Annotated in this window: 38 protein-coding genes and 1 riboswitch; of the genes, 28 read left to right on the forward strand and 10 right to left on the reverse strand. The window is 58.4% G+C overall.

Translation table 11 applies throughout. The features are described 5' to 3' along the window. Window positions 1–327: 327 nt before the first annotated feature. The 20 genes from rpsL to ACTNB2_RS07925 all read left to right on the forward strand — a co-directional run bounded on the left by rpsL (window position 328) and on the right by ACTNB2_RS07925 (window position 14,225). A complete protein-coding gene (gene rpsL / locus ACTNB2_RS07830; protein WP_154514699.1) occupies window positions 328–705 on the forward strand; it encodes a 30S ribosomal protein S12 in 378 nt (125 codons plus the stop codon). Between the two features lie 73 nt (window positions 706–778). Then, the gene (rpsG, locus tag ACTNB2_RS07835) at window positions 779–1,252 is read left to right on the forward strand and encodes a 30S ribosomal protein S7 (RefSeq protein ID WP_006235013.1); all 474 of its coding nucleotides are present in this window, start codon (window positions 779–781) and stop codon (window positions 1,250–1,252) included. Between the two features lie 19 nt (window positions 1,253–1,271). Then, a complete protein-coding gene (gene fusA / locus ACTNB2_RS07840) occupies window positions 1,272–3,371 on the forward strand; it encodes an elongation factor G (protein ID WP_154514697.1) in 2,100 nt (699 codons plus the stop codon). Between the two features lie 60 nt (window positions 3,372–3,431). Further along, on the forward strand, window positions 3,432–3,740 hold the full coding sequence (gene rpsJ, locus ACTNB2_RS07845; protein WP_427717612.1) for a 30S ribosomal protein S10: 309 nt from the start codon (window positions 3,432–3,434) through the stop codon (window positions 3,738–3,740). Between the two features lie 140 nt (window positions 3,741–3,880). Further along, complete coding sequence (locus ACTNB2_RS07850) at window positions 3,881–5,035, forward strand: cation diffusion facilitator family transporter (RefSeq protein ID WP_441042034.1); 1,155 nt, start codon at window positions 3,881–3,883, stop codon at window positions 5,033–5,035. A 39-nt stretch (window positions 5,036–5,074) separates the two neighbouring features. Next, complete coding sequence (locus tag ACTNB2_RS07855; protein ID WP_441042036.1) at window positions 5,075–5,695, forward strand: histidine phosphatase family protein; 621 nt, start codon at window positions 5,075–5,077, stop codon at window positions 5,693–5,695. A gap of 459 nt (window positions 5,696–6,154) precedes the next feature. Further along, complete coding sequence (gene rplC, locus ACTNB2_RS07860; RefSeq protein ID WP_035137484.1) at window positions 6,155–6,775, forward strand: 50S ribosomal protein L3; 621 nt, start codon at window positions 6,155–6,157, stop codon at window positions 6,773–6,775. Between the two features lie 46 nt (window positions 6,776–6,821). Beyond that, window positions 6,822–7,448, forward strand: a complete 627-nt coding sequence (gene rplD, locus ACTNB2_RS07865; protein WP_006235032.1) for a 50S ribosomal protein L4 — start codon at window positions 6,822–6,824, stop codon at window positions 7,446–7,448. After that, window positions 7,449–7,736, forward strand: a complete 288-nt coding sequence (gene rplW / locus ACTNB2_RS07870) for a 50S ribosomal protein L23 (RefSeq protein ID WP_006235033.1) — start codon at window positions 7,449–7,451, stop codon at window positions 7,734–7,736. It abuts the gene before it with no gap. Window positions 7,737–7,915: 179 nt separating this feature from the next. Further along, window positions 7,916–8,746, forward strand: coding sequence for a 50S ribosomal protein L2 (rplB, locus tag ACTNB2_RS07875; RefSeq protein WP_441042037.1), 831 nt, complete (start codon window positions 7,916–7,918; stop codon window positions 8,744–8,746). Between the two features lie 32 nt (window positions 8,747–8,778). After that, window positions 8,779–9,039: a 30S ribosomal protein S19 gene (rpsS, locus tag ACTNB2_RS07880; protein WP_006235035.1), complete on the forward strand. Its 261-nt coding sequence runs from the start codon at window positions 8,779–8,781 to the stop codon at window positions 9,037–9,039. 14 nt (window positions 9,040–9,053) lie between these two features. Further along, complete coding sequence (rplV, locus tag ACTNB2_RS07885) at window positions 9,054–9,425, forward strand: 50S ribosomal protein L22 (protein WP_006235036.1); 372 nt, start codon at window positions 9,054–9,056, stop codon at window positions 9,423–9,425. Window positions 9,426–9,431: 6 nt separating this feature from the next. Beyond that, window positions 9,432–10,142, forward strand: coding sequence for a 30S ribosomal protein S3 (gene rpsC, locus ACTNB2_RS07890; RefSeq protein WP_154514689.1), 711 nt, complete (start codon window positions 9,432–9,434; stop codon window positions 10,140–10,142). Further along, window positions 10,142–10,579, forward strand: a complete 438-nt coding sequence (gene rplP, locus ACTNB2_RS07895; RefSeq protein WP_427727118.1) for a 50S ribosomal protein L16 — start codon at window positions 10,142–10,144, stop codon at window positions 10,577–10,579. Before rpsC ends, rplP begins: the two co-directional genes overlap by 1 nt. Next, window positions 10,579–10,794, forward strand: a complete 216-nt coding sequence (rpmC, locus tag ACTNB2_RS07900; protein ID WP_006235039.1) for a 50S ribosomal protein L29 — start codon at window positions 10,579–10,581, stop codon at window positions 10,792–10,794. Before rplP ends, rpmC begins: the two co-directional genes overlap by 1 nt. 16 nt (window positions 10,795–10,810) lie before the next feature. Further along, window positions 10,811–11,071, forward strand: coding sequence for a 30S ribosomal protein S17 (rpsQ, locus tag ACTNB2_RS07905; protein ID WP_006235040.1), 261 nt, complete (start codon window positions 10,811–10,813; stop codon window positions 11,069–11,071). A 118-nt stretch (window positions 11,072–11,189) separates the two neighbouring features. Continuing rightward, window positions 11,190–11,558 (forward strand): 50S ribosomal protein L14, encoded by a 369-nt coding sequence (gene rplN / locus ACTNB2_RS07910; protein WP_117734331.1) that lies wholly within the window; start codon window positions 11,190–11,192, stop codon window positions 11,556–11,558. A gap of 13 nt (window positions 11,559–11,571) precedes the next feature. Next, window positions 11,572–11,877: a 50S ribosomal protein L24 gene (gene rplX, locus ACTNB2_RS07915; RefSeq protein WP_006235043.1), complete on the forward strand. Its 306-nt coding sequence runs from the start codon at window positions 11,572–11,574 to the stop codon at window positions 11,875–11,877. A gap of 518 nt (window positions 11,878–12,395) precedes the next feature. Then, window positions 12,396–13,475 (forward strand): Gfo/Idh/MocA family protein, encoded by a 1,080-nt coding sequence (locus tag ACTNB2_RS07920; protein ID WP_441044586.1) that lies wholly within the window; start codon window positions 12,396–12,398, stop codon window positions 13,473–13,475. Between the two features lie 3 nt (window positions 13,476–13,478). Then, window positions 13,479–14,225 (forward strand): DeoR/GlpR family DNA-binding transcription regulator, encoded by a 747-nt coding sequence (locus ACTNB2_RS07925; RefSeq protein ID WP_441044588.1) that lies wholly within the window; start codon window positions 13,479–13,481, stop codon window positions 14,223–14,225. A gap of 444 nt (window positions 14,226–14,669) precedes the next feature. On the opposite strand, the gene ACTNB2_RS07930 is transcribed toward ACTNB2_RS07925, so the two are convergent. Both ACTNB2_RS07930 and ACTNB2_RS07935 read right to left on the reverse strand, forming a co-directional pair. Beyond that, window positions 14,670–15,329, reverse strand: a complete 660-nt coding sequence (locus tag ACTNB2_RS07930) for an RluA family pseudouridine synthase (RefSeq protein WP_441044590.1) — start codon at window positions 15,327–15,329, stop codon at window positions 14,670–14,672. A 15-nt stretch (window positions 15,330–15,344) separates the two neighbouring features. After that, window positions 15,345–17,840 (reverse strand): DUF3656 domain-containing U32 family peptidase, encoded by a 2,496-nt coding sequence (locus ACTNB2_RS07935; RefSeq protein WP_441044592.1) that lies wholly within the window; start codon window positions 17,838–17,840, stop codon window positions 15,345–15,347. A 299-nt stretch (window positions 17,841–18,139) separates the two neighbouring features. Here ACTNB2_RS07935 and ACTNB2_RS07940 point away from each other — a divergent pair, with 299 nt between their 5' ends. After that, window positions 18,140–18,517: a RidA family protein gene (locus ACTNB2_RS07940; protein WP_152077077.1), complete on the forward strand. Its 378-nt coding sequence runs from the start codon at window positions 18,140–18,142 to the stop codon at window positions 18,515–18,517. A gap of 244 nt (window positions 18,518–18,761) precedes the next feature. Here ACTNB2_RS07940 and ACTNB2_RS07945 read toward each other — a convergent pair whose 3' ends face one another. After that, window positions 18,762–19,418 carry a helix-turn-helix transcriptional regulator gene (locus ACTNB2_RS07945; RefSeq protein WP_427727132.1) on the reverse strand — a complete coding sequence of 219 codons (657 nt, stop codon included), beginning with the start codon at window positions 19,416–19,418 and terminating at the stop codon, window positions 18,762–18,764. A gap of 352 nt (window positions 19,419–19,770) precedes the next feature. On the opposite strand from ACTNB2_RS07945, the gene ACTNB2_RS07950 reads away from it, so the two are divergent. Further along, entirely contained in the window at window positions 19,771–21,165 is a 1,395-nt protein-coding gene (locus ACTNB2_RS07950) for a uracil-xanthine permease family protein (protein ID WP_441044594.1), read from the forward strand. Window positions 21,166–22,133: 968 nt separating this feature from the next. Further along, a complete protein-coding gene (locus tag ACTNB2_RS07955) occupies window positions 22,134–22,868 on the forward strand; it encodes an exonuclease domain-containing protein (protein ID WP_441044596.1) in 735 nt (244 codons plus the stop codon). 33 nt (window positions 22,869–22,901) lie between these two features. On the opposite strand, the gene ACTNB2_RS07960 is transcribed toward ACTNB2_RS07955, so the two are convergent. Beyond that, a complete protein-coding gene (locus ACTNB2_RS07960) occupies window positions 22,902–24,839 on the reverse strand; it encodes a hypothetical protein (protein WP_441044598.1) in 1,938 nt (645 codons plus the stop codon). Window positions 24,840–25,198: 359 nt separating this feature from the next. Between ACTNB2_RS07960 and ACTNB2_RS07965 the strand changes: the two genes are divergently transcribed. The 4 genes from ACTNB2_RS07965 (at window position 25,199) to ACTNB2_RS07980 (ending at window position 35,253) form a co-directional block, all read left to right on the forward strand. Beyond that, the gene (locus ACTNB2_RS07965) at window positions 25,199–28,765 is read left to right on the forward strand and encodes a helicase-related protein (protein WP_441044600.1); all 3,567 of its coding nucleotides are present in this window, start codon (window positions 25,199–25,201) and stop codon (window positions 28,763–28,765) included. After that, complete coding sequence (locus ACTNB2_RS07970; protein WP_441044602.1) at window positions 28,756–31,521, forward strand: DUF1156 domain-containing protein; 2,766 nt, start codon at window positions 28,756–28,758, stop codon at window positions 31,519–31,521. Before ACTNB2_RS07965 ends, ACTNB2_RS07970 begins: the two co-directional genes overlap by 10 nt. 18 nt (window positions 31,522–31,539) lie before the next feature. Next, window positions 31,540–34,953 carry a DUF499 domain-containing protein gene (locus ACTNB2_RS07975; RefSeq protein WP_441044604.1) on the forward strand — a complete coding sequence of 1,138 codons (3,414 nt, stop codon included), beginning with the start codon at window positions 31,540–31,542 and terminating at the stop codon, window positions 34,951–34,953. A gap of 129 nt (window positions 34,954–35,082) precedes the next feature. Then, window positions 35,083–35,253: a hypothetical protein gene (locus tag ACTNB2_RS07980; RefSeq protein ID WP_441045743.1), complete on the forward strand. Its 171-nt coding sequence runs from the start codon at window positions 35,083–35,085 to the stop codon at window positions 35,251–35,253. Window positions 35,254–35,355: 102 nt separating this feature from the next. Here the strand turns inward: ACTNB2_RS07980 and ACTNB2_RS07985 are convergent, their stop codons facing one another. The 6 genes from ACTNB2_RS07985 to ACTNB2_RS08010 all read right to left on the reverse strand — a co-directional run bounded on the left by ACTNB2_RS07985 (window position 35,356) and on the right by ACTNB2_RS08010 (window position 39,440). Further along, entirely contained in the window at window positions 35,356–35,574 is a 219-nt protein-coding gene (locus tag ACTNB2_RS07985; RefSeq protein WP_441044608.1) for a hypothetical protein, read from the reverse strand. Between the two features lie 59 nt (window positions 35,575–35,633). Further along, window positions 35,634–36,107: a hypothetical protein gene (locus tag ACTNB2_RS07990; RefSeq protein WP_441044610.1), complete on the reverse strand. Its 474-nt coding sequence runs from the start codon at window positions 36,105–36,107 to the stop codon at window positions 35,634–35,636. Window positions 36,108–36,164: 57 nt separating this feature from the next. Next, window positions 36,165–36,620, reverse strand: a complete 456-nt coding sequence (locus tag ACTNB2_RS07995; protein WP_441044612.1) for a helix-turn-helix transcriptional regulator — start codon at window positions 36,618–36,620, stop codon at window positions 36,165–36,167. A 571-nt stretch (window positions 36,621–37,191) separates the two neighbouring features. Continuing rightward, on the reverse strand, window positions 37,192–37,614 hold the full coding sequence (locus ACTNB2_RS08000) for a hypothetical protein (RefSeq protein WP_441044614.1): 423 nt from the start codon (window positions 37,612–37,614) through the stop codon (window positions 37,192–37,194). Window positions 37,615–37,622: 8 nt separating this feature from the next. Then, window positions 37,623–37,713, reverse strand: a riboswitch (SAM riboswitch). Window positions 37,714–37,978: 265 nt separating this feature from the next. After that, complete coding sequence (locus ACTNB2_RS08005) at window positions 37,979–38,665, reverse strand: hypothetical protein (protein ID WP_441044616.1); 687 nt, start codon at window positions 38,663–38,665, stop codon at window positions 37,979–37,981. 121 nt (window positions 38,666–38,786) lie between these two features. Then, the gene (locus tag ACTNB2_RS08010) at window positions 38,787–39,440 is read right to left on the reverse strand and encodes a helix-turn-helix transcriptional regulator (protein ID WP_441032364.1); all 654 of its coding nucleotides are present in this window, start codon (window positions 39,438–39,440) and stop codon (window positions 38,787–38,789) included. A 267-nt stretch (window positions 39,441–39,707) separates the two neighbouring features. Between ACTNB2_RS08010 and ACTNB2_RS08015 the strand changes: the two genes are divergently transcribed. Further along, a complete protein-coding gene (locus ACTNB2_RS08015) occupies window positions 39,708–40,298 on the forward strand; it encodes a nucleotidyltransferase family protein (RefSeq protein ID WP_441042531.1) in 591 nt (196 codons plus the stop codon). Window positions 40,299–40,384: the final 86 nt, after the last annotated feature.

A 40,384-nucleotide genomic window follows, 5' to 3' on the forward strand; every position in this document is an offset into this window, starting at 1 on the left:
GCATAGGGGTTAAGTTTGTCGCGAGTTCCGCACGCAAAGGAAAGCACTTAATGTGCTTTCCGTCTTGCGCAGGACTGTAGAGCAGCAAACTTAACCCCTGGGCCGCCCGTCCCGGGAATCCGCCCTCGCGCACAGGAGGGGATTCCTTTTGTGTAGGCTTTGCGGAAATGTGGCTATTTTAGGATACGCCCGGCGGCGTGGTCTGTTGACGACACAGCTAACGGCACGTATCCTATCGAACTGCGTGTTTCGTAGGGGGATGCTGACCCCTCGATTCAAGCCGTTGCACTTTACAGAAAGCTGGAATCATTCGAGAAGGAGTACGCTTTGCCTACTATTAACCAGCTGGTTCGCCAGGGCCGTCGTTCCGCGCCCAAGAAGTCCAAGAACGCTGCTCTGCAGCACAACTCCCAGAAGCGCGGCGTGTGCACCCGCGTCTTCACCACGAGCCCCAAGAAGCCGAACTCGGCTCTTCGTAAGGTTGCCCGTGTTCGCCTCGTCAACGGCATCGAAGTTACTGCTTACATTCCGGGTGAGGGCCACAACCTGCAGGAGCACTCCATCGTGCTCGTCCGCGGCGGTCGTGTTCGTGACCTCCCTGGTGTCCGTTATCACGTCATCCGTGGCGCCTACGATGCTGCTCCGGTCCAGAACCGTATGCAGGCCCGTTCCAAGTACGGTGCTAAGCGCCCCAAGGCCAAATAAGCCAGATAACGTTTTGATACTTTCGCCGTGTGCCGCCTAAGCGCCGCACGGTAGACACTTAAGGAGATTTCACATGCCGCGTCGTGCAGCAGCTAATCGTCGTGAGGTTCAGCCTGACGCCGTTTACAACAACCGCCTGGTGACTCAGCTCATCAACAAGGTCCTTCTTGACGGCAAGAAGGCCACCGCTGAGCGCATCGTTTACACCGCTTTCGAGATCGTTGCCGAGAAGTCCGAGGGTGGCGACGCTCTCGCTACCTTCAAGAAGGCTATGGACAACGTCAAGCCCACGCTCGAGGTTAAGCCCAAGCGTGTCGGTGGCGCTACCTATCAGGTCCCGATGGAGGTCAACTCCCGTCGTTCCACCGCTCTGGGCATCCGCTGGATCGTCAACTTCTCCCGCGCTCGCAAGGAGAAGACCATGGCTGAGCGTCTCGCAAACGAGATTCTGGACGCTTCCAACGGCCTGGGCGCTTCCGTCAAGAAGCGTGAGGACGTCTTCAAGATGGCCGAGGCCAACCGCGCGTTCTCTCACTATCGTTGGTAAGTTAAGGTAAGGAACTAACATGGCTAAGGCTAAGCACAAGCTTTCCGATACCCGTAACATCGGCATCATGGCCCACATCGATGCCGGTAAGACCACCACGACCGAGCGTATTCTTTACTACACCGGTAAGACCCACAAGATCGGTGAGGTCCATGAGGGCGCTGCCACCATGGACTGGATGGTTCAGGAGCAGGAGCGCGGCGTAACCATTACCTCCGCTGCTACCACGTGCTTCTGGAACAAGGACGGTAAGGACTACCGCATCCAGATCATCGACACCCCGGGCCACGTTGACTTCACCGCCGAGGTCGAGCGCTGCCTGCGCGTCCTCGATGGCGCTGTCGCCGTCTTCGACGCCGTTGCCGGCGTCCAGCCCCAGTCTGAGACCGTTTGGCGTCAGGCTTCTACCTTCAACGTTCCCCGCATCGCCTTCATCAACAAGTATGACCGCGTGGGCGCTGACTTCTTCAACGCTATCGAGACCATGAAGGATCGTCTCGACGCTAACGCCGTGGCCGCTCAGGTCCCGATGGGCGCCGAGGACAACTTCTGGGGCGTCATCGACCTGGTCACCATGACTGCATGGGACTTCAAGGCCGACGAGAAGGGCATGACCTACCCCGAGCCGATGGACGAGATCCCGGCTGAGTTCGCCGACATCGCTGCCACCAAGCGCGAGGAGCTCCTCGACGCCGCTGCCAGCTTTGACGACGAGCTCATGGAGAAGATCCTCATGGAGGAGGACTTCACCGTCGAGGAGCTCAAGGCTGCTCTGCGCAAGGGCGTTCTGGCCAACGAGCTCAACCTCGTCTTTGTGGGCTCCGCCTACAAGAACAAGGGCGTTCAGGAGCTGCTCGACGCTGTCGTCGACTACCTGCCCAGCCCCCTCGACGTTGAGGCCGTCACCGGTACCGATCCGGAAACCGGCGAGGAGATCGTGCGTCATCCCTCCTTCGACGAGCCCTTCTCCGGCCTGGTCTTCAAGATCATGACCGACCCGTTCGTCGGTAAGCTCACCTACGTCCGCGTTTATTCCGGTCGCGCCGAGTCCGGCTCCTACGTGGTCAACGCCTCCAACGGTCAGCGCGAGCGCCTCGGCCGCATCCTCGAGATGAACGCCGCCGAGCGTATCGACCGTGACGACGCTTGCGCCGGCGACATCGTCGCTTGCGTTGGCTTCAAGAACTCCACCACCGGTGACACCCTGTGCGCCGAGGGCAAGGAGATCGTCCTCGAGAAGATCGAGTTCGCTAAGCCCGTTATCGACGTTGCCATCGAGCCCAAGACCAAGGCCGAGCAGGACAAGATGTCCCTGGCTCTGACCAAGCTCGCCGAGGAGGACCCGACCTTCACGGTGTCCACCAACCACGAGACCGGCCAGACCATCATCGCCGGCATGGGCGAGCTGCACCTCGAGATCATCGTTGACCGTCTGCTCCGTGAGTTCAAGGTTGACGCTAACGTCGGTAAGCCCCAGGTTGCCTACCGCGAGACCGCTGGTCACGACGTCGAGAGGGCTGAGGGCAAGTTCGTCCGTCAGTCCGGCGGTCGCGGTCAGTACGGCCACGCCGTCATCAAGCTCGAGAAGATGGAGGAGGGCTTCGGCTACGAGTTCGTCAACGCTATCGTCGGCGGCGTCGTGCCCAAGGAGTACATCCCGTCCATCGACAAGGGCATCCAGGAGGCCCTGAACACCGGTGTTATCGCCGGCTTCCCGGTCCTCGACGTTAAGGTCACCCTGTTCGACGGTTCTTACCACGAGGTCGACTCCTCCGAGGCCGCCTTCAAGATCGCCGGTTCCATGGCTATCAAGGACGCCCTCAAGAAGTCCGATCCGCAGCTGCTCGAGCCGATCATGGCTGTCGAGGTCGAGACCCCCGAGCAGTACATGGGCGACGTTATGGGCAACCTCTCCGGTCGCCGCGGCAAGATCGAGGGCATGGAGGATCGCAAGAACACCAAGCTCATCCGTGCCAAGGTGCCGCTGGGCGAGATGTTCGGTTACGCTACCGACCTTCGCTCCCAGACCCAGGGCCGTGCATCCTACACGATGCAGTTCGACTCTTATGAGCCTGCGCCCAAGTCCATCGTGGACGAGGTCATGAGCAAGAACGCCTAAGTTCGAGCTCCCTGTTACGTAATCCGCGAGAACATCTCTCGCACTCTTTGGAGGTTTAAGTTGGCTACCCAGAAGATCCGCATTCGCCTCAAGGGCTATGATCACGAGGTCGTCGATCAGTCCGCGAAGCTCATTGTCGAGACCGCTCAGAAGACCGGCGCTCGCGTTTCCGGTCCTGTCCCCCTGCCCACCGAGCGCAACCTGTACACGGTTATCCGCTCGCCGCACAAGGACAAGGACTCCCGTGAGCAGTTCGAGATGCGCACCCACAAGCGCCTCATCGACATCCTCGACCCCACCTCGGGCACCGTTGATTCGCTCATGCGTCTCGATCTCCCCGCTGGCGTCGACATCGACATCAAGCTCTAAGCTTTTTGCTCGATAGTGCGATTTGTAAGGCCGCAGCCCTAAGGGTTGCGGCCTTTTTTGTATCGATGGGGTAAAGGGTCTACACTACTGAGCTATTCGACAAACGAGTGTATGAGTAAAACTGTTGGGGGCAGATATAGATGGTCGAGTGGATCGTTCGTCGTGCGCAGGGCGACCGTGCGCGCGTGGGCACGTTGGCGGGCGTGGTGTGTATTCTCGCCAATGTGGCGCTATGCGCTGCGAAGGGTGCAATTGGCGTGCTGTCGGGATCGGTTTCGATTGTGGCGGACGCCATGAACAACCTGTCCGACGCCAGCTCAAACATCGTGAGCGTGCTTGGCTTTAAGCTGGCGGGCAAGCCGGCAGACCCCGAGCACCCTTACGGCCATGGCCGCTACGAGTATCTCTCGGGTCTGGTCGTGGCGGCGCTCGTGCTGCTCATCGGCCTCGAACTGGTGAAGTCCTCGTTTGAGCGTATCGTCCACCCCGAACCCGTCGAGTTCTCGCTTGCCCTGGTGGCAGTCTTGGCGCTTTCGATGGTTGTTAAACTGTGGATGGCGGCCCTCAACCAAAAGCTCGGTGACCGTATTGAGTCTGAGACGCTGCATGCGACCGCGCAGGATTCCAAGAACGATGTCCTTGCCACAGGCGCCGTGTTAGCGTGCGCAATTGTTTCGCAGGTGACGCATATCAATCTTGATGCTTGGGTCGGCCTTGCCGTTGGCGCCTATATTGGCTGGAGCGGTTTTGAGCTCATCCAGGATACGGTGAGCCCGCTTTTGGGTCAGGCGCCCGATCCCAAGCTGGTCGAACATATTCGCGGCAAGATCATGAGCTACCCTGGCGTTTTGGGCGTTCATGACCTAATGGTTCACGACTACGGTCCGGGCAGGAAGTTCGCAAGCGCTCACGCCGAGATGGCGGCCGAGGCCAGCCCGCTGGAAAGTCACGACACGCTCGACAACATTGAACAGGCATTTAGGGACGAAGACGACATGATTGTCACGCTTCACTACGATCCTATCGTGACCGATGACCCCAAGGTGGCGAGCATGCGCTTGCGCATTCACGCCATGGCCCAACAGATCGATAGCCGCCTTTCGATTCATGACCTGCGCTGTGTGCCGGGTCCTACGCACACTAACGTGATCTTTGACTGCGTGCGTCCCTCGGATTTGGGCATGGGGTCCGATGAGCTCAAGCACGCGTTGGCCCAGAGGGTCGAATCGGAATATCCCAAGTCGATTGCCAAGATTACGATCGACGATGACTACGTAGGGCATACCCACGAGTAGGTCTGCGCCGGCAAAGCACGTTATACAGAAGGGGAGAATATGAAGAGGCTGTATCTGCTCCGCCACGGCCAGACGGAATTCAACGTAAAAAAGCTCGTCCAGGGTCGCTGTGATTCACCGCTTACCGATTTGGGCCGTCAACAGGCCCAAGCGGCAGCCGAATGGATCAAAGCCCACGGCGTTGTCCCCGACAAAGTGGTCTCATCGCCTTTAGGCCGAGCTATGGACACGGCAAGTCTCGTCGCATGCGAGATCCTCGGTCCGGATGCGGCTGTCGAGCCCTGCGAAGGCATTATCGAGCGCTGCTATGGAACCTTCGAGGAAGGACCGCACGACGCATTGCCTACCGACGTTTGGGATCCGGGCGAGGATTTGGTCCCCTTCGGAGGAGAAGGAAGCCGCGCGCTGCAAGAACGCATGGTAGACACCCTCACCAATCTCATGGGCGCCGAGGGCATCGAAACCCTTCTAGCAGTAAGCCACGGCAGCGCCAGCCGCCAATTCATCAAGGCTGCAGCTCCAGAGGGTTTCGAGCTCCCAGCAAAACTCCCCAACTGCGCCATTATGATCTTCGATTTCGACGATGCGCGAGAAGAGGACGATACGCCCCAATGCAAGTTCACCTTGCAGCAAATTGTGGATCCCCAACAAAGTCATTAGCCTGAGCGAGCAAGGTTTAGCAGACATCAACGTGTCGTTCCCAGTGTGCGGCGGAGGGGGCGGGCCTGAGACATATTAAGGTTGTCGCGAGTTCCGCACGAACAGGAGAGCACTTAATGTGCTCTCCGTCGTGAGCAGGACTGTAGAGCAGCAACCTTAATATGTCTCAGGCCCGCCCCCTCCGCCGCACACTGGGAACGTGCCACGCGCTTTACCTGCGTAAACAATGTGAGTGAAATATGAATCTCGATGGATACGCCCGCAGCCGTGTATACTAAACAGCTGTGTGAAACCAGGGGAGTATTCTGGCTGGACAAAATGCCTGCTTAATAGGGTTGTCAGGTAGTCCGGACGCAATACAAGGCTGGGGAGCACGTCGTGTAAGTAGTGGTCCTCTAGGGGCGTACGCTCGGTGGTGTACGCATTGTCCCAAGACCACGCGAGAGTTGGGATCATATCTTGATCAGCATGATTCTCGGCCGCAAGATTGGCATGACCCAGGTTTGGGACGAGGACGACAACGTCGTTCCCGTCACGGTCATCCAGGCTGGCCCCTGCGCTGTCTCGCAGGTTAAAACTCAGGCAACCGACGGCTATGACGCCGTCCAGATCGGTTTCGGCGACATCAAGGCCAAGAACGTGAACAAGCCCATGGCTGGTCACTTCGCCAAGGCCGGCGTCGAGCCTGTCCGCTTCCTTCGTGAGGTCCGCGTCGAGAACGGCGAGGAGCACAAGGTCGGCGAGGTCGTCACCGTCGCTGATTTCGCTGATGTCGAGAAGGTCGACGTCATCGGTACCTCCAAGGGTAAGGGCTTCCAGGGTCGCATCAAGCGCTGGGGTCAGCGCCGCGGTCCTATGACGCATGGTTCTCACTTCCAGCGTCACCCCGGTTCTATCGGTCAGTGCGCCTATCCTGCGCGCGTCCTCAAGGGCGTCAAGATGGCCGGCCACATGGGTAACGAGCGCGTTACCGTCAAGAACCTTTCCGTTGTCCGCATCGATGCCGAGCAGAACCTCATCTTGGTCAAGGGCGCTGTCCCGGGTGCCAAGAATGGTCTCGTCGCCATCCGTATGGCCTAAGGGCCCAGCCCATTTAGCCCAGCGTCATACCAAGGAGAACACTTAAATGGCAAAGTTTGAAGTAAAGAACAGCGAGGGCAAGAAGGTCGCCGAGGCCGAGCTCGCCGCTGAGGTGTACGGCATCGAGCCGAACATCCACGTTATGCACCACATCGTCAAGTGCCAGATGGCCTCTTGGCGTCAGGGCACCCAGTCCGCTAAGGGCCGCTCTGAGGTTTCCGGTGGCGGTAAGAAGCCTTGGCGTCAGAAGGGCACCGGTCGTGCCCGCCAGGGTTCCATCCGTGCTGCCCAGTGGCGTCACGGTGGCGTTGTCTTCGCCCCCAAGCCCCGTTCCTACGCTAAGCGTATGAACAACAAGGAGGTCAAGCTGGCTATGCGCTCTGCGCTGTCCGCTAAGCTGGCCGATGGCGAGCTCGTGCTCGTCGACGACTACGGCTTCGAGAAGCCTTCCACCAAGGCTGCCGTTGCCATGCTCAAGGCTCTTGGCCTTGAGGGCAAGCGTCTGACCATCATCGTTCGCGATGAGGACGTCAACGCCTACCTGTCGTTCCGCAACATTCCCAAGACGTTCATCATCACTGCCGACGAGGCCAACACCTATGATCTCGTCAACAACAATGCTGTGCTGATGCCCGCCGACATCGCCGCTCACTTCGGGGAGGTGCTTGCATAAATGACCGCCCACGAGATCATCATCCGTCCGATCGTGTCCGAGCGTTCCTTCTCCGGCATGGAGCAGAACAAGTACACGTTCGAGGTCGCCAAGGATGCTAACAAGTATCAGATCAAGGACGCTGTCGAGGAGATCTTCGGCGTCAAGGTCGTTCGCGTGAACACCCTGACGGTCAAGCCCAAGACCAAGCGCGTGCGCTATGTCGCCGGCAAGACCCGTTCTTGGAAGAAGGCCATCGTTACGCTGGCCGAGGGCGACACCATCGAGGTCTTTGGCAACCAGGCCTAAGACTCGCTGCTGTTGAGTGAGCTCATGCCTCCCAAATAGGGGAGGCGAGAGCTCAAGGTTTTGGGCGTATAAAATGGACACGCCCGGAACCGTGTATACGTCCGGTGTCATCGCACCCGAGGCAGAACCTCTAATCCCTGTCTGCGATGGCTAACGGATACCTATTGAAAGGGATTGTAATGGCTGTAAAGCACCTTAAGCCGACCTCCGCTGGTAGGCGTTGGCAGACGATCTCCGACTTCTCCGAGATCACCTGCACCAAGCCCGAGAAGTCTCTTCTCGAGCCCCTGCCCAAGAAGGCCGGTCGTAACAACAACGGCCGCATCACCACCCGCCACCAGGGCGGCGGCGTGAAGCGTCGTTACCGCGTGATCGACTTCAAGCGCAACAAGGACGGCGTGCCCGCCAAGGTTGCCACGATCGAGTACGATCCGAACCGTTCCGCTCGCATCGCTCTGCTGCACTATGCTGACGGTGAGAAGCGCTACATCCTGGCCCCCAAGGGCCTCGAGGTCGGTCAGACCGTCATGTCCGGTTTTGACGCCGACATCAAGCCGGGCAACGCTCTGCCCCTCGCCGACATCCCCGTCGGTACGCTCATCCACGCCGTCGAGTTCCAGCCGGGCAAGGGCGCCGCTATCGCCCGTTCCGCCGGTAACTCCTGCCAGCTGATGGGTAAGGAGGGCAAGTACGCCATCGTCCGTATGCCTTCCTCCGAGATGCGCCGCATCCTCGTTACCTGCCGCGCCACCGTCGGTGAGGTCGGCAACGCCGATCACGCCAACATCGTCATCGGCAAGGCCGGCCGTAAGCGTCACATGAACGTGCGCCCGACCGTCCGCGGTACCGTTATGAACCCTGTCGACCACCCGCACGGCGGTGGCGAGGGCAAGAACCACACCTCTGGTCGTCCCTCTGTTACCCCCTGGGGTAAGCCGACGAAGGGCCTTCGTACGCGCAAGAAGAAGAAGGTCTCGAACCAGCACATCATTCGTCGCCGTAAGAAGTAATTTCGGATACCGAGTTTTAGGAGAAAGCACTTATGAGCAGAAGTCTCAAAAAGGGCCCGTTCGTGGAGACTCGCCTTCTCTCGCGTATCACCGCGATGAACGAGGCTGGCAAGAAGGACGTCGTGAAGACCTGGTCCCGCGCGTCCACCATCTTCCCCGAGATGGTTGGTCACACCATCGCCGTCCACGACGGCCGCAAGCATGTGCCCGTGTATGTTACCGAGTCCATGGTTGGTCACAAGCTCGGCGAGTTTGCGCCGACTCGTACGTTCCGTGGCCACAAGGCCAAATAGGGGGTTAACCGTAAATGGCAACTAAGTCTATTGAAACTGAGGCCACCGAGGTTCGCGCCGTCGCTAAGTACGTGCGTGTTTCCCCCAGCAAGGCCCGCCTGGTGGTCGATCTGATCCGCCGCAAGCCTGTCGCTCAGGCCTTCGACATCCTCCACTTCTGCGACCGCGCCGTCGCCGTGGATGTCGAGAAGGTTCTCCGTTCCGCCGTTGCGAACGCCGAGAACAACAACGGTCTGCGTGCCGACAACCTGGTTGTCGCTGCTGCCTATGTTGACGAGGGTCCGACGCTTAAGCGCATCCGTCCCCGCGCCAAGGGTTCCGCTTCTCGCATTCTGAAGCGTACTTCCCACATCACCGTCGTCGTTGCTCCTCGAAAGGAGGCGTAAAGCTGTATGGGTCAGAAAGTCTACCCCACCGGCTTCCGTCTTGGCATCACCGAGAACTGGCGCTCCCGCTGGTTCGCAGAGAAGGATTACGCTAAGACCCTCGGTAACGATCTCGAGATCCGCAAGTACCTCGAGAAGCGTCTCTCCCGCGCAGCTGTCTCCCGCGTCGAGATCGAGCGCGCTGGCGACAAGGTGAAGGTCATCATCTTCACCGCTCGCCCCGGCGTTGTCATCGGTAAGAAGGGTGCCGAGATCGATACCCTCCGCACCGAGCTCGAGAAGGTCGCTGGCGTCTCCAAGGGCCAGCTCTCCGTCGACGTTGTCGAGATCAAGCGCCCCGAGCTCGACGCCAACCTCGTTGCTCAGTCTATCGCTGAGCAGCTCGAGGGCCGCGTTGCCTTCCGTCGCGCCATGCGCAAGGCTGTCCAGTCCGCCCGCAAGGCCGGCGCCAAGGGCATCCGTATCCAGTGCTCCGGTCGTCTCGGCGGTGCCGAGATGGGCCGTCGTGAGTGGTACCGTGAGGGTCGCGTGCCTCTGCACACCCTCCGTGCCAAGATCGACTACGGCACGGCTGTCGCCAGCACCACCATGGGTGCCTGCGGCGTGAAGGTCTGGATCTACCTGGGCGAGAAGCTCCCGGGCCAGCCTGTTCCCAACCCTGCACTCGAGGGCTCTTCCCGTCCTCGTCGTCGTAACTCCGAGAGGAGGGGTCAGTAGTGCTTGCCCCTAAGCGTATTCTTCACCGCAAGGTGCAGCGTGGCTCCATGAAGGGCCAGGCCAAGGGTAATACCGAGCTGCATTTCGGCGAGTTTGGTATCCAGGCTCTCGAGGCCCATTGGATCACCAACCGTCAGATCGAGGCCGCTCGTGTTGCCATGACCCGCTACATGAAGCGTGGCGGTCGTGTCTACATCACGATCTTCCCCGATAAGCCCATCACTAAGAAGCCTGCCGAGACTCGCATGGGTTCTGGTAAGGGTAACCCCGAGGAGTGGGTGGCCGTCGTCAAGCCCGGCCGCATCATGTTCGAGGTCAAGGGCGTGCCCGAGGAGGTCGCTCGCGAGGCTCTGCGTCTGGCGCAGCACAAGCTCCCCATCAAGACCAAGATCGTCGCTAAGCCTGCCGCTACAGAGACGGCCGAGGAGGAGAACTAATGAAGCCCGCAGAGATTCGTGAGCTCTCGGACGCTCAGCTCGTTGAGAAGCTGAAGGAAATGCGCGCCGAGCTCTTTAACCTTCGTTTCCAGATGGCCACCAGCCAGCTGGACAACACCGCTCGCGTCAACACCGTGAAGAAGGACATCGCTCGCGTCCTCACGGAGCAGCGCGCCCGCGAGATCGCAGCGGAGAAGTCCGCTGTCGCCGAGTAGGACCTAAGGAGAGAACATGACTGATTCGCGTAACTCGCGTAAGGTCCGTACGGGTGTCGTTACCTCCGTCTCCGGTGCCAAGACCATCGTTGTCACCATCACCGAGCGCAAGCGTCACCCCAAGTACGGCAAGATGATGACCAGCTCCAAGAAGCTGCACGCTCACGACGAGGAGTGCACGGCTGGCGTGGGCGACACCGTCCGCGTTATGGAGACCCGTCCTATGTCCAAGATGAAGCGTTGGCGCCTCATCGAGGTCGTCGAGCGCGCTAAATAAGCAGTCGCTCTTACGACTTGTACGTTTCCGAAGATGTGCGTATGCCTGGCTTGCATACCACGGGCCGTATAAAGGCTGCGCACCTCTCTTCGGTTCTTAGTTCGGAGGAACATCTACCATGATTCAGATGCAAACCATGCTGAACGTCGCCGACAACTCCGGCGCTCGCAAGATTCGCTGCATCAAGGTGCTTGGCGGTTCCAAGCGTCGTTATGCAGGCATCGGCGATGTGTTCATCGGTGCTGTCCAGGAGGCTACCCCTGGCGCCAACGTCAAGAAGAAGGACGTTGTCCGTTGCGTCGTCGTTCGCACCGTTAAGGAGATCCGCCGCAAGGATGGCTCCTACATTCGCTTTGATGATAACGCCTGCGTTGTCATCAACAACGATGGTTCGCCCGTCGGCACCCGTATCTTCGGGCCCGTCGCTCGCGAGCTTCGTGACAAGAAGTACATGAAGATCGTCTCGCTCGCTCCCGAGACCCTGTAGTTAGGGGAGATATATGTATATCAAGAAGGGCGATAAGGTCCAGGTTCTCTCTGGTAAGGATCGCGGCAAGCAGGGCGTTGTCCTGCGTGCTCTCCCCGCCGAGAACAAGGTCGTTGTCGAGGGCGTTTCGGTCGTCAAGAAGGCCGTCAAGCCCAACGCTGCCAACCAGCAGGGCGGCATCGTTTCGCAGGAGGCTCCTATCGATGCCTCCAACGTCAATCTCGTTTGCCCCGAGTGCGGTAAGGTTACCCGCGTCGGTCACGAGAAGGACGGCAAGAACAAGCTGCGCGTCTGCAAGAAGTGCGGCCACAAGTTCTAAGCTGCCCGCAACATCTAAGTTGCTAGCAAAGGCCCGGATGCCACGGCACCCGGGCCTTTTTCTATCCCTACTCATTGGGGACAGACTCATTGGGGACAGACATAAATGACTAGTCGTTGGGGACGTTCTTAAACGGCTAGTTGATGGGGACAGTCTTGCCACGAAAGCGTCGTACGGGGAACGCCCCCAGGTTTCGGCAGCCTGGGACAGTCCCTATGTGCCGGCAGTTAGGGATGGTCTTTTGATGTCTGATGCCCCTAGGGGGCAGAGTAAGACAGCCTGCTTTCCTTTAGGGGTTTTGGTGTTCCGCCTTTTTCTGCATCATAACGATCGATGCATGCGTATTTACGCGCAGAGTCTTGCGCGATAATGCGCATAGCCGCGCAAATATCTGCTAATTATGGTTTAATAATAACCGATAAACAAATAAACACGCAAATACAAGCAAATGCGCGCATATTTGTGCGAATATAAGGCTGTTGGAAATGAAGAACTTCCGGTGACTCAGGAGGCACATGATGATAGATTCCAAACAGGCCCCGCTCGACGCCGAAGCAGCCGCTAAGGCGGCGTTTGCCTCGGTCCAGGATCAGCCGTTCCCTAACGACATCTTTACGGCTCCCGAGCTTCGCTGGGCCGTGATCGGATGCGGCGTTATCGCCAACCAGATGGCCCAGTCTCTCGCCCTTGCCGGCCGCAAGCTTGCGGGCGTCGCCAACCGTACGCTTTCCAAGGCCCAGGCTTTTGCCGAGCAGTATGGCGTCGAGAAGGTGTACGAGACGGTTGAGGACCTCTACGCCGATCCCGACATCGACGCCGTTTATATCACCACGCCGCATAACACGCATATCACCTACCTGCGCGCCGCTCTGGCAGCTGGCAAGCACGTGCTCTGCGAGAAGGCCATCACCCTCAACTCCGCCGAGCTCGACGAAGCGCGTGCCATTGCCGACGAGCATAACGTGGTCCTTATGGACGCCACCACGGTGCTCCACATGCCCTTGTATCGGGAGCTGCGTCGCCGCATGGATGCCGGCGAGTTTGGCCGCATGAACCTCGCTCAGCTCAACTTTGGCAGCTACAAGGAATACGGCGACCTGACCAACCGTTTCTACAATCGCAACCTTGCTGGCGGTGCCATGCTCGATATTGGCGTGTATGCCCTGTCCGTCATGCGCCTCTTTATGGCAAGCCAGCCTGGTGAGGTCGTTTCGCTCGGTAACACCTGTGAGACCGGCGTTGACGTTGCGGGCGGCATCGTCTGCCGTAATGCCGAGCAGCAGCTGGGCGTGGTGAGCCTTACACTTCACTCCAAGCAGCCCAAGCGCTCGGTCATCAGCTTTGACAAGTGCTATATCGAGGTCAACGAGTATCCGCGTGCCGATCACGCGACCATCGTGTGGACTGCGGACGGGCACCGTGAGGAGGTCCACACCGGCACCGAGGCTTACGCCCTGTGCTACGAGATGGCCGACCTGGAGAAGGCCGTTGCCGGTGATGATTCGAAGCGCGCGCTTCTGGATTATGCTTCTGATGTTATGGAGCTTATGACCAAGCTCCGCGCCGACTGGGGAGTCGTGTACCCCGAGGAGGAGTAAGCGATGCTTGCGGAGGATAGGCTCAACGCGATCGTGTCGATGGTCCAGCAGGCTGGCTCGGTTACTGTGCAAGAGCTTGCCGATACCCTGGGCGTGACGGCGTCTACCATTCGGCGCGACCTGCAGACGCTCGATCGAGCACACCGCATCGCCAAGGTCCACGGCGGAGCGACGAGTCTTGAGCGCGCGCACGTGACGCGCGACCTAACGCTCAATGAGCGCAGCGACCTCCATAACGACGATAAGGAGCGTATCTGCGCCCGCGCCGCGGCGCTGGTGGAGCCCGAGAGCTTTGTATACATCGACTCGGGCTCGACGACGCTCAAGCTCATCGAGCATCTTCCACACCTTGAAGATGTCACCTATGTGACCGATTCCGTGCTCCATGCTCAGCACCTCGCTTTGCGCGGCATGCGTACCGTGGTGCTGGGCGGCGAGCTCAAGCCCGAGACCGAAGCACTCGTTGGCCCCGATGCCTTGGCAACCATAGACCGCTACAACTTCAACTGTGGCTTTTGGGGTTCTAACGGCATTGCCGCCGAGCAAGGCTTCACGGCGCCCGATATCGAGGAGGCGCAGATTAAGCGCATCTCGATGCGCCATACGGCCAAGCGCTTTGTAATCTCGGACGCCAGTAAATTTGGCATGGTGGCGCCCGTCAAGTTCGCGGACTTTCGCGACGCAACGATTATTACCGCGGGCGAGGTGCCCGCCAAGTACCGGGCAATGGACAACGTCATCACGGTCTAGCAACGGGACAAAGCCAAAACCATCACAAAGGTGCCTGTCCCCATTGTGGTGGTTCGTAACGAAAACCGAGTAGTTTTCTCAATAGAAAAGCGGCAACGTCCATCACAGGCGTTGCCGCTTTCGTTGTCCGCCGGTTTGTCTAAGTCTGTAACAACTGGACCGTTAAAAGTGGGTTAGATGTTACAGATTGAGATACTTCCGAACCGCGCCATCCCTTTGTCTCAATCTGTAACATCTGGGACCGATTTTGCCGAGTTATTGTTACAGATCGAGATTTTCCCTTGAGGGGGATTTGAATGTCTCGATCTGTAACAGATAGACCGGAAAATGGGTTCTAACTGTTACAGATCGAGATGTTTTGGGGCCGCGGCTGAGCCATCGTGGCGGCTTGACGTTTGCCCAGATAAAACCTGCCAAAATAAACCTGTCCCTTTTTGGCAGGTTTTAGGGTTCCCAGGGGCAGGGGGCTTCGATGTAGATGTGCTCGCCGGTTACGGGATGGGTAAAGGATACGCTGTGGGCGTGGAGCATGAGGCCACAGGGGCGCGGCGTTCCGTACAGGTCGTCGCCAACCAGGGGATGGCGCTCGCTTGCCAGGTGCACGCGGATCTGGTGTTTGCGGCCGGTGAGCAGCTCAACATCGATATACGAACGAGTGGGCAGGCCTCGGCGGCTCTTAAGGCGCTTGAGCACCTTGACGTGCGTCTGCGACGGCTTGCCGCTGGCGCCGACGCGCATCTTGCGGCTATCGTGGCGATCGCGGGCGATGGGCTTGTCGATGAGCTTTTCGTTCCAGTCGATCTTGCCCTCGGCGAGCGCCAGATAGTGCTTTTCGAAGGCGTGGTCGATGACCATCTGGTCAAAGGCGGGCTGCGTCTGCTTGTCGAGCGAGAACAGCACCACGCCGGTAGTGTCGCGGTCCAGACGGTTGAGCGGCTGCATGTCGGTCGCGGCAAAGCCGTCGCCCATCGCCAGCAAAAGGTCGCTGGCATAGTCGGTAAGCGTGCGCTCGCCGGTGCCGTCGCCGTGGACGATCATGCCGGCGGGCTTATCGATGGCCATGAGCCAGGCGTCGCAGTAGAGGACTTGGGGTTCTTCGTTCACGTGTAAGCCTTTCGGTTAGCTAATTCCCACAAATATGCAGCCCGAAGTGGCGCCGCGCAGGCGGGCGGCGGGCTTACGGCCGGCCTGCGCGGCCTCGACGGCGCGACGGACGCGTGCGACGGCGCGGCCAATCTCATCGGCCTCGAGCAGGGTTCCGTCGACCATGAGACGGCGCACGCCGGCGTCGAGCAGCTGTGGAACCTGCGGTGTGAGGTCGATGGGGTAGGCGTCGTACAGGCGCGAGCGGCCGTGGATGTCGGTACGCACCGGCATGACCTTGCCGTCGATATTCTTGAGCGACAGCTTGCGGGCGCGCAGGCGGCAGTGGGCGCAATCGTGGATACAACCGTTGGCCACCTGCAGGATACAGTGCTCGCTCGTCATAACGCGCGGGCGGCCGAAAACGGTGATGCCCAGGGCCGCGGGCGCGGAGGTACCAAGCGAGATAATCTCGTCGAGCGTGATCTCGGGCGAGAGCCAAAACGCCCCGGCTCCGCGCTCGGCGAGTGCCTCCATGCAAGGCGTGTTGTGCACGGGCAGGCAAGAGCGAATCTCGGCCGTGGCACCAACCTGGGCGGCCAGGGCAAGCTCAGAGATGTTGCCAATAGCGACCGTGGCACCGGCAACGACCCACGGGTCGACGCGCGCGTGGTCGACGGCGCGGCAGACCTCATCGAGCACGGGAACAATACCCTGCTCAAACGCATCGGCGGGGGAGAGCCCGGCCGCATCGAGCGCGTCGGTGGTCATGTAGATGCGCGCGGCTCCCTCCGCGCGCGCTGCCTCGGCGGCCTCGAGCGAGGTGACGGTGGCGCAGATCTGCGGCTCATCGCGGTAGTGCTCGGGCGCGGGGCGGGAATCACTGGTGACAATCGCCGGCAGCTCGAGCGTGTGGGCGCGCTCCTCGTAAGGCGCCAGAATGGCCTCCTCGAGCGCCTTGCAAGCGGCGGCGCGCACCTTGTGCACAGCGGAGAAGCCCATGCCACAGCCCTCATCGAGCGCCACGTCAAAGCTCGCGGCCTCAAAGGGAGAGGAGCCCATACGCCCGACGTGCTCCACCAGATCGGACGCCTCAACCGCGCGGGTCTTGGCGGCCTCGACGGTAAAGCCGGTGGCGGTGGCGGTGAGCGTGGGGTCGTCGCAGCAGGTGAGCGTGACGGTAAACGGCTCGCCTAGGCGCGCCGCGACGGACACGTCTACGGCGCGGCGGCGTAGCACGTCGCGCTTGAGCGCAGCGCCGGCAGCGTCAATGGCGCGCTGGCTGCGAATCACACGCACGCGGCAGCCCTCGGGCATGCTGCGGGGAACGCGGCACTCGATGATGTCGCCGGCGGCGGCATCATCGGCGGCGATGGCAGTCAGGAACTGGTCGAACTCGTCGTCGTGGCGAAGTTCCAACAAGTCGCCCTTGCCCACGGGCTCAAACAGCTCAATGCGGGCGATGGCGGCGCGGCGACGACGGTCGTCGGGTTTGAGCCCGCGCACGTCGCGGTTGGCCATACGGCTGCCCAGCACCGTGCCCACAATCTGGCCGCGGTTGTTGGAGCGCTCGTAGCTCATCATCTCGTCGCCCGAGGTGCCGTCCTGATAGGCGTGCGTAAAGTCGCGGTTAAAGCAGCGCTTGAGTTGGCGCTGGCGAGCGGCGTCCTCGTCCTTATCTACGACGGCCCCGGCCAGCATGTCATCGATCTGATGACGATACACATCGACGATGGAGTACACGTAATCGGGCGCCTTCATGCGGCCCTCGAGCTTGAGCGATGCGGCGCCGGCGTCATATAGGCGGCGAACAAGCTGTGAAGTGTTGGTGTCGCGCGGGCATAGCGCGCGCTCGCGACCGGTAGGGGAGAGCGTGCGGCCGTTCTCGTCGATCAGCTCGTAGGGCAGACGGCAGGGCTGAGCGCACATGCCGCGGTTGGCCGAGCGGCCCGCCATGGCAAAGCTCGAGAGCAGGCACAGGCCCGAGTAGCAAAAGCAGATGGCGCCGTGGCTAAAGACCTCCAGGTCAACGTCGGGCGCGGCGTCGTGGATGGCGGCGATCTCGTCGATGGAAAGCTCGCGCGAGAGGGTCACGCGGTCGGCGCCCTGCTCGCGGCACCAGATGGTTCCGCGGTCATCGTGGATGTTCGCCTGGGTCGAGATATGGGTTTCGATGCCGGGCATGGTGCGCTTGACCTCAAAGAACAGGCCCCAGTCCTGGATGATAAAGGCGTCGGCGCCCAGCGTGGAGCAGCGGTGGATGAGCTGCAGTGCATCGCTCATCTCGGACTGCTTGATGACGATGTTGACCGTGACGTAGACGCGCGAGCCGGCCAGGTGCGCGGCGCGGCATGCCTGCTCAAAGGCCTCATCGGTAAAGTTGGTGGCCTTGCGGCGGGCGTTGAAGCTGCCCATGCCGCAGTAGATGGCGTCTGCCCCGGCGGCGAGCGCGGCGGCAAAGGGCTCCGGGCCTCCGGCGGGGGCCAGAAGCTCGGGCCTGCGGTTGGTGGTTCGGCTGGCGGTTGTGGTCATATCCTGCCTTTCAAAATGCTCAGATACACAAAAGTATAGTGGCGTCGTCGCGATGGGCGATGCCCGCAGCCTAAGCAGGACAAAGTCTTCAGTAGCCTGGGCTGGCTGACCCCGTGGAGAACCGTTCAGCGGTTCGGGGAAACCGTTGGGCGATAAAATATTCTCGCATTCTGATAATTATCTTGCAGCTGGCGTAATCATCCCCTACTATCCCAATCAAGCGCGGTGTTCAGACCGAACTGTGCCTCCCGGTGCGAACGCCGCGCTCACGCTCTCTATTTGATCGTAAGGAGAAAAACATGAGCAAGACCGTCGTGTCTTCCGATAACGCGCCCGCAGCCATCGGCCCGTATTCCCCCGGTATCCAGACCGGCAACATGGTGTTCCTGTCCGGCCAGCTGGGCATCGATCCCGCGACCGGCAAGCTGCCCGAGGGCATCGAGGCCCAGGCCAAGCAGTCCCTCGCCAACGTCGAAGCCCTGCTGACCGCTGCTGGCGCTACGTTTGCCGATGTCGTCAAGACCACGGTCTACCTGGCTGACATCGCCGACTTTGCCGCCGTGAACGAGATTTATGCCTCCAAGTTTGAGGCCCCGTTCCCCGCGCGCAGCGCTTTCCAGGTTGCCGCTCTTCCGGCTGGCGGTCTGGTCGAGATCGAGGTCGTCGCCGCTCTCTAAGGCGTTGGCAACAACTAAACATGACATGCAAAAAGACCCTGCAGCGCGTGTGAACTGCAGGGTCTTTTGTCACGTGACGGATCGCTTGCGGAGCCACCAAGGGCAGTCTTTTTGGGACGGGGCCATTTTAGCTACCCCTATATGCAGGATTGCTTTTACTTGCGGCTCATCGAAATCGTGGGCAGAGGGAGGGTAGCTAAAATAGCCCCGTCCCAAAAAGACTGCCCGCGCTCCATTTTGCTCGTTAGCCCTCCTTGCGGACTTTTTGCAGGTAGCGGTAGACGCTGGGCTCCGAGATGCCCAGCGCGGTGGCAGCGCAGGCAACAGCGCCCTTGAGCATAAATACGCCGTTGCCGTTAAGGTGGCGAATAACGTCCACGCGATCGGCCTGCCCAAGCGAGGCGACATCCTGGCCGCGGCTTTCGAGCAATTCGGAAATGCTGTGGTCGATGAGCTCCTGTGTAGACTCCGAAAGAATTTCGACCTCGATAGACGCGGGCTCCGCCTGCCTTGGCACAGCGTCGAAGCAGGCCATGAGCTGCTGGGCCATGGCGTTGATGGAGCGTACCGTGGAAAGATCGGTGTTGACGCAGAGCATGCCGACGATCTCGTTATCCTCGCGAATAAAGTACGTTGCGGATTCCAACGTCTTGCCACCGGCACCGCGCCCCTCGTAGCCCGTAATAAACGGCAGGTCGCGATACTTGGGATCGTGCATGATCTTGAGTGCCAGATCGGTGGCGGGACCGCCGACCTTGCGGCCGCTCACGATGCCGTTGCGGATATCGACGATGGCGTGGTCGGGATCCGAGAAATCGTGCAGCACGATTTCGCTGTTTTTGCCGAGTATCTGCTCCAGGAAATCGACCATCGGCAAAAAGCGACGTACAGTCTCGTTCACGGGCAACTCCTTTGGATGAAATCGGAAGTTTCATAACAATTTTTTTCTCATGGTAACACGGTGTCTATTGACTCGTATATTCGCAGGTACATTGCGTAATACAGACGAACGGTAGGATTTTGGCGGTAAGCGGTCGACCAAAAGAAAAGTTAGATGTTATTTTGACCAGACACTTTCCTGACCTGCGGAAATGCGTTGTCTCAGCTGAAAAATAGTCTGATAACAAAAAATTATTATTGAGAATGAGAAAATTCTTTAATACGATATTCACCGAAGGCACAACCTCAACCCCGCACTGCGTCACAATAGAGCGCTAGATGCGAAAACAACTACTTTGAGGATTGGTGGTCAAATGGCCCAGGAGACGGTTACGAACGGCACTGAAGCCCTGTTCACTCGCGAAGGCATGCCGCCCGTTAAGGAAATGATTCCGTGTGCCCTTCAGCACGTACTGGCATCGTTTGCCGGCATCATTACCCCGGCGGTCATCATGGCCGGCGTTTACGGCTTTAACAGCCAGCAGAGCACCGACATCATTCAGGTGGCGCTCATTCTTTCGGCAATCGACACGGCCCTTCAGGCCTTCGCTCCCTTCCGTCGCATCGGCGGCGGCCTGCCCATCGTCATGGGCGTCTCGTTCGCGTTCCTGCCGGCCCTGCAGGCTATGGGTGCCTCGGGCTTTAGCTTTGGTGCGCTGCTGGGCGGCGAGATTGTCGGCGGTGCCGTCGCGGTCCTCTTTGGTCTGGCCTACAGCAAGATTAAGTGGCTGTTCCCGCCCGTCGTGACCGGTACGGTCATCTTCTCCATCGGCGTCTCGCTGTATCCCACGGCCGTCAAGTATATGGCCGGCGGTATGGGTACGCCGCTGTGGGGCACCCCGCAGGCCTGGTGCGTCGCTCTTATCACCTTCGCCGTGGTCTTCGCGCTTGCCAACTTTGGCAAGGGTACGTTCAAGCTGGGATCTGTGTTCTTTGGCATGATCGTTGGCATGATCGTCTCCATCCCCTTTGGCATGATCGACTTCTCCAGCGTCGCCACCGCTCAGGTCTTCGCCCTTCCCAAGCTCATGCCCTACGCGCTCGAGTTTGATCCCGAGGTCTGCATTACCCTCGCCGTCGTGTTCCCCATGGTTGCCATCCAGGTTATCGGCGATGTCTCCGCCGCCTGCCTGGGCTCCATCGACCGCATGCCCACCGAGCGCGAGCTCTCCGGCGCTATCGTGTCCCAGGGCCTCACCTCTATGGCCGGCGGCCTGCTGGGCGGTCTTCCCACCAGCGCCCTTGGCCAGAACGTTGGCATCATCTGCTCCAATAAGGTCGTCAACAAGTGGGTCTTTGTGATCATCGCGTCCGTCTTTGCCATCGCCGGCCTGTTCCCGCAGCTTTCTGCCGTGCTCTCCGCTATCCCGCAGCCTGTCATCGGCGGCGCGACCGTCGGCGTCTTTGGCACCATCACCATGAACGGCGTGCGCATGTTCACCCGTGAGGGCCTTACGCAGCGCACTACCACCATCGTCGGCACCTCCGTCGTCTTTGGCCTGGGTATCTGGATGGCCAGCGGTTGCCTTGCCGGCGAGGGTATGCCCACCTGGGTTTCCACCGTCATCGGCTCCAATGCCGTAACCCCCACCGCCATCATGGCCATCGTGCTCAACCTGATCCTTCCGCAGACGCCGGTCGTGGCTCAGCACATCGATGCTGCCAAGGACGCTGCCGTTGATCTGGTCTTGCCCGAGAGCAAGAAGTAACCAATTTGGTGCTATTCGTCGGCGGACACATCGCCCCGTCCGCCGACGTCATGCGGCGCCAAGCCGCACTTCAAAGGGTTTGTCCCGTGGGTAAAATAAGGCTGACGGCAGCCCAAGTGGTGAAGAGCTGGGCAGTGTCGTTGTTTAGATTAAGGGGTCGATGCCTTAACGGCGTCGACCCCTCTTTTTATGCTTCGGACGCTGCTTGAGTGCCTCGGAAAGTCCGATGAGCGCTGTGAGGAGCGAGACCAGAGCGGTCAGGAGCTTCCGGAACGGTCCGTGTGCGGTGGTGTACCGCCCCTTTTGCGTGCGCCGCTTGTCGAATTACGTTATAGCTAGCTATATTATCGGAAAGTATAATATAGCTAGCTATAACGTAAAGGAAGCTGAGGGTCCGTCCTGTGTTGTTGGTGACGGGGCTTTGCCCGATCGCGTGGTCTTTAGCATTTGCGGTTGAGTGCTCCGTGGATGTTGAGTGGTGGCTGGAGTAGAGCGACGAGTTGAGCGAACGCAGGAGCGGGCGCCGAGGCCTCGTTACTGAAAATTCATTTGTTAAACCTGGCAACCGTGGGTAGAATGAAGTCGACGGCAGCCCAAGGGTGATAGCTGGGCAGCGCCGTTACTTAGTTCAAGGGGTCAATGCCTTAACGGCGTCGACCCCTCTTCTTTTGCTTCGTACGCTGCTTAAGTGCCTCGGAAAGTCCGATAAGCGCGGTGAGGAGCGAGACCAAAGCAACCAAGAGCTCTACGAGCTCTGATGGGCCCGGGATGACCTCTGATTCAAGTCACCGGGCCTCAATCTTTTTCATGCAATTGAATAGAGCGGGCGACTCCCTTGGGGCCGCCTGCATGGCGTGTGCTTGGCGCATGGTATTGAGCCCCGCTTTCATGTCCGCACGGGCGCCTATCCTTACGGCAATGTAGCCGCCTATGTAGCAAGCGGCAGGCAACGGAGAAAGGCCCTAACCGTGTCAGCTGAAAAGACGCCGGGTATCTCGGCTATCGATACGACGAACTTTGCGCGCCAGATTGTGCTGGACTTTGAGTTTGCGCCGGTGCCAAAGCAGCGCCAGCGACGTGGACTGCGCAATGAGATTATCGAGGTCGGCGCCGTTAAGCTCGATTACCACGGCAATGTTATGGGCGAGTTCTCGCAGTTTGTGCAGACGGAATTTACCGAAGGCGTTGCGTTTCCCGTCCGCGAGCTCACAGGGATATCGGCCGTGGACACCGCGATGGCCGATCCGCTCTATGTGGTGATCAAAAGGCTCAGCGATTGGATCGGCCGCTACTCCGCCCAGGTGGTTTGCTGGAGCGGGACGGACCGTCGACAGCTTTTGGCCGAGTGCCAGGCAAAGCGCATCGACCTTTCCGCATTTCCTACGGACTGGGCCGACCTGCAGGCGTTTTACACCTCGATCATGGATGTGGGCAGCCATGGGCGCGTTTCGTTGGGCGACGCGGCGATGTGGTTTGGCATCGAGTTCGACGAGTCGACGGGCCATGCCCACAGCGCCCTTGCCGATGCGCGCGTGACCGCCAAGCTGCTCAAGCAGGTGATGGACGGGGACTACCACGTGAGCCCGCGCGCCCAGGAAGTCCGCCAGCGGTGGGGGATGGGCGAGCGAGCCCAGACGCGCCTCTCCAGCAAGTGCCCCGAGCTGGGCGGCCTGCTGCTGAAGCTGAAGGCGGAGGGGAGGTAGGGGGGCACCCTCCGCCCATGCTGGTGTGGTGCCTTACTGCCTGGCAGTTCCTGATGTCGGCAGGTGGCTGCCGCAGTGGCCTATCACGATTAACTGTGCCTCGTCATCAAAACAAAAGTGCAAACGGAATGGGTCGCGGCGGTTGCGACCGTTGCCCTTAATGTGCGGCAAGATGCAAACCTGCTTACCGTTGTAAGTGCGTTGGCGGAGCCGCATGAGCTCGGTGTCGTTTTTAGTCAGCTTGGTCTCGGTCGGTGCGGCGTCAAACGAGGTCTGATTTCTAAACTCGCTATAGAGGTCTCCGGTCGTCGGGCGCTCCCCAAACTTGAGTTGCCACATAACGGTCGCTACGGATTTAAGGATCTGCCACTCCTCGTCAAGATCGGCAAAATCATATCGGCGTGCCGAGTCGTATGCCTCGGGCAAAACGAAAATGCGCGAGGGCCAGAGATTCGCAGCAAACCTAAGCTCGTCCTCAAGGGTGCGCGGAAATGCCTCGAGCCCCTCGACAAAACATGCTTCCGCTCTGAGCGCGGCTACCTGCTTTTCCGAGCGATCGGCTCGCTCCAGCGCCTCTTGGAGTCGATACTTTAAGTTGGCGATCGTGTTCTCGGATTCATCCAACTCGAGCAGGCTGTTTTCCAGTTGCTCAATACGCTGCTCATACGCGGCGTTGCTGTCGGCGTAATCGTTGGCCAGCCCCTCCCAGAGCTGCCTGTCGGCAGTCTCTTTTGACAACAGCTCTTTAAGGTTGTCCATTGCCTCTTGGCTGTACGAGGCGGCAAGCGCTTCGGTGCGTTTTGCCTCGGCTACGGTTTCATTCTCTGCGTGGCGTTTCATCTCTGCCATGCGGCTGCGTAGCGCCCCGATTGATTGGCGCGATTTGTACCAGGCAATATCGCTCGTGTCTACAATATCGCCCCTGCCGCGCAAGAACGAGCGCCCCAGGCTCCGGTTAAGTATCGTGGATGTCTTGTTACCGTACTCGGTCAGCCTATCGTGCCTGATGCAGAGGTGTCGACGGGCGTCTCCTTCGTCGGACAGATTGATGTTCGGTTGGTAAATACGAAGTGACGACTTGGGGCAGTTGTATCGATAGGCAGGCGTATCGTAGAGAAAAAGATTGAACAGCTTTGATTTGAGCCGACCATCGGATTCGTCGGCGGCAAACACGTTGGCTAGGCCCATAAGATTATTGGCGAGCTTGCCGGGATCTTTGACGGGATATCGACCGGTATCATCGCTGGTTATTAGAATCAGAGGGAGCTCGCGCTGGCTGCTCAGAAGGTTGTCGGAGAACTCGGCGTCAAAGTTCTCAAACATCAGGCGCGTGCACGATGTGTTGACGATTGTCTCTCCAACGCATGCCTGATGATTGGGAAGCGAAAACAGAACCTTTGCGATGCGGGGAATATTGAGGTCCGGTTCTGGCAGTGGCCAGCCCACATAATCGGGCAGGGTCGCATAGGTGACCTTGATATTGACCAGACATGAGTCGTCCTCGGAGGTCTCGAGACCAATACAGGTGTGCCAGTGACGAAACGGATAGTGACTGTCGGGCTCGTCATATTCGAAGGCCCAAGCGACGGGAATCCTGCCTCGCTTGTCATCAAAGGCTGCGCGAGTGCAAATGCTCACGCGGCTGCCCGTGGTCATGCCTCCAGAATAGCCAACGGGATAGCTGAGGTTTCCAAATATAAAATCGGAGGCGATGTTTTTATTGCTCGACAAAAACTCAAAGGCACTCTGCTCATGACGCTTGCGCTGCTCTTTATCGCGCACCCAGGTGTAGATCTGACGATACGCATCGACGATTGAGGGCGTGGTGGTCGAATAGGGCGAAAGCCTGAACTTTGCTCGGTAATGAATCTGTTCGTTTTCGGACCGCATGTTAGCCTCGCTTGCCTGTTGGCGGAATTGACCTGTAATGCTCAAGTGTAGGCGTTTGAGTAAAGGGCACGCATCGAACAACGGGCGTTAGGTGCCAAAGCGTCTGTAAGCGTGCTAATGGGCACCGGCGACGCGGAGTGATCACAAGGCATTCACGCTATTCGCAGCATTGTTGAGCAACAAACCGCGCGAGGTAAAAACGATTCCTTTTGCAGAAAACCCCATGACACGGCAAGCTGATTGAAAGACAATAGATAAAGCTGTAACAAGGGTGATTTATCGTTCACCCCGGTATCAATAAAACCCAGGAGATTTTTCGTGGCCATTCAGACGAAAACTCTTCGGGGGGGGGTGCTCGCTAGCGAGTGTCTTCCTTCGATAGACAATCCTAGCGTTATCTTGCGACATGCATTTCCGCTTCTCGTAAAGCGGGGCGCGTGATGGCAAAGCTAGCAGAGATAACGCCCGGTACGCGCGTTCGCGGTATCGCGGGGGATTCGCCCGTGACCATTAAGGCTGTCGAATGGCATGGCGATTCCGTCTTAAACGTAATCTACAAGACGGACCAGGGCGCACTGGGTGACCGACCCCTCTTCGATACAGATGAGGATAAATACATCATCGAAAAGTCCAGCGCCTGGGCGTTCGATGCCGACCCCGATGACCTGCGACTCGTGTCCGAGGCATATCGCATAGGTTTGGCTCATCTGTTCGATCCCTATCTGGCTATTCGTACGTCGTCTATCGAGCCGCTGCCGCACCAGATTTCGGCCGTCTACAAGGAAATGCTGCCGCGCTTGCCGCTGCGTTATGTGCTGGCGGACGACCCCGGTGCAGGCAAGACCATCATGACGGGCCTCCTAATAAAAGAAATGATTGCTCGCGGCGATCTTAGGCGTTGCCTTATCGTGGCTCCCGGTAATCTTGTGGAACAGTGGCAAGACGAGCTATGGCAAAAGTTTGGGCTCAAATTCCGCTTGCTTACAAACGATGTGCTGGAGTCTTCTGCTACCGGGAATCCCTTCGATGAGGTCGATTTTTGTATCGGCCGCCTAGATAAGCTGGCTCGCAACGACGAGATCCAAAAGAAGCTAAGGGCAACTTCGTGGGATCTTGTGGTGTGCGACGAGGCCCACAAGATGAGCGCGACAAACTTTGGCGGCGAGTTTAAACCGACCAAACGCTATAAGCTCGGTCAGCTCTTGGGTGACACAACCGAAAACTTGTTGCTTCTGACGGCTACGCCTCATAACGGTAAGCCGGCTGACTTTCGCTACTTTATGGCGCTCGTGGACAAGGACCGGTTTGCGGGAGGCAACCGCGTTAAGAATCCTGCGGCGCGCTCCACTGCCGGCCAGGCTCAGGGCCTTCCGCCCGCCGCTTCGCTTGACTGCGATGTTTCTGATGTCATGCGTCGCCTCGTGAAAGAGGAGCTGCTCAAGTTCGATGGACGTCCACTATTCCCCGAACGCTGCGCCTACACAGTCGAGTACGACCTATCTCCTGCCGAGCAGGAGCTCTATGACTCGGTGACTCATTACGTCACCGAGGAGTTTAACCGTGCAGAGCGCTTGGGTGGCAAGCATAAGAACAGCGTCGGCTTTGCTTTGACTATCTTGCAGCGTCGTCTTGCGTCGAGTCCCGAGGCCATCTACCAGTCGCTTCGGCGTCGTCGCATACGGCTTGAGTCCAAGCTCGCCGAGGCAAAAAGCGTTGCGAGCGGCAAGGTCGCCTATACAGATAAATGGGGCATCGATGCCAGAGATTTTGACGAGGACGATTACGACTCCGAAGAGTACGAACAAATGGAAGATGACGTCGTAGACACCGCTTCTGCGGCGGCGACTGCAGCTGAGCTCGATGCCGAGATCGCGATTTTACGCACGCTTGAGCGCAAGGCAAACGATGTTCGCATTAGTGGCGAGGACCGTAAGTGGGAGGAGCTTTCGCGACTGCTGCAAGACGATTCCAATATGTTTGGCATGGACGGTCGACGTGAGAAACTGATCATCTTTACCGAACACAAGGACACATTGAACTACCTCGCAGGGAAGATTGGCTCCCTCCTGGGTGACCGTACTGCCGTGCTCACCATTAAGGGCGGTATGACGCGCGACGAGCGCCATCGTGCCGAGGAAATGTTTAAGCAGGATGCGAACTCGCGCATCCTTGTCGCTACGGATGCCGCCGGCGAGGGCATTAACCTACAGCGTGCGCACCTTATGATCAACTACGACCTGCCGTGGAATCCCAATCGACTCGAGCAGCGCTTCGGTCGTATTCACCGCATCGGTCAAACCGAAGTATGTCATCTGTGGAACCTTGTCTCCACGCAGACGCGCGAGGGAGAAGTATTCCAACGCCTGTTCAGCAAGCTCGAGGTGGAACGTGCCGCGCTGGGCGGCAAGGTTTTCGACATCTTGGGCAGAGTTACCTTTGAAGGCAAGACGCTCCGTGACTTGCTCCTCGATGCGATTCGCTATGGCGATGACCCCGAGGTACGGGCGCGGCTCAACCAGGTGGTCGATGCATCGCTCGATACGAGCTCCATTAAACGGCTTCTCAAAGAATATGCGCTTACCGATGACGTCATGGACGCTCGCGGCGTAAGCGCTATCCGCGAGGACATGGAGCGCATGGAGGCGCGCAAGCTCGAGCCGCACTTTATCCAGGCATTTTTCATGGCGGCAATGAAGCGCTTGGGAGGACGCGTGACATCTCGCGAGCCTGGCAGGTTCGAGGTGCTCGAGGTGCCGTTCTCGGTTCGCTCGATGAGCATGGGCGGCGAATGCGGCCACGTGCTTGCCTCCTATGAGCGTATTTGCTTTGACAAAGAATCTAAAGAGGGTCCTGGACTCGTTCCCGCGGAGTTGGTATGCCCCGGTGAACCGCTTTTGGATGCAACGGTGAAGGTGCTGATTGGCCAAATGGGTTCGGCGCTTAAGCGGGGCTGTGTGCTCGTGGACGATAGAGATTTTGGAGACAAGCCGAGACTCTTACTCTATATCGAGAACTCCGTCCAGGACGATACGACGCTGGCCGACGGCACCAAACGTACGGTATCCAAAGAGTTTAGGTTCGTTGAGGTTGACGCTGCGGGCGAAGCTTGTGATGCGGGCTATGCGCCCTATTTGGACTATCGCGGTCCTCGTCCGTCCGAGGCATCTGCCGCGCACACTATCGCTTCTGAGCAGGAGTGGCTTACCGGTGACATTGATGCGCTTGCCATGGATTTCGCCATTCGCGAGATTCTCCCTGTGAGCCTCAAAGAGGTGCGCAATCGTCGTATTCCGCAGGTCGAGAAGATCGAGCGAGCCGTTGACGCGCGTCTTACCGAAGAGGCCAATTATTGGGATGGTCGCGCGTGGGAGCTGGAGGAGAAAGAAAAGCAAGGCAAGAAGACACGCCTGAGCTCTCTGAATGCTCGTCGTCGCGCCGACGATCTGCGCGACCGCAGACAAATGCGCTTGGCGGAGCTGCAGCGCGAAAAGAACATCACTCCCGCGATTCCGAGGGTGCTGGGCGGCGCGCTTGTGATTCCAGTTGGCATGCTGCCCCACGACTCACATGCTACCACCGCATCCAGTGCGGCGGGCAGGCGCGAGGTAGAGCTTGCCGGCATGCGTGCCGTCATGGCTATCGAGCGGGAGCTGGGATTTACGCCGCGGGACCGCAGTGCCGATAACTGCGGCTACGACGTCGAATCCGTGGTGCCCGATGCGCTTCGTGCCAAGGGGCCGGCGCTGCGAATGATTGAGGTCAAGGGTCGCACCGCGGGCGCCACTACGGTCACCGTCTCGCACAACGAAGTGATGTGTGCGCTCAACAGGCCAGATGCCTTTGTGCTCGCACTGGTCGAGGTCGATGGAAACACGACCCGAACTTCTTACATCGCACATCCATTTACAAGTCCGCCGGATTATGCCGCGGCAAGCACGAATTACGACATCGCGCGCCTCAAGGAAGCGGGCGACGTGATACTAGAGAGGGAGCAGACATGGCAGTAAAGAAGAAGCTCATCGAGGTGGCGCTGCCGCTCGACGCCATCAATGCGGCATCTGCCCGCGAAAAGTCCATCCGCCACGGCCATCCGTCGACGCTGCACTTGTGGTGGGCCCGCCGTCCACTTGCGGCAGCGCGTGCTGTCATTTGGTCGTCGCTGGTCGACGATCCTTCTGCTCATCCCGAAAAGTTCCCAACTGAGGAAGACCAAGCTGCCGAGCGCGATCGCCTGTTCAAAATTCTCGAGGAACTTGTGGTATGGGAAAACTCCAATAGCGAGCGTGTACTTAATGCCGCCAAGGCCGAGATTAAAAAGTCGATGGGCGACGATTTGCCGCCTCTGTTGGATCCCTTTGCAGGCGGCGGTGCCATACCGCTGGAGGCGCAGCGTCTGGGCCTCGAGGCCTATGCGCAGGACCTCAACCCGGTTGCTGTGACCATCAATAAGGCCATGATCGAGATCCCGCCGCTGTTCACGGACAAGCCTGCTGTTAATCCCGAGGCTTGTGGCAAGCTGACCAATGGAGGCTGGAGTGGCAATGCTGGTCTGGCGGCCGACGTTAAGTACTATGGAACCTGGATGAAGGAGGAGGCTGCCCAGCGCATCGGGCATATGTACCCCAAAGTGCGGGTGCCTGCCGAGCAGGGCGGTGGCGAGGCGACCGTCATCGCATGGCTGTGGGCCCGCACCGTCAAGTGCCCCAACCCCGCCTGCGGGCACGAGGCGATCCTCGTGCGCTCGTTCGACCTCTCCAAGAAGAAGGGCAAGGAGTGGCACGTCGAGCCCGTCTGCGAGGGCGGAGAGGTGCGCTTCGAGGTCGCGCCCGGCAAGGCGGCGCAGGACGGCACGGTGAACCGCCGCGGCGCGACCTGCGTGCACTGCGGGGCACCTATCGCTTTCGACCATATACGCGAAGAGTCGCGCGAGGGACGCATGGGCGCCAAGCTCATGGCTATCGTCGCCGAAGGGCAACGCGGCAGAATCTACATCGCGCCAGACGAGGTGCAGATAGCTGCCGCCGACGTTCCGATGCCCGATGACTATCCCCAGGGCAAGCTCGCTTATTACCCGGGTCATCTGAACACGAACGTCTACGGCCTCGACGAGTTCTGGAAGCTCTTCACCAACCGACAGCTGACGGCGCTGACGACGTTCTCGGCGCTTGTCGGCGAGGCACAGAGGAAGGCGGAGGCGGACGCCGTTGCCGCCGGCCTGCCCGATGACGGCATCGGCCTGGCGGACGGCGGCACCGGCGCTCGTGCTTACGGCGAGGCTGTCGGCGTGTACCTGGCGTTTGTGATTGACAAAATGACGGACTACAACTCCTCAATCTGTTCTTGGCACACATCTAGAGACACCATGTCAAACGTGTTCGGACGACAGGCTATTCCTATGAAATGGGATTATGCCGAGGCAAATCCACTCTCTGCTTCATCGGGTAGTTTTAGAAGCATGATTAAGTGGGTTCTTGATTGCTTGGTCGAATTGCCAAAGACAAATATAGTTGGCTCTGTGTGTCAATTCGACGCTCAAAGCGATAATGGCATGCGCGGTCTCCTCGTGTCTACGGATCCGCCCTACTACGACAACATCGGCTACGCGGACCTCTCGGACTACTTCTATGTGTGGTTGCGTCAGTCTTTGCGCAGTACGTACCCCAAGCTCTTCAGTACTATGCTCGTGCCTAAGCACGAGGAGCTCGTCGCCACGCCCTACCGCGAGGACCGCGGCAAGGACGGTGCGCGTAAGTTCTTCGAGGAAGGCATGTTCAGCACATTCAAGCAGGTGAACAAGTACGCCCGCGAGGACGTGCCCGTGACTATCTACTACGCCTTCAAGCAGAGCGAGACCGAGACCTCAAATGACGTGGAATCCACGGCGTCGACTGGCTGGGAGACGATGCTCTCCGCGATTATCCATGCTGGTTTTTCCATTGTGGGAACTTGGCCAATTCGAACTGAGCTGGTAACTGCCCTCAAATCATCGGTTAATGCTCTTGCGACGTCTGTCGTCCTCGTGTGCCGCAGGCGCCCCGAGGGCGCGCCCATGGGGACGCGACGAGACTTCGTGGTGGCGCTCAAGCGTGAGCTGGGTCCTGCGCTCGATAAACTTCGTTCTTCGAATATCGCACCTGTTGATCTTGCACAATCGGCTATCGGACCTGGTATCGGCGTGTATTCGCGCTACAGCCAGGTGCTCGAGGCCGACGGTAGCCCCATGACGGTGCGTGCAGCGCTGCAACTTATCAACCAAGAGGTCGATGCGTACTTTAGCGACCAGGATGGCGAACTCGATCGCGAGAGCCGCTTCTGCGTCGATCTTTATACGCAGAAAGCCTTTGACACCATTAAGTTCGGAGAAGCCGACGTGCTTGCTCGCGCTAAGAACGTTTCCATCGAAGGACTGGCAGCCCAAGGGCTCCTTGCTTCTGTTAAGGGAAATGTGCACTTGCTCGACCGTAGCGAGGTGTCGGAGCGCGTTGACTTTAAGGCGCCTACCTGGCTCACGACTCAGCAGCTTACGCATGCGCTCGAGGAGGGCGGTGTTGCGGCTTGTGCCAAGATTGTTAGCCAAACGCTCGGCGGTCGTGCCGATGGTGCCAAGGCGCTTGCGTATCGCCTCTTTACCATTGCGGACAAACGCAACTGGCAGCAGGAGGCCTTTGCTTACAACTCGCTCGTAACGGCATGGCCCGAGATACAGTCGAAGGCAGCGCAGCTTGCCGTCGAGCGACCCGCACAAGACTCGCTCTTCGATTAAGTCTCAAGGAGATAAACCATGGAGAACAACAGCAACAACAGCGAGCTTCTCAATAAGGGTTTTGACTTTTTGCTCGAGGCTCTCGACCCCTATGTGATGCGCGAGCTTACCCAGGCATATGGCAATGATTTTTGGCAGGTTGGCGTACTCAATAAGCTCTATGATGACCAAAAGCGCAACCTGCCTGCATCGGGTGACTATGCCACTCTTGCCGACTCGCTCGATATTGCCTTGTGCTTGCTGCTCGTTGACATCAACTGGCGCGATGTGTTTCGCCTTAGGTTGCCTCAGGATTGCAAGAACTACGTCATGGAGCTCAAGGGCGTTCGTAACAAGGTCGCGCATCGCGGTATGGGAGGCATTTCGGACAGCGATGCATGGCGTGCGCTCGATACCATGAGCCGCTTGGCCGAGCAGATTGATCAGGATACTGCGGCGCAGATCAACGCGATGCTACGCGAGGTTCGTTATGGCAGCGCCGATGGCTCGACGGCAGTGACAACGAACGTCGATGCTGGCGTGGAGACCCCAGCACCTCGCAGGAGGTCCCTCGAGCAAACCAAGGCCGTGCGAGGGCTGCCGAGTTGGCGCGACGTCATGGAGCCCCATATGGATGTGGCTGAGGGGCGCTATAAAAACGCCGAGTTTGCGGCCGATCTTGCCCAGGTGGCGCGCGGCAAGGGCGAGCTGGAGTATCGCGACCCGGTCGAATTCTTCAATCGAACGTATGTGACCGAGGGCATGAAAGGGCTGCTCGTGCAGTCATTGCGCCGCGTGGCTGGTCTGGACGGCGAGCCTGTCATTCAACTAAAGACAGCATTTGGCGGCGGCAAAACGCACAGCATGCTCGCTCTCTACCACATGATGCGCAGCCGTTCGCGCGTGGGACAAATTGCTAACCTTGCTTCTGTGCTTGAAGCGGCGGGCGTTGCCGAGGTCCCTGAGGTGCATGTTGCTGTGCTCGTGGGCACCTCTATCAACCCGGCAAAAGCCATGCGCCCAGCTACCATGCCTGGCATCATGGTCAACACGCTCTGGGGCCATATGGCATATCAGCTCGCAGAATCAGCTGGCAGGCCCGAGCTCTATGACTATGTGAAAGATGCCGACAAGAAGGGTGTTTCGCCGGGATCCGCTGCCCTGACTGAGCTTTTCGATGACTGCGGCTGCTGCCTTGTTCTTATGGACGAGCTTGTTGCCTATGCCAAGAAGATTTATGGCGTCGATGGGCTTAACGCTGGCAGCTTCGACAACTTCATCACCTTTATCCAGGAGCTCACTGAGGCAGCACGCGCTTCGAAGTGTAGTCTGGTCGTAGCCTCTATTCCCGAATCTGACAACGAGATTGGTGGTGAGGCGGGCCAGCGAGCTTTGGAGCAGATTGAGCATACCTTTGGGCGCATGGAGGCCATTTGGAAGCCCGTGGCGGCAAACGAAGGATTCGAGGTTGTGCGCCGCAGGCTTTTCCTTGACTGCAAGGATGATGCCGCTCGCGATGAAGTGTGCGCGACGTTTAGCAAGATGTATAACGAAAATAAAACGGACTTCCCGGTGGAGTCACGCGAGCTTGAATACCGCGACCGCATGGTTTCTTGTTACCCGATTCACCCCGAAGTGTTTGATCGCCTCTACGAGGACTGGGCAACGCTCGAAAAGTTTCAACGTACCCGTGGCGTGCTGCGCTTAATGGCCTCGGTTATTCACGAGCTGTGGATGAACCAGGACCCTTCGCCCATGATTATGCCGGGGTCGTTCCCCCTCGATGTGCCTGGCGTGCGCGATGAGCTCACGCGCTATCTTGATGACAACTGGAATGCGGTTGTTGATTCCGAGATCGACGGCAAGCAGTCCGTTCCATATCGCAATGACGGTAACAACACTCGTTACGGCAACCTTTTGGCATCGCGTCGTGTTGCGCGTACCATCATGCTTGGCAGTGCTCCCGACGTGGGCGGACAGTCCGTTCGCGGTATTGAGCGCGCACATATTCGCTTGGGCACGGTCCAACCTGGCGAGAACCTTTCCGTATTTAATGACGCCTTGGGCACACTGCAGACATCCTCGTCTTTCCTCTATAGCGATGTCAACGGCAACCGTTTTTGGTACGATACGCGCCCCACGTTGCGCAAAGTTGCCGATGACCGCGCCCAACAAGTCAAAGACTCCGACGCGCTCTATGAGGTCGAGAGTCGTCTAAAGAAACTGCGCAAGGTTGATCCTTTCTCGGGCATTCATGTGTGTCCTGCAGGCTCGCTTGACGTTCCGGATGATCAGACGCTGCGCCTGGTGGTGTTGACGCCGTCCGCCAATCATCGTGGAAAGACGGCCGATTCCGCGGCACTCACCTTGGCCTCGGAGATGCTCTCAAATCGCGGTACGTCTCCGCGTGCGTACAAGAATATGGTTGTGTTCGCCGCTGCGGACGCATCGTACTATGCGCAGCTTGTGACTGCGGCGAAGCAGTATCTTGCTTGGGATTCCATCAAGAAAGATCGCGAGTCGCTAAATCTTGATGTGGCGCAGACGCGCGAGACTGACCAGAGTGTGAGGCGTTCTGACGAATCACTCGAGTTGAAGATCCAAGAGGCTTATAGCTGGCTTATTTATCCGCGCGTTGACCTTTTTAGCGGCTCGATGGATATCGTTTGGGAAGCAGAGCACGTTGAGGGCGGCGGCGAAAATATCGTTGCCAAGATGGCGCGTAAGCTTGTTTCCGATGAGGCGGCCATCAAGACCTGGGCACCCGCCCTGCTTAAGATGGAGCTCGATCGAGTGCTCTGGAAGGACGCGGACCACATCCAGATTAAGCGTCTGTGGGAGTTCCTGTGCTCTTATTGCTATCTTCCCAGGCTGTCGTGCTATGGCGTGCTCGAGGACGCGATTCAAAGGGGCCTGGGCTCAAAGGAATATTTTGGCCTTGCTGCTGGCTTCTCGGACGATCGCTATATGGAGCTGACGTTTGGTGAGCAGAAGACATTTATCAACGAGAGCGACCTGCTGGTGAAGCCGACTGTGGCAACAAAGCAGATTGAAGAGGAAGAGGCTGCTGCTCGCGCTGCGGCTGCGGAGGCCGCGCAGAGCTCCAGCAACGGTGGGCATGGGTTTACGTTTGGCCCTACGACGACCGAAACCGTAACGGATACGGACGGCAGGACCACGGTTGTCGACACGACGCCAGTGGTGGTGCAGCCCGCGAGGCAAAAGACATCCTTCCATATGACGGCAAAGCTCGACAACACTCGTGTCAATCGCAACATCCAGACCATCATGGATGAAGTGGTGAGCCAACTAAACATGCTGGGCGGTGCCGACGTGCAGCTTTCGTTTAGCGTTTCCGCTCATGTCGAAGACGGAATCCCCGTGCAAACAGTTCGAGCAATAAGCGAGAACTGCTCCACATTGGATATCAACGACTATAGGTTTGGGGAGTAAAGGTTCCTTTAGAGATATCTAAGAGGATAACCTCGCTAAAAACGATTTGGATCTCTGATTAATTGTTATCAGGCCGCCGATCGTCCGTGCCCGCATCCCGCCATATTCGGGATGCGGGTTTCTACGCTTTTGTTCATCAAACAAGCAGCTGCTTTTGGCAGCTCTCCCGGGCTGCGCATCGCTTGTGATGTCGATGCGACCGACCAGAGAGTCGGCGCATTGGTCGGTCGCATTACAAAAGACAGGTTTACTGAGATTGGTGAACTGACGGCCATGGCGCATGCCATTGTGGCTGCCTAGTTTGAAAGCTGAGATGGAAAGTGCTTTCGGACAGGAGGGCAATATCAAGCCCCACATTCCCTGTGGGAAGTGGGGCTTTCAAGGGCTGCTAGTTAATAGTTATTAGAGATAGCCGTTCAGCCAATCGGGCATATTGGGATCGTCAATGCTCCACGAATCTTCTTCATGCTCGCTTTCCTCCCAGCTGCTTTCGTCCCCATCGAAGAACTTGCGCCTATTGCACTTGTATTTGACAACCGTGTCGCCCCCACGGCGGTATTCATTCCAGTAGTAGTTTTGCTTTCCGTATCCGTTCCATTCTTGAGTTCTGTATATGACCATGGTATCTCCTTTTCGTTTACGTACGCGGGACGCACGGTGTATCAGATTTGACTACTGGGCTATGACTTGCGCAATGCGAGTTTTTTGGCGTTAATGCTCGCAAGTTCGTCGGAAGTAAAAACAAACGGGACAACCGCTTCATCCCATTCGATATTTGAGAAGGTATAACCGGCGCGCGTTACTTTGACCGTTTCTTTCCCAAAGAGTTTGCCGACTTCTGTGAGCTTGTAACCCCAAGGCTCTTTTGTCATCATTCCGCTGGAGACGAGACGCTTGTTAACTGCCTGATTCGAAAGAAGCAAGTCATGTCCGAGTCCCGTTGCGGTCTTCTCGACTCCGGTAAGGTTGACCACTGGCAAGGAGGTCTTTTCCGCCGCCTCAGCAATCGTGGCAACACCTTTGTCTACACCAGTACAAGTAGTTTTGAATTTAGGCATATGGCCTGTTTTCGTGGCAATCGTAATGCTAACGATTGAACTGATTGCCACAAATACACCGATGCCAATCTGGACTTTGTGCTGCTCGAGCCACACGAGGCCTTTGTTCTTTGCGGACAGATCAGTATTTTCCGACTCCAATTTCTGTACACCTCATTTCTTGATTGATTTTGCAAGTTGATATGCAAGAGAGCCCAATGCCGGAATCAATGCCGATGAAGCGGGGATTAGGGCGGCGGTGAGAGCGGTTGCTCCAACTATGGCGCTCTGCTTAGTAGCTGCCTCTTGTTGTGCCCCCTTCTCATCCCCTTCTTTAAGGGCATTTTGCATCTTCTCTAGTTTGGGTGCTACTGGTTGGTCAACGAATAGCTGAATTATTTTTGCCAGATCTTCGTTTCCGCTGACGGCGATTTCGTTGTTGAATACCGCCCTGATGGCGAGATAGTGCATCTTCGTCATCTGCGTTTTACCCGTCTCAAGGCTGCTGACGGTTTGCTTTGTTATGCCTAGTTCGTTCGCAAGCCGTTCGCCACTCCAGCCCGCTGCCTTGCGAATGGTTGACAGGTGAGCTTGGAGCCTGCTGACTAGTTCTTCATCCGTTGAAGTCATTTATGCCTCACAAAGTAAAGAATCCTTATTACAGTCAGATATTATATATCTAGTCAGAAAATTATCAATTACTAAGTGAGTCTTAGTTTATTCGGCGGGCTCCTGTATCTCCTCAGTTTTAAACTGAATTGAAAACGATACCGATGTTGGTGTCTTGTTCTCATGTTTTAAGGGCATGGGCAGGTGTTGCTCGACAGACGATGGCCTCGATGCCGATTTCATGCATTCCCATCAGGGGTCATCCGCCAGGAACCTGTTTTCCATCGTTGCGTGGTCAGCGAGACGTGCAAGGAGCACATCGACCGTATGGGTGGCTGTTATCTCTGCACGGTTGAGGGGGCATCTTGGAAGACGTGTCCATGGCGATCTTGGGAGACGCTAACCGCTTGGGCTATAGTGGACGGCCGGTCTTAGAAGGCCTATGGGTGGGAGATGTTGTTTCACTTGCCAACGACCGGCCGGGGTCTGGCTTAACCGACGTGAAACGTGATTACACCATCTGGTAGTAAGTCGAGTTGCAGATGAGTACGCCCGATCGTGTGGAATAAGGCTTCAGGAGCGCTCCGCCTGTTTACACCCCCGCAATCCCACGCGCCGCACTCAACAGCTCGTACTCCCTCTGACTCCACTGACGCAGCTCGGCAGCCTCGACGGCATCACGACACAGGTCCAAAAACACCTCGGCCCCCTCGCAGAAGCACTCACGGGCAAAGTCGCCCGAGCCGTCCGCGATGCACGTGCCGTCTGCAAACAGCTCCCAGCTAGACGGCTCGCGCAAATCGTCTCCGAGCAGCTTGATCTGCAACACATGCGGGTTGCCAGCAGCACAGAGCTCTTCTTCGAGCACCTGCACCGTAAAGCGCATCTGGTGGGAGAGACTACTCTTGACCATGGCCGAGGCGTAGCCATTTGGCTTATCCAGAAGATGCATGTGATTCGGTTTGACGACCAGGTTGTGGAAGTTGCGCTCGCTGCGCACGGAGAAATTGTCCATACGGACTCCTTTCATCGATGTTGGCAGGGCCACCGTGCCTCTTGGCCGGTTGGCGTCGGGATCGTGGAGCCAACTCTCTACCCCGACTCTGGATAAAACGCGCCCGCTCCTTGCGGGCACGATGGAGTCTATCAGCGCGCGCGGACAGAAATCAAGCGCCGCCTGCGAAATGACGTGCAAGCGACGCCTGATTGCGCGGCGATTATTCGACCTGTATTCGGATAAGTGTCGAAATCGGCCGTAAGAAAGTACGGAAAAGTGTCGAATCTGACGGTCTCAACATCCGGAAAAGTGTAACCGGATGACAAAACAGCACGTAGAAGCTGGTGCTACATATGGACGCTTCAGCCGCCCCCGACCCTCGCTACTCGTCTCCGTCGTTGGGGTCGCCCTTGAGGGTGTTGATGTCCAGGTGCTGATTGTCGTTCTCTTTTTGCTGCGTTGCCGATTCGGAGGCGGTGGGGCCGCGGAATAGCTGGAATCCCTCAAACGCAATGACGCCAAGCAGCACCACGACGATCGCTATAAAGATAATCTTTGCTACTGGATTGAAATCCAAAAAGCGCGGCGCCTCTTCCGCGGCGTAGTAGTCGCCATAATAATCGTCGTTGTGAGTGTGGCTATCGGTGTATGAGGATGTGGGCATAGCTTGCGCATGGTCGTCCGGCTCGTATTCGGAAGCGGACGCGGCGACAAGCGGATTTACCGGCTCGCCGAGCGTCGGCGCGCCGGCAGATGTTTCGTCCAGATCGGCATCAGCCCAGGAATCGAAAGCAAGCTGACGGGTCGCAAAGTCGTCGAGATCTGCAACGGGCGGTTCGGGCGCAAGATGCTGCGCCGCGGCGATAAACGATGCCGTCTCGGAAGGATCGCCTGCCGAATGGGTTCCGTCGCCCATGTGCTCGTCGGCTGTCCAGGGGCGATCACTCATCACGTCGTCGAGGCTCAACGCAAACAGATCGTCTTCGCCCTCGTCAAACGCGCGTTTCGCATGCCTGGCGGCAGAAGCGAAGCCTCCGTGGTCGTTGCGCGATGCGTTGCTCGACCCCATCTTGTTCCATCCTTTCGAACCGTCTATCTCATCGATTATATGGAACTTGCCTTGCGGCCGAGTCTTGGATTCGTGCATTCCAGAACTCGCGCCCAAAAGGGGAGGGGCGCAGGCGCGCTGACTATTTTTCGCCGGCCGCCGCCTTGGCCTCGTTGAGGTAGCTATAGAAGCTGTACTTAGAGATGCCAAAGAACTCGCAGGCACGCTCGCTCGACTTGGAAATGAGGAAGGCGCCGCGACGGTCGAGGTAGCCAATGGCGCGAATGCGCTCATCTTTGGTCATAAGGGCTGCGGGCTTGCCCACGTATTGCTCGCACTCGCGCAGCAGATCTTCGAGCAGGTCGCCGATGGTTTTGGTAATGGGCTCGGGCTCGGTGTAGCCCGTGCCGTCGGTGCCGGTAAAGGCATCGAGCGAGCGCTCAAAAGCCTTCATGAGCGTAATGTCAAAGTTAATGCCCAAAATGCCGACAGGCTTGCCCTCGTCGTTGCGGATAAAGATGGTCGAGGACTTAAGCAGCTTGCCATCGGCGGTTTTGGTGAGGTATGGCTCGCGGTCGTGCACGTCGGTGGTGTCCTCGTGCATGGACTCAAACACAATATGGCTGGGACCGTCACCCAGCTTGCGCCCGCTTACATGGCCGTTTTCGATCACCACGATAGAGTGATCCACGTCCTCGGTCTCCAGGTCGTGGACGACGACTTCGCAGTTGGGGCCAAACTGGAGCGCCAGGCCGTGTGCAAGGCGCTTAAAAAACTCAATCTGTGCGGGGGTCATGGGTGCCTTCCTAAAAATTAGTTTGGGCACACTTTGCCATAAACCCCACTTGTTCGCAAATAACGAAAGCGTCGCTGCGTTATGAGCGCAACGCCGTCCGTTGGTTTCAGGCCTAAAGCCGGGTTGAGGTAAGCCATGTAAAGGGGGCGCTCTGCCAACCGGCGGGGTGCCCCCTTTTTGCATCGTGGGCGTGCGGGATAAGCGCTTTCGATGTAGATGCCCCGCGACGCGCGTTATGGGTACGATGGCTTCAGGGGAGGTATCGCCATGAAACTTGGTTGCGTCATTATGGCTTCGGGCGAGGGCAAGCGGTTTGGCTCTAACAAGATGCTTGCCGATATCTATGGCGAGCCGCTGATTCAGCGGACGATTGAATCGGTGCCCAGGGGATTTGACGTTGTTGTTACGACGCGCTGGCCCCAGGTTGCCGAGATCTGCCGTGAGCTGCGCTGCGCGTGCGTACGGCACGATGGCGCGCTCAGGAGCGAGAGCGTGCGCGCCGGCCTTACTTGGGGAGCCGATCGCGATTGGAGGGGCTGCCTCTTTTTGCCGGGCGACCAGCCGCTCGTGAGTTCGGATTCCTTTGAGGCACTCGCCGGTGCTTTTAAGGCCAACGGCGGTGTCGCGCCCGTGCGTCTTGCCCTGAACGGCGAGCCGGCCTCTCCGGTGCTGTTCCCCGCGAGCTTCTTTCCTAACCTTATGGGGCTTAAGGGCAAGGACGGCGGATCGTCGCTGCTGCGCGGCCGTGCCGATATCCAGTTGGTCGAGGCACGTGCCTACGAGCTGTGGGATGTCGACACCGCCAAGGGCCAGCGCCGCGTCTCAGAACACGTTGCGGCCTGCTACGCGCCCCGCTAGCAGGGGGTGCCGCCAGGGTAGCTAATTTGGGACGGGGCTCTTTTAGCTACCCCATGTTGAGAGAAAAATCATCAGGTAGGCAGGGT

This window comes from Collinsella sp. HCP28S3_G2 (assembly GCF_052065125.1).
Lineage (GTDB): Bacteria > Actinomycetota > Coriobacteriia > Coriobacteriales > Coriobacteriaceae > Collinsella.

What these genes read in the sequence shown, in the direction of transcription:
- rpsG (WP_006235013.1), top strand. Translation starts at nt 779, where the DNA reads ATGCCGCGTCGTGCAGCAGCTAATCGTCGTGAGGTTCAGCCTGACGCC.
- fusA (WP_154514697.1), top strand. Translation starts at nt 1,272, where the DNA reads ATGGCTAAGGCTAAGCACAAGCTTTCCGATACCCGTAACATCGGCATC.
- ACTNB2_RS07850 (WP_441042034.1), top strand. Translation starts at nt 3,881, where the DNA reads ATGGTCGAGTGGATCGTTCGTCGTGCGCAGGGCGACCGTGCGCGCGTG.
- ACTNB2_RS07855 (WP_441042036.1), top strand. Translation starts at nt 5,075, where the DNA reads ATGAAGAGGCTGTATCTGCTCCGCCACGGCCAGACGGAATTCAACGTA.
- rplD (WP_006235032.1), top strand. Translation starts at nt 6,822, where the DNA reads ATGGCAAAGTTTGAAGTAAAGAACAGCGAGGGCAAGAAGGTCGCCGAG.
- rplW (WP_006235033.1), top strand. Translation starts at nt 7,449, where the DNA reads ATGACCGCCCACGAGATCATCATCCGTCCGATCGTGTCCGAGCGTTCC.
- rplB (WP_441042037.1), top strand. Translation starts at nt 7,916, where the DNA reads ATGGCTGTAAAGCACCTTAAGCCGACCTCCGCTGGTAGGCGTTGGCAG.
- rpsS (WP_006235035.1), top strand. Translation starts at nt 8,779, where the DNA reads ATGAGCAGAAGTCTCAAAAAGGGCCCGTTCGTGGAGACTCGCCTTCTC.
- rplV (WP_006235036.1), top strand. Translation starts at nt 9,054, where the DNA reads ATGGCAACTAAGTCTATTGAAACTGAGGCCACCGAGGTTCGCGCCGTC.
- rpsC (WP_154514689.1), top strand. Translation starts at nt 9,432, where the DNA reads ATGGGTCAGAAAGTCTACCCCACCGGCTTCCGTCTTGGCATCACCGAG.
- rpmC (WP_006235039.1), top strand. Translation starts at nt 10,579, where the DNA reads ATGAAGCCCGCAGAGATTCGTGAGCTCTCGGACGCTCAGCTCGTTGAG.
- rpsQ (WP_006235040.1), top strand. Translation starts at nt 10,811, where the DNA reads ATGACTGATTCGCGTAACTCGCGTAAGGTCCGTACGGGTGTCGTTACC.
- rplN (WP_117734331.1), top strand. Translation starts at nt 11,190, where the DNA reads ATGATTCAGATGCAAACCATGCTGAACGTCGCCGACAACTCCGGCGCT.
- rplX (WP_006235043.1), top strand. Translation starts at nt 11,572, where the DNA reads ATGTATATCAAGAAGGGCGATAAGGTCCAGGTTCTCTCTGGTAAGGAT.
- ACTNB2_RS07920 (WP_441044586.1), top strand. Translation starts at nt 12,396, where the DNA reads ATGATAGATTCCAAACAGGCCCCGCTCGACGCCGAAGCAGCCGCTAAG.
- ACTNB2_RS07925 (WP_441044588.1), top strand. Translation starts at nt 13,479, where the DNA reads ATGCTTGCGGAGGATAGGCTCAACGCGATCGTGTCGATGGTCCAGCAG.
- ACTNB2_RS07935 (WP_441044592.1), bottom strand. Translation starts at nt 17,840, where the DNA reads ATGACCACAACCGCCAGCCGAACCACCAACCGCAGGCCCGAGCTTCTG.
- ACTNB2_RS07940 (WP_152077077.1), top strand. Translation starts at nt 18,140, where the DNA reads ATGAGCAAGACCGTCGTGTCTTCCGATAACGCGCCCGCAGCCATCGGC.
- ACTNB2_RS07950 (WP_441044594.1), top strand. Translation starts at nt 19,771, where the DNA reads ATGGCCCAGGAGACGGTTACGAACGGCACTGAAGCCCTGTTCACTCGC.
- ACTNB2_RS07965 (WP_441044600.1), top strand. Translation starts at nt 25,199, where the DNA reads ATGGCAAAGCTAGCAGAGATAACGCCCGGTACGCGCGTTCGCGGTATC.
- ACTNB2_RS07970 (WP_441044602.1), top strand. Translation starts at nt 28,756, where the DNA reads ATGGCAGTAAAGAAGAAGCTCATCGAGGTGGCGCTGCCGCTCGACGCC.
- ACTNB2_RS07975 (WP_441044604.1), top strand. Translation starts at nt 31,540, where the DNA reads ATGGAGAACAACAGCAACAACAGCGAGCTTCTCAATAAGGGTTTTGAC.
- ACTNB2_RS07985 (WP_441044608.1), bottom strand. Translation starts at nt 35,574, where the DNA reads ATGGTCATATACAGAACTCAAGAATGGAACGGATACGGAAAGCAAAAC.
- ACTNB2_RS07995 (WP_441044612.1), bottom strand. Translation starts at nt 36,620, where the DNA reads ATGACTTCAACGGATGAAGAACTAGTCAGCAGGCTCCAAGCTCACCTG.
- ACTNB2_RS08000 (WP_441044614.1), bottom strand. Translation starts at nt 37,614, where the DNA reads ATGGACAATTTCTCCGTGCGCAGCGAGCGCAACTTCCACAACCTGGTC.
- ACTNB2_RS08005 (WP_441044616.1), bottom strand. Translation starts at nt 38,665, where the DNA reads ATGGGGTCGAGCAACGCATCGCGCAACGACCACGGAGGCTTCGCTTCT.
- ACTNB2_RS08010 (WP_441032364.1), bottom strand. Translation starts at nt 39,440, where the DNA reads ATGACCCCCGCACAGATTGAGTTTTTTAAGCGCCTTGCACACGGCCTG.
- ACTNB2_RS08015 (WP_441042531.1), top strand. Translation starts at nt 39,708, where the DNA reads ATGAAACTTGGTTGCGTCATTATGGCTTCGGGCGAGGGCAAGCGGTTT.